This window comes from Pseudoclavibacter sp. AY1F1, from assembly GCF_002931075.1.
Taxonomy (GTDB): Bacteria; Actinomycetota; Actinomycetes; order Actinomycetales; family Microbacteriaceae; genus Pseudoclavibacter.
The window spans coordinates 1-40592 of the sequence record NZ_PSTQ01000019.1; the positions used below are offsets into that span (position 1 = coordinate 1).

A 40592-nucleotide genomic window follows, 5' to 3' on the forward strand; every position below is an offset into this window, starting at 1 on the left:
GGAGCACGGAGGGGAGAGGGGGGCGGGCGGGGAGGGCGGGCGGGCGGGCGGGGAGTGTGCGCGAAGCGCGCGGGAGGGTGGGCGCGGAGGCCGCGCTCGGGATGCGCAAACGCCGCGCCGGGAGATGGTCCCGGCGCGGCGTCTGCAGTTCAGTTCGGCGGGGCGACTGGCGCCCGCCTTCGGCGCGAGAAGCTCTCGGAGCCTCCCGCTCTTCAGCTCCTAGAAGCTGAAGTCGCCGATGTTTGCCTTGTCGAAGACGAAGGGCTCTCCGAGGAGGACAACGCCGTCGGCGCCGACCGTGTACTCGCCGAGCTCGCCAGCCGTGAAGGTGTCGCCTTCAGCGCCGGTGATGTCGCCGGCGATGAGGGCCTGGGCTGCGAACGCAGACAGGTAGCCGAGGTCTTCCGGATTCCAGAGTGCGAACGAGGTGACGGTGCCGTCCTCGACGAACTCGCGCATCTGGTTCGGCGTGCCGAGACCGGTCACTGCGACCTTGCCCTTGAAGTCAGAGGTCTGGATGTAGCGTGCTGCAGCCGCGATGCCGACCGTCGTGGGCGAGACGATGCCCTTGAGGTTGGGGTGCGTCTGGAGGAGCGCTGCGGTCTTGTCGAACGAGGTCTGGTCGTCGTCGTCGCCGTAGACGGTCTCGACGATGGTGATGTCTGGGTACTCGGTGCCGACGTACGCTTCCATCTTCTCGATCCAGGCGTTCTGGTTCGTCGCATTGGCTGCTGCGGAGAGGATGGCGATCTCGCCGGATCCACCGATCTGCTCGGCGATGAGGTCGATCTGCGCCTTGGCGATGCCGTCGGCGTCAGCCTGGTTGATGAACAGGTCGCGGCACTCCGGGTTGGTGTCGGAGTCGAAGGTGACGACCTTCGTGCCGGCGTCGCGTGCCTCGTTGAGGGCGTCGCAGATGGCCTCGGGGTCGTTGGCGGAGATGACGATGCCGCCGACGCCCTGCTGCGTGAGGGTGTTGATGTAGCTGACCTGCGCGTCGGGGGTTGCCTCCGACGGGCCGACCTCGGCGAACGTGCCACCGAACTCGGTGGCGGCAGCCTGGCCGCCGACGCTGGATGCCTCGAAGTACGGGTTTCCGAGGTTCTTGGGGAGGAAGGTGACGGTGAGGTTGCCGGCGTCTCCGCCGCCGCCTGCTGCGGTGTCGTCGCCAGTGGTGCATCCAGTGAGCACGAGTGCTGCACTCACTGCGAGTGCGCCAGCTGCGCTCAGCCGCTTCGTTGCGAGCTTCATGGGGTTTCCCTTCGGGTACTGAGCCGCACGGTGTTCCGGGCGACGATTGGGGTGTTGCGTGTGTGGGTGGATGTGAGCTTCAGTTCGTGGGGCCGCTCAGGCCTTCGGAACTGTCCCGCTGGTCGTTCCGACCAGCGATTTCTCTGCCTTGGGCCGCTTGCGGCGGATCCTGGGCAGGAGGCTTGCTCCGACGACGGAGGCCACGAGGAGCACTCCGGTGATGATGTTGATGACGTCGGAGGTGACGTTCGCGAGGCGCAGGGCGCTGGCGAGGACGCCGATGAGGAGGACTGCCGCGACAACCCCGTAGAGCTTGCCGCGTCCGCCGAAGACGGAGACGCCGCCGAGCACGACCGCCGCGATGACCTGCAGTTCGAGGCCGGTCGCGTTGTCGCCTCGCGCTGAGCCGTAGCGCAGCGTGAAGTAGATGCCGGCGAGGGCCGCGAGGCCGCCTGCGAGCACGAACAGGATGAACTTCGTGCGGCCGACGGGGACGCCCGAGAAGTGGGCGGCTTCCTTGGAGAGGCCGATGGCGTAGACGCCGCGGCCGAAGGGCGTGTAGTGGAGCACGACGATGAAGATCGCGAGCAGGATGAGGAACGGGATCATGATGGCCGGGATGGGCGTGCCCACGATCTTGGCCTTCGCGATGTCGGTCCAGAACTCGGGGAACGACGTGACCGCTGCGGTGCCGAGCACGCCGACCGCGATGCCGCGGAAGAGAGCGAGCGTACCGATGGTGACGGCGAGCGATGGCAGGCCGACCTTGGTGACGAGGAAGCCGTTGAACGCTCCGCCGACGACGCCGACGATGATCGCGGCGAGGGCGGCGAGTTCGAACGGGACGCCCGCCTGGTAGAGCGCGCCGGTGGTGACGCTCGCGAGGCCAACCATGGAGCCGACCGACAGGTCGATCTCTCCGGTGATCATGATGAGCGTCATCGGCAGGGCGATGATGAGCACCGCGGCGACGTCCATGAGCAGGTAGGTGATGGTGATGGGCTGCGAGAAGCCCTTCACTGCGGCCATGGAGACGACGCACACCACGACGAGGAGGGCGACGATCGCCATCTCGCGGGTGAACAGCATCCGCCGCCAAGCTGGCTGCGAGTAGTTCTCGATGGTGCGCTGCGTGGCAGCGGACGACGTTGGGGTCGTGAGAGCGGTCATGATTCCTCCCTCGCTTCGACGAGCTTGCGGGATTGGCGGATGGCGAGCACACGGTCGAGGACGATCGCGGCGAGGATGAGCACACCGACGACGGCGCGCTGCCAGAAGTCCGGGATGCCGACGAGCGGGAGCACTCGGTTGATGGTCATGAGGAGCATCGCGCCGATGGCCGCGCCCCACAGGGTTCCGACACCACCGGTGATGGCGACGCCGCCGATGACGGCGGCTCCGACCGCATCCAGTTCCCAACCGGCTCCGGCCTGGGAGCTGACGGTGCCGTAGCGGGCTGCGTAGAAGACTCCGGCGAGGCCGGCGAGCGCACCCGAGAGCACAAACGCGGTGAGCACGCGGCGCACGTCGGGCAGGCCGTAGAGCTTGGCGGCGTCCGGGTCGGAGCCGATGGCGTAGAACTCTCGGCCCGGGCGGGTGTTCTTCATGACCCAGGCTGCGATGGCGAGCACGATGACGGCGATGATCGTGAGGATCGGGATCGTCAGGATCTGGCCGGTGCCGAGGGCGAGGAAGTCGCGGGGCATGTCGCTTGCATTGATGCGGCTCGATCCAGCCCACATGACGTTGATGCCGCGGTAGGCGTAGAGCGTGCCAAGCGTGATGACCATGGCGGGCACTCGTACGTAGGCGACGAGTGCGCCGTTGACGAATCCGAGGATCGCGCCGAACAGCACTGCTGCGATGACGACGACGGGGATCGGGATGCCGGGGAAGTCGATGAAGAGGCGGCCCGTGAGGAACGCGGTGAGGCCGATCACGGAGCCGACCGACAGGTCGACGTTGCGGGTGATGAGGACGATCGCCTGGCCGACTGCGACGAGCAGCAGGATGGACGGCGTCAGGAACAGGTCGCGCCAGCCGTCTGGGCTGAACAGGAAGTTCGGGTTGGCGACGGTCGCGACGATGAGGACGATCGCGAGGGCGAGGAGGATGCCGAGCTCGCGTGCTTTGCCGAAGTTGCCGAAGCGGATGGCCTTCTTGGGTGGCATGGGTGCGCCGGCGGTGGGGTGCGGCCCCTGCGTGGTGGTCGTGGTCATCAGAGCACCACCGTCACTGCGCCGGTCGCGGCGCGCATGACGCTCTCGCTGGTTGCCTGGCTGCGGTCGATTTCCTGGGCGATGCGGCCTTCGTGCATGACGAGCACGCGGTCGGCCATGCCGAGGACTTCTGGGAGCTCCGAGGAGATCATGAGGATTCCCATCCCGGTGCCCGCGAGCTGGGAGAGCAGGCGGTGCACTTCTGATTTGGTGCCGACGTCGATGCCTCGCGTCGGCTCATCGATGATGAGGAGTTTGGGGTTCGTCGCGAGCCACTTGGCGATGACGACCTTCTGCTGGTTGCCGCCGGAGAGGGTGCCGGCGATCGTGTCGAGCGCCTGCGCCTTAACTTCGAGCTTCGTCGCCCACTCGCGGGCGTCGTCGTGCTGCTTGCGGCCGTTGATGACGCCGAGCTTCGTGAGCTGGTTCAGGATGACGCTCGTGATGTTCTCGCCGACTCCGGAGTCGACGACGAGCCCCTGCTTGCGGCGGTCTTCGGGGATGAGCGCGAGTCCGGCTTGCATGGCGGCGACGGGCGAGCCCGGCTTGACGGCCTTGCCGTCGACCGTGACGCGACCCGACTTGTATTTGTCGACGCCGAAGACGGCGCGGGCGACCTCGCTGCGACCGGCGCCGACGAGGCCGGCGAGGCCGACGATCTCGCCGGAGCGGACCGTGAAGTTGATGTCGTGGAAGATGCCGGGGCTCTCGAGGTCCTCGACGACGAGCACAGGCTCGCCGATGACGGTCTCCTGCTTCGGGAACAGTTCGGTCACCTCGCGGCCGACCATCTGCTGCACAAGCGCATCCACGGTCGTCTCGCTGATGAGGTTCGTCGCGATGTAGCTGCCGTCGCGCATGACGGTGACCTTGTCGCAGAGCGCGAAGACCTCGTCGAAGCGATGCGAGATGAACATGAGGCCTCGGCCCTCGTCGCGCAGGCTGCGCGCGATGGCGAAGAGTCGGTCGACTTCGACGCCGGAGAGGGCGGCGGTCGGCTCATCCATGATGAGTACTCGCGCGTTGAGTGAGACGGCCTTGGCGATCTCGATGACCTGCTGGTCGGCGATGGAGAGTCCCTCGGCCGGGCGGTCGGGGTCGATGTTCACGCCGAGTCGCGTGAACAGCGCCTTTGCCTCGTCGCGCATCGCCGCACGGTTGATGCGGCCGAAGCGGTTCGTGGGCTGGCGGCCCATGAAGATGTTCTCGGTGACCGAGAGGTCGGGGAAGAGCGTCGGCTCCTGGTAGATGACCGCGACGCCCGCGGCCTTCGACTGGGCCGTGGATGTGAAGTTGACGTCTTCGCCGCCGAGCTGGAAGATTCCGGCGTCGCGCTGGTAGAGACCAGCGACGATCTTGACGAGCGTGGACTTGCCGGCGCCGTTCTCACCCACGAGTGCGTGGATGGAACCGGACTCGACGGCGATCGTGCCGGATCGGAGTGCGACGACGGATCCGAATGACTTCTGCACATCGCGCAGCTCGAGTACGACTTGCGAACTCGTCACGGTGGCTCCGTTCTCTTCGTTGAGTATTGCGGGGGTGTTGAGGGGTGCTCGGTGGTGAGCGGCGTTGAGCCTACTTGATTCTTCACGGACTTTGTGAATCGTTTCAAGCGACTGGATGTGACACTACGCGACGCTCGCAGAAAACGTCAAGCCAAGGATGCAGAGTTGTTACCGGAGGGCGCGCCATGCCCCTCGGAACCTGACCCCAACAACCCCTCCAAACCCCGGAAAGCTCGCTCGACGGCAGTGTGGGCGGCCTCATCTGCGCCCGCCTCAGTCGCCCACCAGGACAGCGCCTCAGCCATGGCAGCCTGGACGGCCGCACTCGCGGCACGCGCAACGAGGCCGTCCGGATGCAGTCCGGCCCTGCGCGCCAGGAACACGGCGACCTCTCGCCGCCAACCGAGATAGGCATCCGGGCGCGACGACAGCTCGGGAGGCATCGCGGCGATAACGCGGAGCCGGAGGCGTGCGGTCGGCTCGACCTCGACCTCGAGGTCGAAGACCCTGCCGACAGCGACGGCGAGCGCCTGAAGGGGCGCCAACCCCTGGTCGACCGCGTCGAGCTCGCGCCTGAGCGCTTCGTGCCCACCCTCGGCACCCAGCCAGACGATGTCACCCTTGGCCGGGAAGTACCGATGCAGGGTGCGCAGACTGATGCCCGCCTCGGCGGCGAGCTGCGACATGGTGACGTGCTCATACCCCTCGCGAAGGATGATCTCCAGCATCTGCACGCGGAGCTGGCGCGGATCTGCAGACGCGGGTCGCCCGGGCCGACGTGTCTCACTCATGTGCACATTGTTGCTCCTTGCCGGGTTCGGAGTATTGACATACTCTGCCAATACTCGCCTGAACTCAACGTGGAGGTCTCATGCCGCATCCGCTCCCCGACGTCTCGAACGCCCCGATCTCGGACCTCGTCTCACTCAGAGGCCGGCGCGCCGTCGTGACCGGAGGCGCCCAGGGCCTGGGGCGGGCCATCTGCGAACGGCTCGCCGAAGCCGGTGCAGATCTGCTCATCGTCGATCTCGACGCGGCCCGTGCGACAGCCGCAGCCGACGAGATCGCCGCCAAGCACGGCAACCGCGCCATGGGTGCCGCCGCAGACGTGAGCATCGCGGACTCCATCTCCGCCGCAGCCGCCCTCGCCGCAGCTGAGCTCGGTGGCATCGACATCTGGGTCAACAACGCGGGCATCTTCCCGAACGCCCCCGCCCTCGACATGCCGGTCGAGATGTGGGACCAGGTGTTCGCGGTGAATACCCGCGGCACCTTCCTCGGCGCGCGTGAAGCCGCGAGGCATATGAGCACGGACGGCTCGGGCGGCGTGATCGTGAACATCATCTCCACAGCGGGGTTCAAGGTCGGCTTCCCCGGAATGTCCGCCTACGCGAGTTCCAAGCACGCCGCCAACGGCCTCACGAAGTCACTCGCACTCGACCTCGCGCCGATGGGGATCCGCGTGCTCGGGGTCGCCCCGAGCTACGTGCCGACCGAGGGGAACATCGCCGCCGCTGCCGCCGGAATGGAAGCCGCGAAGGCCGCCGGCGTGGAACTGCCAGAGCTTGACGTCATGAACCACAGCCTGATCGGCCGCACCGGCACTCCGGATGACATCGCGCGCGTCGTGCTGTTCGCCGCAAGCGACCTGTCGATGATCATGACGGGCAGCACCCTCCTCGCCGACGCCGGGGAGACGATCTGATGTCGACGCCGAGTGTCCTGATCTTCCTCGCCAGCGACGACAGCCGGTGGATCACCGGCCAGAACTTCAACGCCGACGGCGGAGCCGTCATCCAAGCCTGAGACCGCCACCCCCGCTTCCTCGAGCAGTCGAGGGAGCGGGGCTCTTCCGGCCCAGTTGTGAATCGTTTCACTTACCAATCGCCCCACTCGAATCCTGCCGAGCGCAGGGAAAGGAACACTTCGTGACCCAACCAAGACGAGGTCGAAGGCGGCGCACCGTCGCCATCGCTACGGCAGCGAGCCTGTCCGTCCTCCTCAGCCCACTGCTCGCCACTCCGGCGACGGCCGACCCGACGTCTCCCACGGCCGCGGTCCCCGTCATCGACACTGCCACCTTCGCTGACCCGCCCGCATCCGTTCGCCCGATGTTCCGCTGGTGGATGCCACTCGCCTACACCGAGGACAGCGTGCTGCGCGAGCAGCTCGACCAGATCGCCGCCTCCGGAGCGGGCGGCGTCGAGGTCGCGCCGTTCATCGTCGCCGGCGAGGGCAATCAGAGCAACGCGTTCCTGGCCGAGTACGGCTGGGGCACCCCTGCCTGGGCCCACAAGATGGAGGTCATCACCGAGAAGGCCGCCGAGCTGGGCCTCATCGTCGACCAGAACCTCGGGCCGCACTACCCGCCGACCGTTCCCACCCTGAACAGCTTCAACCAGCCGGAAGCAGAGCAGCAGCTCATCTTCGGCTGGTCAGCTCACGCGCCCGGTGAGACGATCGTGGGCGCCCTTCCGGCGCCCCTGACGGCTCCGCCCTCGGTCTCGACGAAGCTCGCCGAGGCGGCGACCGCGGGGCAGACGAGCCTGACCGTCGCGAGCCTCGGTGGCTTCGCGATCGGCGACGTCGTGACGCTCGGGACAGATGGATCAGCTGAGAAGGTCACCGTCACCGCCGTCGGCGACCGCCTCGGCGCAACCGGAACCCTGACCGTGACCCCACTCTCGGGCGATCACGCGGTCGATGCGCCGCTCGTGAACGTCGCGGAGACCACGCGCCTCCGCACGGTGATCGCCCAGTGCGAGGCCGACTGCGCACCCGGCAGCGAAGGCCCCGCCGCGCTTGTGCCAGGCAGCATCCTCGACGTGACCGACAAGGTCGTCGACGGACAGCTCGACTACACGTTCCCGACCGACGGCACCCGCTGGGCCGTCATCGACTTCCAGCAGACCGCATCCGGCCTCGTCGGACAGCGCGGAGGCTACACCGCAACGCAGCCCAACTACGTCGTCGATCACCTCGGCAAGGGCGGCGTCGACATCCAGGCCGACTTCTGGGACGAGAACATCCTCACCGACGCAGTCAAGGCGAACCTCGACAAGGTCGGCGGAGGTGCCATCTTCGAGGACTCCCTCGAGCTCGGCGAATCCCAGAAATGGACGTGGAGCTTCCTCGACCAGTTCGAGGAGCGCCGCGGCTACGACGCGACCGACGTCCTCCCCGCCCTAGCCGGCATCGGCATCCAGGGGTCGCACGAGGCGGCGTTCGAGATCGGCGAGATCGGCGACAGGGCCCGCGAGGACTACCGCGAGACGGTCAGTGACCTGTTCATCGACGAGTACGTGGCCCCCATGCAGTCATGGGCGCAGACGCACGGCCTCGACTTCCGCGTGCAGGCGTACGGGCTCCCCACCTCGACGTCGCACGCCTCCTCGGCAGCAGGCATCCCCGAGGGCGAGTCGCTGAACTTCGGCAGCCCAAACCCGCTCGGTGCTGAGCAGAACTACCGCGCCGTCAGCGGTGGTGCCCACCTCTCCGGCAAGGACATCGTGTCGGTCGAGTGCTGCGCCGTGTTCTTCGGCGGCTACCGCTCCGGCATGGCCGGCCCCAACATCGGCGGGCAGTTCTCCGACAGCGGCGAGGGGTCCGTCCTCGGCGGCAAGTACTCGCAGGGCCTGCTCGACAGCGTGTACAAGAGCTACGCGGGAGGCGTGAACCAGCTCGTCTGGCACGGTTTCGCGTACCCGGATGCGCCCACCGGGGTCGGGATAGCGGGTCGCGACGGCGGCACCTGGCCCGGCTACCAGCCGTGGGACATCTTCGGCGCGCTCAACGTGAACGACGTGTTTGGACCGCGGCAGGCCAACTGGGAGGACATGACGGGGGTCAACGACGCCCTCGCCCGCACCCAGTACGTGCTGCGCGAAGGCCAGGCGAAGCTCGACCTGGGCGTCTACTACGAGGATCTGGGCCTCAAGGGCTCCTCGGTGAGCGGCCAGCAGGCAGAGCAGCACATGCTCGGCACCGACTCCGCGACCTCCTCGGCCGGGTACACCTACGACTACTTCGCACCCCAGTTCCTCGCGGAAGAGGGCCTGGCACCGGATGCGGACGGCGGCCTGTTCGGCGACCGCTCCGGGTACAAGGCGGTTGTCCTCAACGACCAGCGCACCATCTCCCTCGACGGGGCGCGCTCGCTGCGCGATCTCGCCAAGAAGGGACTGCGGGTCTACGTGGTCGGCCAGGCGCCGAGCGAGCTGACGGGAGCTGAGCCGGGAGCTGAGGAGCTGAAGACTGTCGTCGCGGAGCTCCTCGCGCAGCCCAGCGTCACGCAGCTCGGCAGCGAGGCTGAGCTGCCCTCGGCACTCGGCGGCGACTCGATCACGCCCGCCGCGGCTCCAAGCGATCAGGGCTCGGCGCTCGGCTTCGTGCGTCGCGCCGCCGACGGGGTCACGTACGACTTCGTCTACAACCGATCCGGCGAGGCGGTCCAGCAGACGCTGACCCTCGCGGGCACCGGCCGCCCCTACCAGTTGGACCCGTGGTCCGGAGAGGTGACGCCGGTCGGCGAGTTCACGCAGGACGGTGACAGCGTCACGGTCTCGATCGACGTGGCCGCCCACGACACGGCGATCTTCGCGCTCGTCGACGAGACAGAGCCGGGCACGCATGCGGTCGCGAGCGACGCGCAGGTGCTCGCACCTGAGGCGGACGGCAGCGTCTCCGTGCGAGTGACCGGTGACGGCACGTTCCGCACGGAGTTCAGCGACGGCACGTCCACGACGACCGAGGTCGGCGGACTGGCCCCGGCTCAGGGGCTGACCGCCTGGTCGCTGGCCGCGCAGACATGGGGCCCAGGGCCGGACTCCACCGGCATGACGGCCTCCAAGACGCTCAAGACCGACCAGGAGGCAATCGAGATCACCGCAGACGCTGACGGCAAACTGCCGTCGTGGCTCGAGATCTCCGGTGATGTCGATCTGAGCAGCGCATCCGGACTCGGCACCTACAGCACCACGGTGACCCTGCCCAACACCTGGCAGGAGGCGGACGGCGCATACCTCGGACTCGGTGACGTGCTCGACACCGCCCAGGTCTGGGTGAATGGGCAGCAAGTCACGGTGAACCAGGCCGACAGGTCGCGAATCGACCTCGGACATCACCTCGAGCCAGGTGACAACTCGGTCGTCGTGCGCGTCGCCACCACCATGTTCAACGCCGTCAAGGCGACCGGCGACTCCAACTACCAGACCGCCGAGAACCAGCGCACGGGACTCATGGGGCCCATCACGCTGACCCCTTACCGCGACACGGTGGCGTTCGCGGCACCACAGCCGACAGCAAGCCCCGAACCGACGGGCGAACCCACGCCGCAGCCGACCTCGACTGACGGCGCGGGCACCACGGCGCCGACGTCGACGTCGACCTCGACCCCCGGCAACGGAAGCGGCAACGGCGACTCGAACGCTGACGGCCAGGACGGCGACCTCGCGACGACGGGCATCGACGGCAGCCTCGCCGGCTTCCTCGCGCTTCTCGGGGTCGTCCTCGCGGGCACAGGGACGGCGTTCCTCATCAAGAAGCGCCGCGGACGCGCGACCATCGAGTAGTCCAGAGCAGAACCGGGCGCAGCCCCTGCATCCACGAACGTGTGGATGCAGGGGCCGCGTTGGTCAGACCCCAGCCTCCTCAGGCGTGTCCGGTCCGCGTCCTGCCGCAGGTCGAAGATGGCCGCGCACACGTCGTTCTGACGCCGAGATGAACGATTGCGGCGGAACCGATCCGCTGCCACAGGTTCCCCTCGGAGAAGCGACCGCTTCGGTCGCTGCCGCTCCAAGAACGCGTCGAGCACTCGCACCGGGCCACCAGCCACCGACCACGCGGATCGAACGAGGACGGTTGCGCACGCGAAGGCTGGCGCAATCAAGACAAGGGAAATGACCTGCACGGCGCACCGGAGACAACCTGGAAACGATCGTTTCTGGAGTTCAGCTGGCGTAGGAACCGGAACGCTGCGCCGCAACCTTGGGCGGTTTCAGTATGCGAACCAATCGGACCGGGGTTTTAGCAGGGGTTTCGGTACGACGGTGCGCCGCGTTCCCTGTCCCACTGGGACCAGTACCGCTCGGTGTCCGGATTCTCGCGAGCTCCGGCGTCGACGCCGGCCGGGGCTGTCGGCCGCGATCGACTCAGCGAGAGACTCCTCGCCGGTACAGCACCAACCCCGGCTCCCCGTTCGGCGCCTTGGGGCCATGTCCGATCGAGTCGAACCCGAATGTCTTGTAGAGGCGAAGGGCCGGCGTCTCGATGTCTGTCGTCTGCAGCCACACGGGACCGCCTCCGATTCCCGTCAACCATGCTTCGAGCACGCGCGATCCGAGGGCACTTCGTGCGGCGCCGGGATGTCGCACGAGGAGCGACAGGACGTGGGTGCCGTCGAGCAGCGCAGACGCAGTTCCCAGGGTGCGATGGAGCTCAGCAGACCAGGCGTCTTCCTGTTGCTCCCATGTCCACGGGTGCCCATAGGCGAACGCGGTCACCTCACCCTCGTGCCTGGCGACAACTGCGGCGACCTCCTCATGCTCCACGGCGGACCCGTAGATATCCGCGAAGAGATCCGCGACGGCTTCCGGCTCGCTCAGCGGCGGCTCCGCGGAGGCCGCCCGGTAGAGCCCACGGACGACCGCGACCGTCGGCATCTGCGCTCGCTCGCTGTGGCTCAGGAATTCGATCACAGGTCGACCTTAGAGCCACCGGTGCCGAGCCAACCCAGCTCGAACGCGTCGGAGAGATGGGCGGGTGTTGGCGTGGTCACAAGACGACATGCAACAAGTCCGTGGACAGCAAGCCACACCGCGCGTGCCGCAAACGATCGTTTTCGGTGAACTCGGTTCTCAACAGTTCGGCGCGGGAAGTGCATTCGCGTCCGCACCTCGCCTATGGAGTGCGTTGGCACTATGTCACGCCAGTTGATGACATTTGTCACTAGAGAGGCCCCGCTGAGCCGAAGAGACTAGTAACGCCCAATTCGCAAGTTGACTGCGTGCTGGGAACACAGTCTTACGTGGGCACAACGTCTGCATCTTCCATGGTTCCCTGTGGGGTCGATGGCGGATTACGTCGGCCGCACCCCGAACATCCGATATGGAAGGAAAATCATGACAACTGCAGCACGCGGCTCCCGCCACCTCGAGGCGCTCCCGGAGGGCGTGGAGTATCACCGAGTGCTCGCCGGAGAGAAACGGCGGATCGGGCGGGGCATACTCGCCATCGCCCTGGTGATCGGGGGGATGTTCGGGTCGATCCTGGTGTTCCACTTCCTCAGCATCTGGATCGATGGTCTCGTCCGACCCGAGGCGACCGCCCCTCCCGGCCCGTTCTCCCCGATCGCTTTCGCCACCGGGGCACTCGCTACTGCGCTAGTCGGTCCGTGGAGCATGCTGATCCAGCGTTGGCTCTACCGAGTCCCCGGCCGGTCCTTGCACTCCGTCGTGTCGCGGTTCCGCTTCGCCGTCTTCGGACGGGCGCTGCTGGTCGTTCTCCCGATCGTGCTGATCGCTCTGACAACGACGGAGTTCCTGCAGCCCGGCGCTACGGCGCCATGGAACAACACGGATCTCATCCTGTTCTTCATGGCGATCATGCTGCTGGTACCACTCCAGTCAGCTGGCGAGGAGTACGGCATTCGCGGTCTCATCTTTCGCGTCGCGGGAAGCTGGGTCCACGGGCGGTGGGCGTCTCTCGTGCTCGGGATCGCCGTCTCCACCGTCGTGTTCACCCTCATCCACGGTGCAGGTGACCCCTGGTGGAATGTCTTCTACATCGTCATGTCCATCTCGGCCGGACTCGTCACGTGGCGCAGTGGTGGCATCGAGATCGCTGTCGTCATCCACGCCGTGTACAACGTCGTGACCATGCTGTTCTGGATCGTCCTCCACGCCGACCTCACCGAACGATTCGACCGTTCGCCGGGTGCCGTCACACCCGCTCTCCTCGTTCCGAGCGCCATCGCCTTCATCGTGATCGCCGCGATCGTCTGGCTGACCACCCGACGCAGCGGACCGCTGAAGACACCTCCGCCGTCAGGACAGTGAGGGCCTCGGCGTCGCAGCCGACGCGGTCCCCACCGCGCGTCGGGAACCAGACACCGGCAGCATCCGGGCCCTTGTCCTGGATCGCCCGGAACGTCGCGGTTACAGACCGAGCGTCTATATAGCGCTGTCTCACGCGCGGCGATGGCGAGAACCCTGTTGGCGATATCGGCGGCAAGCTGCCTCATCCCAATTCAGTAGTCAAGGAGAAACATTGAACGCGCTCACCGGCGACGACCACGACCCATCACCCCCACCGATCCGCGCAGGTCCGGGACGGGACGGTGCGACCCGGCCGTGCGATGCCGCCTTTTGACGGCAACCGCCCATTCGGCATCCTTATCCGGATGGCGTGGTGGAAGTCCCTCATCGTCATCGTGGCCCTGCCCCTCACGCTGGTAGTCACACAGCTGTTGTTCTACCTGCTGGCCGGGCGGATTGAAGATCGCGACCAGTTCGCCGCGGCGGCTGCCGAGGTCTATCGGTGCCGAGCCAACCCAGCTCGAATGCGTCGGAGAGATGGGCGGGTGTTGGCGTCACAGGACGACATGCAATAAGTCCGTGGGCAGCAAGCCACGCTGCGCGTGCCACAACCGATCGCTTCCGGGTCAATTACAGCCTGGGGAAACCGCCCACTAGCCTCGTCCCATGACGACACGGGACGATCAAGGGCGCTCCATCGACCAAGCCCAGGATGCTCTTCACCAAGCCATGCGCGGCGGCGACGTGAGCCACCTTCGCGAGCTGCTATACGAGGGTCTGGCCTTCGAGCTGCCGGGCGAGTCAGTGGTAGGCCGTGCAGCCGATCTCGATGCTCATGCCTCGGGTGCGACACGATTCGACAAGCTGTCGGAGCTTCATCGGTCAACTCTGGAACACGATGGTCATGGCCGGACGTCTTCGCTCGTGGACATCGTCGTATTCGATAGAGGCCACCGCATCGAGGCTCGCATGACGTACCGCCGCTTTTGGTCGATCATTGAGGGGCGTTGGCAAGTAGTGGCGGGCAGCGCCGAACCGTCCGCGTAGAGCCCCTAACTCGTGTTAAACGCCAGCACCCAACCGGTCATCGTCGCCGTGTTCGCGCAGCTTGGTGTGGACACGATTCGGGAGAACACACAGCGCGTGCTCAGCGTGGGCTCGTCATCGGTATCGCGGGCGCTCGGGCGCGTCGACAGATAGACGGCGTCGCGCCCATAGCAAACGTAGATCGTTTGGTGTCACAGCCCACGTATCGCAGCTCGTCGACGGAGCATCCGACCGACCGTGCGGCCACACAGCGCTTCGCCGCCTCATATTCGGCGGCTGCGTCCGGCGCGCAGCCTCCCTCGACTACACCGCTGAGCATCTCGATGCACTTTTTGTGCAGTATTCTGCACTCATGGATGAGAGCACGGCGAACCTCGCAAGCGCCATCGGCGTGCGGGTGCGTCAGGAACGCCAGACCGCGGGATGGACGCTCGAACAACTCGCAGAGTCGGCGGGCGTCAGCCGGAGGACTCTGGTCAGCATCGAACAGGGTTCGGCGAATCCGAGCATCGGCACTTTGCTGCGCCTCAGCGACACGCTCGGAGTCGAGCTGGCCGCACTCGTCGAGCAACCGGAGGCGGCCGCTCCCCTGAAAGTCACTCCAGCCGGAGAGGGAGCGGCCCTCTGGACCGGCCAGCACGGCGGGAGCGGGGTCCTCCTGGCCACGACGAAGCCACCGAACGTCGTCGAGCTGTGGGAATGGGCCATGGAAGTGGGCGAGCGGCACGAGAGCGAGGCACACACCCTCGGCACCCGCGAGCTGGCCCAGGTCCATGACGGGGAGATCACCATCAGCACGGGTGCCGACAGCGCGACTCTCGGGCCGGGAGACGCTATCTCGTTCTTCGGCGACGCTCCCCACAGCTATGCCAACTCGGGGCAGGCTCCGGCCAGATTCACTCTGACGGTCTTCGAGCCCGGTGTCGGTACGGCATCAGGCAGCACCCCTCACACCACCCACGACAGGACGTGACCATGTTCACCGGACTCAGCGCCTTCCCACTGACGCCACTGCGCGACGACGTCATCGACCTCACCGCATTCGAGGGACTCGTCGCCCGACTCGTCGAGGCGAACGTCGACTCGATCACCGCTCTGGGGTCGACGGGCTCCTACGCCTACCTGGACCGGAACGAGCGCCGACAGGTCGCCGAGACGGCGATCGCTGCCGCGCGACAGGTGCCGGTCATCGTCGGCATCGGGGCACTGCGAACGTCGCACGTGCAGGCCCTCGCGGAGGACGCGCAGAACGCTGGCGCCGCCGGGCTGCTCCTCGCCCCGATGACCTACCAGAAGCACACTGTCGACGACGTCTTCGGGCTGTTCGACGCTGTGACGGCCGGGCTCTCCGTGCCGCTGATCGTGTACGACAACCCCGGCACCACGCATTACACCTTCTCGGACGAGCTGTACGCGCGGATCGCGGAACTCCCGAACGTGGCATCGATCAAGATCCCCGCGATCCCAGCCGACCCTGCGAGCGCGGTCGCGCGAGTCCAGGAGATCCGAGCGCGAGTTCCAGCGCACGTCACGATCGGCATCTCCGGTGACAGCGCTGCGCAGACGGGCCTCAGCGCTGGCTGCGACGTCTGGTACTCGGTGATCGGCGGCACCCTCCCGCAGCTCGCGACAGCCATCGCGCGGCCCGCCTTGGCCGGCGATGTCGACGCCGCGCGCGCAGTATCCGACCGCCACCAGCCACTCTGGGATGCCTTCGCGAAGCACGGCAGCCTGCGCGTCACGGCCGCGATCGCCGAGCATCTCGGGCTCGCCACCAGGAGCAGCCTGCCTCGCCCGATCCTCGGCCTCAGCACCGAAGAGCGCCTGGACGTAGCGAAACTCGTCACAGACCTCGGCCTCCAGAACTGACGCGATGACCGACGACACCTCCGCCGCGCGGCCGAGATGGGGGCTGACCCGCTACGTCACCGCCGCCACGCTCGCCCGCAGCGCCGACGGCGGGGGCGTCGTCGCCATCGTGCTCATCGTCACCGCGAGCGGCGCCCCGGGCTGGCTTGCAGGCGTCCTCGGCGCGAGCCTGACGGCCCCGCACCTGCTCGGCCCACTCATCGCCCGCCGCCTGGATACGGCGCGCGATGGCCGAAACGTCATCGCAATCGCCTGCGTCGTCCACGGCGCAACGCTCGCAGCCGCCGTGCTCCTGTATCCGCTGACCTGGGCCATCGTCCCCGCGGGGCTCCTGGCGCTCTCCGGCCTCTTCGGCCCCTTCCTCACCGGTGGCATCAGCAGCCGCCTCCCCGCGATCGCGGGGGCTGATCGGGTGAGCCAGCGACGCGCCCAAGGATGGGATGTGGCCACCTACGGTCTCGGTGGCGCGCTCGGGCCCAGCATCGTGGCGGCCATCGCAGCCTGGTCGACTCCGACCGCGGCCGCGCTCGTGCTCGCCGCGGGCACGTTCGTCGCGGCAGTGCTCGTGCGATTCCTCCCACCTGCGCCCGCCGCCGGTGCAGGAGCAGATGTCCCCCGGCCATTCCGGACCCTCCGCCTCATGCTTCGGTCCGGTCGACTCCGCCGCACGCTCTCGCTGACCGTGGTCGTCGCGTTCTCCGTCGCGACCCTGCCGATCGTCGCGGTCACCAGCACGGCCTCCCTCGACACCGCGGCCTCCGCAGCCGCGGTCCTCACCGCTGCGTACGGAGTCGGCAACCTCCTGGGTTCCGCCGGGGTGACGATCCGCCCACTGCGAGGGGAGGCGGATGCCCTCATGCCGCGGCTCGCCATCATCACCGCACTCTGCCTCGTCGCGGTGCTGCTGTCACCGGGATTCTGGTTCTCGGTGGCCGCCTACGCAGCGGTCGGCATCGCGAACGCCTCTTTCTTCGCGGCGACGCTCGCCGCCCGGAGCGAGTACTCGCCGCCCGAGGCGCGCGGCCAGGTGTTCGTCTGGGTCGGGGCGCTCAAGATCACCGCCGGGTCAGCCGGGACAGCCGCCACGGGCGCCGTCATCGGCGTCGCCGCAGCCTTGCCACTGCTGGGAGCCATCATCGCCATCACCGTCGCCAGCGCCGTCGCCGCGTTGGAACGAGCCCGCTAGCCTCGTCGTACCGGCGAATCCGACCTCGCCCTGCTGCGCAGATCTCGCACCAGGTGCACGAGCCCCGCACCTGCTGAGCGGATCAGATCTCAGAGCCGCTCGGTCGCGTATGACTGCAGCTGCACGCGGAACGCTTCGACCGCATCCACGTCAGGTGCGAGGAGCCACTGCTGCGTCAGCCCTGCCCTGAGGCCTGCGATCTGGACAGCCGCGAGCTCCAGCGGAACGTCGTCGCGGCCGTAGAGCCCTTTCTCCTGCAGATCAGTGAGCGCGTCGAACGCGGTCGATCGGAGGAACTCGTACCAGCGAGCTATCGAGGCGTGCGCTGGATGCGTGGGAGCCAACGCCTCCGCAGACACGATGTTGAACATCAGGACCCCATCCGGCTTCGCGACGTCGCGAGCGGCGAGCGCGAGCAGGCCTCGGAGATAGGTGAGCCCGGTGGAGAAGTCGAGGCCGACCTCCGCCGCAGCGCGCTGGCCGCGGCGCTCGAGAAGCGTCTCCAGGAGCACGGCCTTGTCGGGGAAGTGGTGAAGCACCCCGGTGTGGGACATACCGGCCTCGACGGCGATCTCCCGGATCGAGGCCGCGTTGAAGCCCTTGATCGTGAACACGCGTGTTGCGGCGTCCAGGATCTCGTCGCGCCGCGGATGCGGGGTGACGTCGCGTTTCGAGTACCGCGGTATCGAGGTGTCACCGGTGCCAGCCATGCCCTCAGTCTCCCTTGTCGAGCTACCTAACACGTGTTAGGTTCACTCATGAATCGATTCAATCGAATCGGTTCGCGCCGCACACCGCAGCTATCCCCCACGGTGCGCGCCCGCGCGACAGTTCACACCCCGTCATTGGCAAAGATGCCAGAGAGGTCCAAAGATGAACGATCAACGAAGAAGAGGGCGACGCGCATTAGCAGTCGGCGCAGCCCTTTCCGTCGCCTGCACGCTTGCAGTCGCCGGCCCGGCCGTCGGAGACGAGCACTCCACGACAACCAGCGCGATCGACCCGGCCCAGTTCGCCGAACCGGGCGTCGACTTCCGACCGGGCGTGCGCTGGTGGTGGCCGGGCAACGCGGCCAGCCAGGAGGACCTCCTCGCCCAGGTTGACTACCTGCACGAGAACGGCTTCGGCGCGGTCGAGATCGTCGCCTTCTCGAAGGGTTTCCTCACCGAAGAGGGCATCGCCGGCGACGGTGGCAACGGCGGCTCGATCTACAATGCCGCCCCGGGTCACGACACCGAGGCGATCCTCGGCTACGAGTCGCCCGAGTACTTCGCGAAGCTCGACGCGGTCGTCGCCCGCGCCAACGAGCTCGGCATCACCGTCGACCTCAACATTGGCAGCGGCTATCTGGCGAGCGACGACTCCATCGGCCTCGAGGACAGCCAGAACACGATGGCGCTCGGCCGCGCGACGGTTCGAGTGGATGCGGCTGGAACGCTCACGCTCGTCTCCGGCGACGTCTCCGTCCCCACGGGCACGGGGCTGGTGTCACTCGGCATCCCGAAGGCGGAGGTCAGCCCGCTCTTCGCGTCCGAGAAGTTCGGCTTCGACTTCGGCGAATGGGACCCGGCCAACGTGCACCTCAACTCGGTCATGCTCGCCCCGATCACCGGCCAGGGCGCCGACCTGACCACGGCCAACCAGACACTCACCTCAGATCTCAGCGCCGTCAAGACCTACGAGCAGCAGCCCGTCCTCGATCTCGACGCCGCCCAGCTCTCCTACCCGAGCGACGGGCAGACGACCTTCGGCGTCGACACCTCGAAGCTCGAAGCTGGCGACTACGAGGTCGTCGCGCTCTACAGCGCCGCGACGGGCGCCTACGGCTTCAACTCGATCATCGAGAACACGACGACCGACAAGCGCAACTACGTCGTCGACCACCTCAACCCGGTCGCCATCACGAAGCTCGTCGACGGCTGGCTCGGCGAGGCGGCGCTGAACGACATCGTCGAGTCGCGCGACATCCGCGCGGCTTTCAACGACAGCTACGAGTTCTACACTGACCGCCACTACAACGACCTCATTCAGGCCGCGGCGGAGTCGCAGGAGCTGCTCGGCTACGACATCACCCCGTACCTTCCCTCCCTGTACTCCCTCTACCAGGACTCGTTCCTCATCGACGGCACCCCGACGGTCAAGCCCGAGTATGCGGCCCTTGGGATGCAGACCCCCGAGGTCAGCCGCTTTGGCGGCGGCAGCGGAGTCCCGCTCCTCGCCACGAACCTCAGCGAGGAGGAGTCGCAGCGCATCGTGCACGACTACGGCGTGCTGCTCAACGACTCGTTCCTGCAGGGCCTCGAGGCCTTCTCTACGACGCTCGGCGAGTACGGCATCGACTACCGCCAGCAGGCGTACAACCCGCCCATCGACACCCTCAAGTCGTCGCAGTACGTCGACATCCCCGAGACCGAGGGGCTCGACGAGTACTCACTGAAGCGCGTCGCATCCGGAGCGCACCTCTACGGCAAGAACCTCGTCACCTCCGAGGTCTTCACGCTGGGCTCGGTGCCGTTCCAGATCACGCCCGAGTTCATGAAGCAGGGCTACGACCTCATGGCCACGAGCGGCGTGAACAACTTCTTCTACCACGGCCTCAGCGCCACCTACAGCGGCAACGACGACCCAGCCTTCACCTCCGACGACAATCTCTACGCCGAGGAGGGCTGGCGCGCCTGGCCCACGATCGGCGTCGAGATGGCCGATACCGCGGGCATCGCCGACTACTACGCGTCGATGAACTCCTACGCCTCGCGTGCGAACTACCTGATGCAATCCGGCACCAACAGCAGCGACGTCGCCATCTACATGCCGCTCTTCGGCGCTCTCGCCAGTGGTGGCGGGTTCGGCGGCGGCTCCACGCCGCTCGCATCCGTCACGACAGCTCAGGCCAACGGCTGGGCTTGGGATGCGATCAACGACGACACGATCCAGACCGGCCTCAGCTGGGACGGCTCGCACCTCGTCGCCAACGGCGGCAACGCATCCTTCGACGCCATGCTCGTCGAGAGCGGCACCGTGCCGCTCGGGACGATGCAGGCGTTGCAGAAGCTCAAGGATGCGGGTGCTCCGATCGTCTTCGTGGGCACCGCTCCCGCCGCGCAACCCGGTTACGCGGGCGGCGACTACGCAGCCCTGGACGCACAGGTCGGCGAGATCGCCGCGGCCATGGGCGGCGCCGTCGAAGCGGCTGCTGTTCCCGCGGCACTTGCGACCGCGGTCGACGCACCCATCTCCTACGAGGAGAACACGGACGTCCGCTTCGGGCGCCGCACGCTCCCGACGGGAGGCGAACTCGCCTACGTGCGCAACACCTCCACGGAAGCGGCCACGGGTGTGAACCTCACCGTCGGCGACGGCCTCGACGCGTGCTGGTGGCTCGACCCGGAGACGAGCGAGATCTTCGACGCACAGGTCGACGGCGACGTCGTCTCCGCGACGCTCGACGCGAGCGGAGCGGTCGCACTGCTCTGCGAGCCGGCCGGCACCGGTATCGCCGACTCCGAGGTCTCCGCCGGGACCCCGTCATCGATCGACACCACCGAACGCGGCGTCGCCCACGAGCTCGGGGCGTTCTCGCTCGAGGTGACGGCCGACAACATCGGGTCGAACGCGCCAGGCGAGGCGAGCACGTCCGAGTACACGGGTGAGGTGCTCGGCGACTGGAGCGCCGACGACTTCCTCGGCAACGAGCTGCGGTACGTCACCGATTCGGGCACGTACCGGACTTCGGTGGAGATTCCGGATGCGGCCGACCTGCTCGAAGGCGGAGCGGTGCTGAACCTCGGCACCGTGCACAACGCCGCGACGGTGCGCGTGAACCCCGGCACCGAGCACGAGTTCGTGACGCAGCTGTACGCCGCGCCCTACAAAGTCGACATCGCGCCGGCACTCGTGAACGGCTCGAACGTCATCGAGATCGACGTGCAGCCCGTGCAGAGCAACCGCCGCGAAGGCCTCAAGGAGCTGTACAACAGCGACCCCGTCGCCAACGTGAAGTACCAGGCGTACAACAGCGTGCACGGCGGATCCGGCCTCATCCCGGCTGGCCTCACAGGTCCCGTCACGCTGAACAGCGCGGTCGAGAGCATCGCAGAGCCGGAGCCCACGGGCACGGCCGAGCCGACGCCGCAGCCGACCTCGACTGACGGCACGGGCACGACCGCGCCCACGTCGAGCCCCGGAAACGGGGACGGTTCCGGTGGTTCTGATGCTGGCGGCCAGGACGGCGACCTCGCCACGACGGGCGTCGACGGCAGCCTCGCCGGCTTCCTCGCACTCCTCGGGGCTGTCCTCGCAGGCACCGGAGCGGCATTCCTCATCAAGAAGCGCCGCGGACGCGTGACGAGCGAGTAGCTCACACCTGCCCACGGCGGCGGCCCCGTGCATCCACTTCACCGTGGATGCACGGGGCCGCGGTCGCGGTCTCGGTCTCGGTCTCGGGAGACGCATAGCATGGCGGGGTGGCAACAGAACATCCGGCCGGCAGGAAGCCGAATCGGGCCGGCATCCGACGGCGGGAGGAGATCCTCGCAAGCGCGGAGCGGCTCGTGCGCGAGCACGGGCATCCGCGCGTTTCGCTGCAGATGATCGCGGACGACGTCGGCATCAGCCAGCCTGCGATCCATCACCACTTTCCCAGTCGCGATGAGCTGTTCGTCGAGCTGCTCAGATATCGCGACGCGCACGCGGTTGAACTCGTGGAGCCCGATGCGATCGCAGCCCTCCTCAGCGCCGCCACCAATAGCGCCAAGAGCCGCCACCTGGCCGCGCTCTTCACCCACTACGCGAGCTCCGCATCCGACGAGCAGCATCCTGCTCACAACTACTTCTTCGAGCGCCAGCGTCTGCTGTTGCACTACTTCACGCTCAGCGCACAGGCGCGTGCCGCAGATGCCCAGCTCCCTCAAGACTTCGACGCGCGACGAGCGGCGACGCTCCTCTTGACGCTCAGCGACGGCCTCCTCACCCGCTGGCTCATCGACGCGGAGGTCGACATGCGTGCCGAACTCGAGCACGCGGTACGTGCTCTCGGGCTTGACACAACAGTTGCGACGGATGCCCCGCAGGCCTCGGATAAGCAAACTTCTTGATTACTTATAAACAATCAGTTATTACTTGATTCGGTTGCTTCACCGAGGCGACATCGGGTTCAAGGGAGAACTGCGTGTCATTGAAACGTTCCACATCATCTGCTCTGCCTCAATGGGTCAGAGCCTGCGCCGCCGGAGCCGTCCTGGCCGTCGGCGCAACCGGCCTCGCGACGGGGCCGCTCGCCTCGCCCGCGAGCGCCGTCACGACTTCTGGAGCTCTCTCTACCGAAGAGCTCGCCGATCCGGGTTCCGAGTCCCGACCTGGCATGCGCTGGTGGTGGCAGACCCCGATCTCCGAGGCGGAAGCCCTGCGCGAGGTCCGCGCCATCGCAGAAGCAGGATTCAGCTCCGTAGAGATCGCCTTCTCAGCGACGTTCTGGGCGAGCGACGTGCAGCGCCAGGTGCTCGGCGTTGTCCTCGACGAAGCCGAGACCCTCGGCGTCGAAGTGAGCATGACCATGGGCGCAGCCTGGCCCGTGCAAACGCCGAACACGGGAATCGGAACGCCATACGTGCAGAAGGAACTTCAGTACGGGCGAGTCGACGTGGCTGCGGGCACCGCATTTTCGGGCGCTCTCCCCTTGCCGCTGGACGACGCAGCGGGCGAGCGGCCCGCTGAGCTCGTCGCGGTGACGGCGGCGCGGGTGCTCGAAGCCGGCCCGGTGGTCGCCGGCGAAGCCGTGCCGCCGGAGAAGTCCACGGTGCTCGACCCCGAATCAGTGGTCGACCTCACTGCGACGGTTGTTGACGGCACCGTGTCGTGGACGGCCCCCGCCGAGGGAGACTGGATCCTCTTCGCCTATTGGCAGCGTGATGCCGAGCAGAACGTGACGAGCGCCTTCGACCCGGCGGCCGCGAAGGCCGCGACCGAGTACCTCGACGAGCACCAGATCGGCGACAACGGCGAGCAGCTCGGGAAGGTCGGCGGCGACCTCTTCGAGGATTCGCTCGAATTGCACGCCGATTCCCTGTTCTGGACTCCAGACTTCCTCGACTCCTTCGAGGATGCCCGCGGATACGACCCGACGGCCTACCTTCCGTTCTTCTTCGCGCACGGCATGTCGCACTACTGGGTTCCCAACGAGGAGCCGACTCCCGACTTCGCCGCAGTCGATGAGACTGGTGAGCGAGTCCGAAGCGACTACTACACGACCCTCACAGACCTCTACGTCGACGGCCACCTGAAGCCGTACCAGGAATGGGCAGAGGGCTACGGCGTCGACTTCAAGACGCAGCCCGCCTACGGCCAAAACCTCGACGTCATCCGTAGCGCACGCGAGATGGCGCTCATGGGCGCCGGCATCGAGGGTGAGTCCCTCAACTCCGGAGACAGGTTCCCCGTTCGTTCCGACGAAGCGACGTGGCGATTTGCGCTCGACTGGCAGCGCACCCTCGTCGCCGGAGCACACCAGGGCGGGGCGAACCGAGTGTCATCGGAGCTTGGCGCGCAGTTCCAGGGCGCCTTCGAGATCACGCTCAACGACTACCAGCAGCTCATGGACAAGGAATGGGCCGCCGGCCTGACGCAGCCATATGTCCACGGCTACGCCAGCCAGGCCGACGACGCGCCGTGGCCAACCCAGGACCGATTCTGGGGCTTGACCGGCGAGAGCTGGAACGACGAAACGTACCCGCAGTGGGCAGCTTGGAGCGAGCTCACTGACTACTGGGCGCGCGGCACACTTGTCCTTGAAACGGGGACCCCGAAGACGGACGTCGCGATCTACTCCACGGACTTCCTGACGACCTCCGCCCGGGGCGTTTTCGACCCGAGCGAAGATGCGACGGCACCGGACCAGCTGTTCGAGACGCGAGGCCTCGAGAACCACGGGTACTCCGTGCAGTACCTCGACCCCAAGGGCCTCGTCGACGCGGGCGCAGTTCGCGATGAGACGCTCTTCCCTGACGGCCCCGCCTATCAGGCGCTTGTCATCGACGAGCGGAGCATCGACGGCGCGGCCGCCGAAGCGCTCGCCGACGCATCCTCAAACGGTCTCGCGATCGTCGTCGTCGGTGATGCGCCGAAGGTCGACTCGAGCTTCACGAGCGGCGAGGCAGGCAACGCGAAGGTCGAAGCGGCAATGTCAACGATCCTCGCCTCGGCGAACACCCGCACGGTGCCGACGCAGGCCGACGTGCAGCCAGCCCTCGAAGACCTGGGCGTATCCGCTCGCGTCTCTTGGAACGACGCACCCGTGCTGACCCAGTACCGCCAGAGCGGTGACACCACGTACGTCTACCTCTACAACACCTCGTCTGAGACGGTGGACTTCGCACCAGAGATCAACACACGCGGAGCCGTCAGCGAGATCGACCTGTGGGAGGGCGAGCGCAACCCGGTGGCTCAGTTCACGACCACTGGCACCAGCACGGTCGTTCCGCTGTCGCTGGAGCCGCTCGGCACGACGGTCATCGAGATCGACTCGACTCAGGAGCCATGGTCCGGAGCGATCACGAACGCCGAGCCGCTCCCCGTCACGTTCGACGACGGAGGATCCCCCGTCTGGACGGCCACCGCGACCGACGCCGCAGAGCTGACCCGCGCGGACGGCTCGACGGCGTCCGTCTCGGCGGAGCTCGGCGCCGATCGAGCTCCCCTCGCACTGGATACCTGGGACCTCCAGGTCACGAGCGCCGCGGCCGACGGAGGCGCGACGATTCAGGTTGAGGGACTGACCGAACTGAAGGACTGGCGAGAGATTCCAGGGCTCGAAGACAAGTCGGGGACGGGAGCCTACACGTCGACCATCGACCTGCCGGAGAGCTGGTTCGCTACGGGAGCCGGGGTTGAGCTGGACATCGAGGGCGCGCTCGGAACCAGCGTCGTCAGCGTCAACGGCACCGAGGTCTCGCGGCACGTGGGTCGCGACACGACGCACGACATCACGGATGCGCTTCGGCCGGGCGAGAACGTCATCGAAATCGAACTGGCGACGACGCTCCGCAACGCTGTCTCGGCGGCCGGCGGCGTTCCAGCGCCGTTCCCGAACCCAGGCCAGGTGAAGACGCACGCGGTGGGCCTCACCGGCCCGGTGCACCTGATTTCGACGCAGCAGGTGCCCATTGACGCCACGCCGGAGCCGTCGAGCACATCGGAGCCGACGCCGCAGCCAACCTCAACCGACGGCACCGGCACAACCGCGCCGACGACGACCCCCGGCAACGGTTCCGGAAACGGCGGCAACGGCGGCTCTGACGCAGGCGGCAAGGACGGCGACCTCGCCACGACGGGCGTCGACGGCAGCCTCGCCGGCTTCCTCGCGCTCCTCGGGGCCGTGCTCGCGGGAACCGGAGCGGCGTTCCTCATCAAGAAGCGCCGCGGACGCGTGACGAGCGAGTAGCTCACACCTGCCCACGGCGGCGGCCCCGTGCATCCACTTCACGAGTGAATGCGCGGGGCCGCGGTTGGCTACCGCCAGGCCACGGCCCGACCCACGCACCCTCAGAGCAGACCAGACTACCCATGCGGACGACTGCATTTGTGCCTCGTAGGGGTACAAACGCAGCACCACTCTTCTTGACCCGCTTGTGTCGACTGCGTTTGTCACCTATGAGAGTACAATCGCAGTATGAGCGAGTCCGGGTCCGTAGCTGCAGAAGCCCTTCAGGTGGTGGAACTTGGAGGTGGACTCGCAACGACCGCGCTGGCGGAACGTCACGGCGTCAGTCGCGCACAGCTGGCGCGCCTCGTGAAAACTGGCGTCCTTGACCGCGTAGCTCAGGGCGTGTACTCACTTTCTGGTGCCGTCGACCCCCATCAGCACCGCAGGGCAGCCTGGCTGACACTCGACCCGTCCACACTGCCCGAAAAGCGTCTCCGCGATCCGATCCCCACCGGCGTCATCTCACACACGTCCGCTGCCGCAATGCACGGTCTCGGCGATCTTCTGGATGACGCGCCAGAGATCACCGTTGCGACCCGAAAACAGTCACGCCGCGGCACCAAACTTCACCGACGCAACCTATCCACGAGCGATGTCATGATCGTGGATTCCCTTCCGGTGACAACCCCGGAGCGGACAATTGCCGATCTCCTGCGAGCTGGCCATGATGAAGGGCACGTGGTGGATATCGTCCGCTCCGGGGCAGCGCAAGGACTCCTCGACCCCAAGGGACTCGCCAAGCAACTCGATCCGATCGCGAGTCGACTCGGCGAGCCCGATGGCCAACACCTCGCGGAGCGGCTCCTCGATCTTTCGGGGCTCAGCACCCGAGCGCTCGCCGCCGCCGTCTCAGGCACGCCGATCGGCGACGCCATCCGGTACAGCGCCATTGCAGACCTCATGGGTGCAGTTTCCGTTCCCGCCGCCATCGAGATGAGGCAGGCGCTCACAAATCTCGTCGGCGCAACCGGCACCCTCAGCGAGGCTGCGCGCGCCGCGATGATGGCCGCAGCCCCAGACCTCGCCCAATTCAACGCAGGAACATTTGCGGCCGTTCGAGCTGCGCTCCCCAAGCATCGAACGGTTCCGGAGGTCTCGAAGATCGCGGACGCGACTGAACGCGATCAGACGGGTGCGGACACCAACTCGTGAACGAGCTGCCCCACGGATTCCCTTACGAGACTGGCACGGCGCTGTGGTCCGCCGTCACAGACAAGACGAAGCGCATTGCTTCGCAGGACACACCCGGCCAGCGTCGATCGGCACTCATTCAAGGCCTCCAACGCGAGTTCATATTCGGCCGTTTCCTGGCTCGAATCTTCAGCGACGACGCAACGCCTTGGGTACTCAAGGGCGGCTCCGCCATGCTGCTTCGAGTTCATGATGCGCGATCAACCAAGGACATCGACCTGCTCCACGAGATCGGCGACCTCCAAGCTGCCATGTTCGCTCTCGAGAGAGCGGCCAGCATCGACCTTCGCGACCACTTCTTCTTCCAGCGGTCGCGCACAACACGCACCATGGTCACGACAGGCCACGACCACATCCAGGGAACACGCGTGACCTTCGATGCCCGGTGCGGAGTCAAAAACGTCGGACGCATCGGCGTCGACCTCGTCACCGGCTCTGTCATGACAGGCGACCCTGAAAGCGTCCCGGCCCACCCAGATCTCGGAATCGACGACCTCGTGGCCCCGCACATCCGGATCTACCCGGCTCCCGACCACATCGCAGACAAAGTCTGCGCTACCGCCAGCACCTACCGGAGCGCAGTATCCAGCCGCCCTCGCGACCTCGTCGATCTCGTCGTGTTCGCAACCACAGCCACGCTCGACAGCACCTCACTCAGAACTGCCATACAGAGCGAGTGGGCGCATCGTAGCCTCCCAAACGAGCCGAGTTTCAATCCGCCCGAGGCTTGGGCGCGCCCCTACGCCGAGCTTGCCGCTTCCATCCCAGCCTGCGACGAACATGCGACCTTCGACAAGGCCGTTGACCTCGTCGATCGATTTCTCGCCCCCGCGCTCGCGACGCCGACTGCGCCGCCCGGACGCTGGAACCCGCAGACTTGCGACTGGGCGCCGCATCCCTGAGCGAGGAATACCGAGAACTGCCGATACCGTGGCAGACATGTCGGATGCGCAGCTGGACCAGCCCACACGCGACCCGGCCCACCCCCGTGCCGCCTCGATGCGGGCGGTCGTGAACTCGACGGACGGCGGGCCGCGCAGCCTCGAGCTCCGCGACGTGCCCATCCCCCACCGACCGCCCGGACACGTGCTGGTCGAGGTTCGCGCGGCGGGCGTCGCGTTCCCGGATGTGCTGCAGTCGCGCAGCGAGTACCAGCACCGCATCCCGACCCCGTTTGTGCTGGGCAGCGAGTTCGCCGGAGTCGTCGTCGAGGCCGGCGACGATTCGGGCTTCGCGGTCGGCGACCGCGTCTTCGGCGTTGCGAGCCACGGCTCCTTCGCCGAGTACGTCGTCGCGCCGGCAGACCGGGTGCTCCCGCTGCCCGACTCGATCGACCTCATCGACGCCGCTGCGCTGCCCATCAACCTGTTGAGCGCTGACTTCGCGCTCCTCGACCGCGGGCAGGTGCAGCCCGGCGAGACCGTGCTCATCCAGGGCGCAGCCGGCGGCCTTGGCGTCGCGCTCATCCAGCAGGCGAAACTCATCGGCGCCACGGTCATCGCCGTCGTTTCGACCGAGGAGAAGGCAGCGCTCGCCAGGTCGGTCGGCGCCGACCACACCGTGTTCGCGGCGGATTTTCTCTCCGAGGTCCGTCAGCTGACGCAGGGACGCGGCGTCGACGTCGTGCTAGATCCGGTCGGTGGCGACCGCTTCACCGACTCACTGCGCTGCCTCGCGAAGCGCGGCCGCCTGGTCGTGCTCGGTTTCACGGGCGGGAGCATCCCGACCGTCAAGACCAATCGACTTCTCCTGAACAACATCTCCGTCGTCGGCGCCGCCTGGGAGGGGCTCATGCCCGCGTGCCTCGTGTCGCTCCCCGAGCAATGGTCCCGGCTCTCACCCGCCGTCGAGCGGGGGCAACTGCGGGCCTCCATCAGCGAGGTCGTTCCGCTCGAGCGTGCAGCCGAGGCCGTCGCGAGCCTCGACGAGCGACGGGCGCGCGGCAAGATCGTGATCGACCTGGGGCTGTAGCAAACCGACACCCCGAGCCCGACTAGTCCGAGCACCCATCCTCTCGACTGACTACCCGCTCCCCTGCCAGACTCGAACGATGACCTCCCCCACATCCCCCGCGTTTGTCGCCGACCTCCCCGCCCCGATCGCCCGCCTCGCGGAGGGCGTCGAGCTGCTGGACCCGGCGGATGCTCCTCCGCTGCGCTGGGGGATCCTCGGTGCCGGCCACATCGCGCGCAGGTTCGCACAGGAGGTGCCCCAGCACACCCGGTCGACGATCGCGGCGGTCGGGGCTCGTGAGCTGTCACGCGCTCAGGCATTCGCCGACGAGCTGGGCGTCGATCGCGCCCACGGCTCCTACGCCGAACTCATCGCGGACCCGGACGTCGACGCCATCTACCTCGCGACCATCAACTCGACGCACCACGACCTCGCGCTCGCGTGCATCCGCGCTGGCAAGCCGGTGCTCGTCGAGAAGCCGTTCACCCTCAGCGCCTCCGAGGCCCGCGAGGTCCTCGCCGCAGCAGCAGAGCGCGGAGTGCTGGTCGTCGACGGCATGTGGACCCGCTTCCTCCCCCAGTTCGCGGTCGCGAGACAGATCGCCGCAAACGGATTGCTCGGCCGTCTCGTCACCGCACACGCGAACTTCGCCGGGATCATGCACGCACCCGTCCCGCGCATCGTCGACGTCGAGCAGGGCGGCGGCGCGCTGCTCGACATCGGTGTCTACGCGGTTGCCGCGGTGCACGACTTCCTCGGCCCGCCCGTCGAGGTCGCGGCGGCCGGCAACCTGCTCCCGGGATACGCCGTCGACGGCTCCGCATCCGTCATCATGCGCACCGCGAGCGCAGTCGGCACGGCTCGATGCAGCTTCGAGGGGCGGGCCCCGTCGACGGCGGAGTTCGTGTTCGAGCGCGGCATCGTCGAGCTGCCGGAAGAGTTCTTCGTTCCCGGGATGCTGCGCGTGAGCGAGTTCGGCGGCGACGGTTCCGTGCAGTCCTCGGATGAGTCGACCGACGGTGTCAGCGGTGCGCTCACCACCGAGTGGGATGCGACGGTGCCCGGTGGCTTCCAGTTCGAGGCTGCGGAGTTCGCGCGCCTCCTCGCGAGCGGCGCCACGCAGTCAGCGGTGATGCCCTGGCAAGCAACCGTCGAGATCATGGAGATCCTCGACCAGGCGCGGGCCGCGATCGGCGTCGTCTACCCGGGCGAGGCGATCTGATCCGCGCAGCGCATCCGTTTGCCATGTCGCGAGTATGTGGTTACAGTGACAGCGGCTTGTCACTGCTTCCGCAGGCAACACCGCAGCTGTTTCGACGACGATTTCAGCAAGCGTGTTTCCTAGGAGAGCAAGATGATCATTCGGCGGGTACTCAACAACAACGTTGTTGACGCGTTGGACGACTCCCTGCAGGAGGTCATCGTCTTCGGCAAGGGCCTCGGCTTCCGCTCGAAGCCGGGCGAGCGTGTCGACCAGTCGCTGGTCGAGAAGGTCTTCCGACTGGAGGATGACGCTGCCAGTCGGCACTTCGCCTCCATCGTCGACTCCATCCCGGCAGAGATCCTCACGGCGACCGCCGACCTCGTCGCCCGCGCCCGCACCGAACTGAGCGCGAAGATCAGCGACAGCCTCTACGCGAGCCTCGCCGACCACTTCGTGTTCGCCGTACAGCGCGCCCGCGACGGAGGCGACTTCACCGTCCCGCTCGCCGTCGAGGTGCGCCGCTACTACCCCAGCGAGTACGCCTTCGCGAAGAGCGCCGTCGCAGAGCTCAACTCGCGCCTCGACGTCGAGCTGCCCGAAGAAGAAGCGACCAGCATCGCCCTCCACGTCATCAACGCGCAGGTCGGCGGCGCCGCCGACAGCGCGGCCCGCCTCATGGAGCTCACCCACTCGATCCTCGACATCGTGCGCCTCCATTTCGGCCTGCACTACGACGACGCCGACTCCTCCTACCTGCGCTTCGTCACGCACGTGCGCTTCTTCGCCCAGCGCGTGCTCCTCGGCGAGACCGTGCAGCGCGACGACGCCGAGCTGCTGCGCATCCTCACCGAGCAGAAGCCCACCGCCTTCGCGAGCGTCGACAAGGTGGACGCCTTCGTGAAACGCAGCCACGGCCACGCGATGAGCGCCTCCGAGAAGGTCTACCTCGGCCTGCACATCGCGAACTTCCTCTGACACGGCAACGCCGCATCCACCCCACAGTTTTCAACACCCCAATTTTCAGTACCCCAAGAATCCACCGCAGCGTGAGGGCAACCGCGTGAAGCCGGGATTTCCCAACCAGGAGACACCCATGCCAGTTCAAGACAAACCAGCGCGATTCGAGAAGGACGCCGCAGCGATCATCGCCGCGGTCGGCGGCGAGGAGAACATCTCCTCCCTCTACCACTGCGTGACCCGTCTGCGCTTCGGACTGAAGGACAACGCGAAGGCCGACCAGGCCGCGCTCACCGCGATCGGCCCCGTCGTCGGTGTCAACGACGCCGGCTCGCAGTACCAAGTCATCATCGGCAACGACGTGCCGCTCGTGCACAAGGCCATCGTCGCCGAGCTGCCGCGGCTCGCGAGCTCCGAAGAGAGCGCAGCGGATGCATCCGCGGATGGCAAGGGCGGCAAGCAGAAGCTGCACACCCGCTTCTTCGACTTCATCTCGGGCGTCTTCGCACCCATCCTCCCCGCCATCGCCGGCGCGGGACTCCTCAAGGGTGTGCTTGCTCTCATCAACGCGTTCGGCTGGGTCGACCCGACCTCGCAGACGTTCCTCATCTTCTCGGCCATCGCCGACGCCGTCTTCTTCTTCCTGCCGATCGTCGTCGCCGTCTCCGCCGCCCGAAAGCTCAACGCGAACCCGTACGTCGCAGCTTCGCTCGGCGCGGTGCTCGTCTACCCGGCACTCACGACAATGCTCGGCGCAGGCGAGCCCGTCGCGCTCCTCGGCGTGACCGTCACCTCCGTCTCCTACGCGTACTCCGTCATCCCCGTGCTGCTCGGCGTGTACCTCATGTCGTGGGCCGAGCGCCTCTTCACGAAGATCATCCCGTCGTTCCTGAAGCTGACCTTCGTGCCCATGCTCACGCTCGTCACCGTCGTTCCGATCACGCTCGTCGTGCTCGGGCCGCTCGGCACCTTCGTCGGCAACGGCGTCGCGGGCGGCATCAACTGGGCGCTCGACAACGGCGGCGCACCCGCCGGGTTCGTCATCGGCGCGCTCCTCCCCCTCATCATCATGACCGGGATGCACTACGCGCTTGTCCCCTTCATTCTGCAGAACCTCGCCACCCTCGGCTACGACAAGTTCCTGCCACTCACCTACGTGCAGACGTTCGCGACGGCCGGCGCCGTCTTCGGCGTCTTTCTCCGCGCGAAGAACGCGCAGATCAAGGCGCTCTCCCTCTCCACGACCTTCACCGCCCTCATGGGCGTGACCGAGCCGGCGCTCTACGGCCTCGCATTGCCGCTGCGCCGCCCCCTCATCGCCTCAATGGCGGGAGCCGGCGTCGGCGGCGCCATCTCGCTCGGCTTCGGCGTGCAGGCCTACGTCCTCGCCGGCAACGGCGGACTCCCCGGCCTGCCCGGCCTCGTCGGCGCCACCTTCGGCTGGGCGATCCTCGGCATCGTGCTCGCCTTCGTGGTCTCCACCGTGGTCTCCGCGATCCTCGGCATCGACGAGTCGATCCTCGCCAAGGCCTCCCAGACTGTGGCGCCGGGCAACAAGCCCGCAGTAGCGAGCACCGCATCCACGTCGTCGTCGTCGAGCGACGCACCCCTCGCGCCCTCCAGCGGAGAACTCATCGCGTCCCCCATGGCGGGCGAGCTCATCTCGCTCGACGACGTGCCGGACAAGACGTTCTCGCAGCGCCTCGTCGGCGACGGCGCCGCCATCCGCCCCACGAGCGGCCACGTCACGTCGCCCGTCACTGGCGAAGTCGTCACCGTCTTCCCGACGAAGCACGCCGTCGCCGTGCGCAGCGACGAGGGCACCGAGGTGCTCATCCACATCGGCATCGACACTGTCTCCCTGCAGGGTCGCGGCTTCGAGGCGCACGTCGCAGAGGGAGACCGCGTCACCGTCGGTGACCCGCTCATCGACGTCGACCTCGACGCCGTCAGCGCCACCAACAACACCGTGACGGTCATCGTGGTCACCAACCTCGGCCTGCGCTCGATCGTTCGTGGCACCCCCGGGCTCCGCGGCAACGGCGACGCGCTCATGCACGTCCTGTCCACGATCGACGCCACCGAGACCAAGAAGGAAGCAACCGCATGACGCACACCGCTGACAAGCGCACCGCAACCGACCCGAGCCCGCACGGCGCATCCGGAACCTTCCCCGATGGCTTCCTCTGGGGCACGGCATTCGCTGCGAACCAGGTCGAGGGCGGCTTCGACCAGGACGGCAAGGGCCTCTCCCAGGCCGACGTCATCCCGTTCCGCAAGACCGGCGACTACGTCGACATCACCTCGCTCATGAAGGCGACGGATGCGCAGATCGCCGAAGCCATCGCCTCGCCGGGCGCCGCCGGCTACCCCAAGCGCTCCGCAAGCGACTTCTACAACCGCTGGGAGGGCGACGTCAAGCTCTTCGCGGAGCTCGGCATGAAATCCCTGCGCATGTCGATCGCCTGGTCGCGCATCTTCCCGAACGGCGACGACGCAGCCCCGAACGAAGAGGGACTCCTCTTCTACGAGCGCCTCTTCACGCGCCTCCGCGAGCGTGGCATCGAGCCGGTCGTGACAATGTCGCACTACGAGATGCCGCTGCACCTCGTCACCGAGTACGGCGGCTGGTCGAACCGCGCCGTCGTCGGATTCTTCGAGACCTACGCGAAGACGATCCTCACTCGCTACCGCGGGCTCGTGCGGTACTGGCTGACGTTCAACGAGATCAACACGACCCTCATCGAGCCGTACACGGGCGGCGGCATCATCGAACGCGAGCCAGCGGACGGCGTCGATCCGCGCCAGGCCGGCTACCAGGCGCTGCACCACCAGTTCGTCGCGAGCGCCCTCGCGACGAAAGCGGCCCGCGAGATCGCACCGGACGCGCAGGTCGGCTGCATGCTCGCGCGCATGGCCCACTACCCGGCCACGTCGGCCCCCGCCGACATTGTGCGAGCTCAGTGGGACAACAACATGAACCTGTTCCACACGGACGTGCAGGTGCGCGGCCGGTACTCGGGAACCGTGCGCCGCTTCTGGCGCGACACGGGCATCCAGGTCGCCATGGAACCGGGCGATGAGGCGCTGCTCGCCGCCAACACGGTCGACTTCATCTCGTTCAGCTACTACATGAGCCTCGTCTCCTCCGTCAGCCCCGAACTGTACGGCGCAACCGGCGGCAACCTGTTCTCCACGATCAAGAACCCGCACCTGCAGACCACCGAGTGGGGCTGGCACCTCGACCCGGAGGGCCTGCGGTACGTGCTCAACGACCTCTGGGACCGCTACCAGGTACCGCTGTTCATCGTGGAAAACGGGCTCGGGGCGACGGATGTGCTCGAGGGCACCGGCGCCGACCGCGCCGTGCACGACGAGTACCGCATCGACTACTTCCGTCAGCACCTGCAGCAGGTGCGGGAGGCGATCGAGGACGGCGTCGACCTGCTCGGCTACACGTCCTGGGGCGGACTCGACATCGTGAGCGCCTCCACCTCGCAGATGACGAAGCGCTACGGGGTCATCTACGTCGACTTCGACGACGAGGGGGCCGGCAGCGGCGACCGCATCCGCAAGGACAGCTTCCACTGGTACCGGGAGCTCATCGCCTCGAACGGGGCGACCCTCGAGGCGCTGCCCGCGACTGGGGCGTAGCCACCCGGTCGACAGCAACCATCCGATGGGCCGCCATGCAACATGCATGGCGGCTCACTCGTTTCGGGAGACGGGCACGCCAGTAAGCTCGGGGGATTGCCCGCTCTCGAGATGGACCCCAATGCCCGCCTCCCCCAAGCGCCGTCGACTCGCCCTCTTTGTCCTCTTCTTCCTGCCCGGAATCACGATCGCCTCCTGGGTGACCCGCACCCCCGACGTTCGGGATGCACTCGGCGCGTCGACCGCGGAGATGGGACTGATCCTCTTCGGCCTCTCGGTCGGCTCGATGGTCGGTATCCTCAGCTCGGGTCGGCTAGTGAGCAGGTTCGGTGCCCGCCCGGTCATCGCCGTCGGCATGACGCTCGTCGCGGTGAGTGCCCTCACGATCGGGGCGGGGGCCGCGACAACGTCGGGTGTCGTCGTGGCGCTCGGCCTCGCGCTGTTCGGCCTCGGCATGGGCGGCGCCGAGGTTGCCCTGAACATCGAGGGCGCGGATGTGGAGCGGCAGCTCGGCAAGTCGACACTGCCCGCCATGCACGGCTTCTTCAGCCTCGGCACGACCATCGGCGCCGTCGGCGGCATCGTGGCCACCGCCACGTCCTTCCCGATCCTGCTGCACCTCAGCTTCGCCGCAATCATCGTCGTCGTCGGCCTGGCCGCATCCATTCGCCTCCTGCCAGCAGCCACCGGACGAGCTGACCGGGTTGCCGCTGACTCTTCGGGTTCTTCGGGTTCTTCGGGTTCTGCGGGTTCTGCGGGTTCTGCCGCGGACGCAGCGACCGCCGACGCGCCCGCCGTCAGGCCGCTCTGGCGAGACAAGACGCTGCTGCTGATCGGCCTCATCGTGCTGGCCCTCGCGATGGCCGAGGGCAGCGCCAACGACTGGCTTCCACTTGTCATGGTCGACGGCCACGGCTTCGACGCCGCGTGGGGCTCCAGCATCTTCGCGGTCTTCGCCCTCTCGATGACCATCGGCCGGTTCGTGGGCGGCTCGTTCGTCGACCGCTACGGCCGTCCGGCAGTGCTGTGTGCAAGCGCGCTCATCGGCGCGGCGGGGTTGACGCTCATCATCTTCGTCGACAACCAGGCGGTCGCCGCCTGCGCCGCGATCCTGTGGGGCCTCGGCACCGCGCTCGGCTTCCCCGTCGCGCTGTCAGCGGCCGGAGCATCGGGCGACCGGCCGGATGCACGCGTCGCGTTCGCCGCCACGCTCGGGTACATCGCGTTCCTCGTCGGGCCGCCCGCGCTGGGCTTCCTCGGCGAGGACTTCGGGCTCAGGCCAGCCCTCATCGCCGTGCTGGCGCTCGTCATCTGCGCCGCCATCGCGAGCTGGGTCGTAGGCCGAGACGCTTCCAGTCGGCGGGCGGGAGCGGTCGCCGCGCAGGCCCGCGCCGGAGATCTCGCGGACTGACGCGGAACGCGCCCGACACGCTCGACGCGGAACGCGCCCGACACGCTCACATTCCCGCCGGCCAGCGAGATGTGCAAGCCTGGGAGGAACGAGCGAGGAGGCTTCATGCGCACCACTCAGCAATCGCGAATCGACACGGCGGCCGATGTTTCGCCGCTTCCCGGGGCAAGAACCATCCGTGACATCCGCCACCTGGTGCTCGCGGCGGCGGCCTCGGCCGGCCTCTACTCGCTGCTCATGGTCGCCAGCCGCGGGGGATGCTTCGGCGGCATCGATACCGCATCCGGCGACTTCATCGACTACAACGGCCAACTCACCGAGACCGAGCCGCTCTGCTATTCCCTGCAGCTCGGGCCCAGCCCGTTTGTGCTGCTCGCGCTCGGCATCATCGTCGTTTCGGCGCTCACCCGCGTGCTGCGCACCGCAAAGAGCGAAGCGGAAGCGCGCCGCACGCTCGCGCGTGCCACGCTCGCGATCGTGCTGGTCACGCTCGGGTCGATGGTGATCGCCGTCGCGTGGTTCATGCTGCTCCCGCTCGAAGAGTGGCAGGGCACGGGGACGCTGATCTTCCCGTTCCCGTTTGCCGACGTCGACATCGAGACCTGGCCGCTCTCGGAGAACTGAGAGCTGCACTGCGGTTGGGCACTTGGGGGTTCGAGTCCCTCGAGAGGCGCCGCACGCGGGCCTGCGCCTCCCCATACAACTTCGGTGACAACACGGACCAAGAGTCAGCCCTTGCGACCGAAACCGCGCTGCTGTCACCGAAATTGTCAGCCTGGAGTGAGCTGACCGTCTTGCTGGAAGCCGTCGCGTAGCGTTGCCCGGGTGAGAACCGTTGGCGTGGACCTGGCAGCCGAACCGACTCGCACCGCGCTGGCGATCATCGAATGGGACGACGACGCGGCGCGGCTGACTCACCTGCAGCTCGGCACCCGCGACGACGAGATCGTCGAGCTCTCGACGGATGCAACGAGCGTCGGCATCGACTGCGCCTTCGGATGGCCCATCGAATTCGTCGAGTTCGTGGCCGCGCACGCACGCCAGGCCCAGAGCGAGCGTGCCCACTCGGGTATCGAGCTGCGCCGGCGCCTCGCCTACCGGCACACCGACCGGGTTGTGCGCGAGCTCACCGGACGCTGGCCGCTGAGCGTCTCGACGGATCGCCTCGGCATGACGGCCATCCACTGCGCCGAGCTAATCGAGGCCTTCACGGAGGCCGGCGAACCGGTCGATCGCTCCGGCGGTGGGCGCCTCGCCGAGGTCTACCCTGCGGCGGCGTTGCGCGCCTGGGGACTCCTCACTCCCGGGTACAAGACCAAACCGGAGGCGCGCATCCTGGCGGCGGAGGTGCTGCTGGATGCGCTCCCCTGGCTCGAGACCGACACCGCGCAGAGCACGCTTCTCGGCCACTCCGACGACGCACTCGATGCCCTCGTCGCCTCCCTCATCGCGCGGGCCCACGCGCTCGGGAAGACGCTGCCGGTCCCACCCGAGCTGCTCGAGGCGGCGCGGGTCGAGGGCTGGGTGGCGCTGCCACTGTGCTCCGTCGCCGACTTGGCACCGACGGCATGATCCGGCGAACCCTCAAGTACCTCCGGTGATGGACGCTCGACTCCCCCTACGTCGTCACCCAGCAGGCGAGGGCGGCACTCGACCAGACCGACCCGTCATCCGCACGATCCGCGAACTCGGCCACCCCGTCCACGTCCTTGGCCCACTCGACACCTCGCCGGAGCGACCAGCGCGGAACTCGACGTGGGCGGAAGCGATCGAAGGTTTTGCGAAGAATTTAAGTTACTGTCGTTTCACCGCACGGCAGCACACTTGATCGAACACGGATACGAATAGTTCCGATTCTGAGTTCAAGCCAGATCTGGGGATAAGTCACTGGGGGCCCTATCGACAAGGTGTTTCGGAGTGGAAAGTTATCCACGACCCTCTCGATTGTCGGTGGTGGTCCGTAGTGTTGTGGGCATGCAACAGCACTCCGACGCCGCTCTCCGGGCCCTTGGGTTTGACCCCTCGGACCCGGCGTCGGTCGCGGCGAGGCGGTCGGAGATCCTCGCGATGGAGGAACACGCGGCCGCGATGATCGCGGGCGGTACCGCGCTGCAGTTGCGCGCGCACGCGGCGGCCTACGACTTCGCCCACGCGCTCGATGTCGCTGACGGATGCGCGGAGTCCGCGATGCACGTCCGCTCCATCGCGGACGAGGTCGCGCTGGTCGTGAAGGTGACCTCCGGCGTCGCGCAGGGGCAGCTCGCGCTCGCGTTGAAAACGCACGACGACTTCCCCGCGCTCGTCGTCGCGCTCGACGAGAACGTCGCGACCCCCGCCCAAGTCCACAAACTCGTCGAGGTGGGCTTCAAAGTCAACCACGACGACCCCGCCGAGCAAGCCGAACGGCGAGCGTTGTTCGTGGACGTGATGCTCGAACGCATCCGGCAAGAACCCCTCCCACCCCGGGCGCTGCAAAAAGCGGCCGAGCGAGTCGCGGAAGAACTCACCGGGGAATCCATCGACCAACGACACGCACGAGCCCGCCGGCAACGCCGCACCAGCGTGGAAGACCTCGGCGACGGCATGAGCATCCTCCGCGTCACCACCGACTCGTTCGTCGCGCACGCCATCCACGACCGAGTCCGGAAACAAGCACTCGCGATCATCAAGGCACGACCGAAGCCCGGAGCTGTGCTCCACGGCGGCTCCGAAGCTGCAGACGAAACGGTGTCGCCCGGAACTCGAAGCGCGTTCGGGGCCGCGGTCGACGCTGCGGTCGACGACACTCGCGCGACCGACGAAGCTGACGACGGACGCGCGACCGGCCTGGCTGCCGAAGCTGTCGAAGCTGTCGAAGAACTGGACGAGCGGAGCCTGAACGAGGTCATGTCCGACGTCGTCGCCGACATGCTCCTCACCAGCGACCCCATGGGCAACTCCGCCGCCGCCGGCATCCAAGCCAACGTGCAACTCTCCATCCCCATCACAACCGCACTCACCAAGACACCCAAGGCCGGACAAGCACCAGCACTGCTCGACGGCATGACCCCCATGCCCATCGAAGACGCGAAACGTCTCGCCGCGACCGCGCCCGCGTTCATCCGAGTCCTCACGCACCCCATCACGGGCGCCGTGCAAGCCGTCGACTCCTACAAACCCACCGCGGCGATGCGCGCGTTCCTCCACGCCCGCGACGTGCACTGCCGCTTCATCGGCTGCCGACAACCCGCAGTCAACTGCGAACTCGACCACACCGAGGACTACCAATACGGCGGCAAAACCGCGATCTGGAACCTCAGCGACTTCTGCAAAAACCACCACATCGTGAAACACCACACCGCCTGGAAAGTCCGACAACTCGGCGGCGGCATCCTCGAATGGACCACACCAAGCGGGAAAATCTACATCAGCCGACCCGAACCCCACGGCGTGATCTTCCGACCGACCGAAGAACTCCTTCGACCAGGCGTGAATGTCACGAGCAATCCCCCGGCCCAAGACTTCGAGCACGGTGCGACACCTGCGCGCGGCACAGCCCTGCCCCGCGGGGCCCAAGCCACTCCAGCCACTCCAGCCTCTCCAGCGACTCCAAAAATTCCCAAAAATCCAGAGCCGAGACCTCCAGCCCGCCCACCGTTCTGATGTCGCGCTGCGACTTCCCGTGGCGACACGATGCACGGCCGATGTCGATGCCAATGCCAATGCCAATGCCAATGCCAATGCCAACTGCAACCGCACCCGCACCCGCACCCGCACCCGCAACTCTGCAACTCTGCAACTCTGCAACTCTGCGACTGCCTAGCGAAGCGGGTGCCGGTGCGCGCCACGGGCGCTTCCCCGACAAGCACCTCTAGCATCAGCGCCATGACCCACACAGATGCGCGCAACTGGTTCGATGAAGGTGGTCGGGCCTACGCCCAGTTCCGCCCCACCTACCCAGCCGACCTCGCCGGCGACCTCGCCAAGCTGGCGCCGAGCGTCGACCTCGCCGTCGACGTGGGGTGCGGGAACGGACAGTTCACAACCAAACTCGGTGCGGCCTTCGACCGAGTCATCGGCCTCGACCCGAGCGCGGAGCAGATCGCGAACGCCTCGCCGCATCCGCACGTCGAGTACGCGCAGTCGCCCGCCGAGAAGCTGCCTGCGCGCGTGGGCGACCAGAGCGTCAGCCTCGTCAGCGCCGCGCAGGCCGCGCACTGGTTCGACCTCCCAGCGTTCTACCGCGAGGTCAACCGCGTGAGCGTCGACGGCGGCATCGTCGCGCTGCTCTGCTACGGCATTCTCCACGTCGACGACCCGGCCATCGATGAACGCGCGCAGCGCTTCTACGCTGAGGACCTCGACGCCTACTGGCCGCCGACACGTCGCCTGGTCGAGCGCGAGTACCGCGACCTCCAGTTCCCGTTCGAAGAACTCGAGTTCAAGGCCCCGAGCATCCAGAAGAGACTGAGCCTGGATGCGCTGCTCGGCTACTTCTCCACCTGGTCGGCAGTGCGCGCAGCACGCGAGGCGGGCCAAGAGCGCCTCCTCGAAGGGGTCGGCCGTGACCTCGCCGAACTGTGGGGCAACCCCGCGACGGAACGCCTCACGACCTGGCCCATCGGCGGTCGAGTCGGGCGAGTCGGGCGGGTCG

General features: G+C 67.3%; 29 protein-coding genes. 22 read left to right on the forward strand and 7 right to left on the reverse strand.

Features of this window, described 5'->3' with window-relative positions; translation table 11 throughout:
• Nucleotides 1-219 precede the first annotated feature (219 nt).
• The 5 genes from rhaS to C5B85_RS18050 all read right to left on the reverse strand — a co-directional run bounded on the left by rhaS (nt 220) and on the right by C5B85_RS18050 (nt 5769).
• The gene (rhaS, locus tag C5B85_RS18030; RefSeq protein ID WP_104287396.1) at nt 220-1251 is read right to left on the reverse strand and encodes a rhamnose ABC transporter substrate-binding protein; all 1032 of its coding nucleotides are present in this window, start codon (nt 1249-1251) and stop codon (nt 220-222) included.
• Nucleotides 1252-1347: 96 nt separating this feature from the next.
• A complete protein-coding gene (locus C5B85_RS18035; RefSeq protein WP_104287397.1) occupies nt 1348-2421 on the reverse strand; it encodes an ABC transporter permease in 1074 nt (357 codons plus the stop codon).
• Nucleotides 2418-3470 (reverse strand): ABC transporter permease, encoded by a 1053-nt coding sequence (locus tag C5B85_RS18040; RefSeq protein ID WP_104287398.1) that lies wholly within the window; start codon nt 3468-3470, stop codon nt 2418-2420. Before C5B85_RS18040 ends, C5B85_RS18035 begins: the two co-directional genes overlap by 4 nt.
• Nucleotides 3470-4978, reverse strand: coding sequence for a sugar ABC transporter ATP-binding protein (locus tag C5B85_RS18045; protein WP_104287399.1), 1509 nt, complete (start codon nt 4976-4978; stop codon nt 3470-3472). Before C5B85_RS18045 ends, C5B85_RS18040 begins: the two co-directional genes overlap by 1 nt.
• Nucleotides 4979-5124: 146 nt before the next feature.
• Nucleotides 5125-5769: a TetR/AcrR family transcriptional regulator gene (locus C5B85_RS18050; protein ID WP_146078015.1), complete on the reverse strand. Its 645-nt coding sequence runs from the start codon at nt 5767-5769 to the stop codon at nt 5125-5127.
• 80 nt (nt 5770-5849) lie between these two features.
• Here C5B85_RS18050 and C5B85_RS18055 point away from each other — a divergent pair, with 80 nt between their 5' ends.
• Entirely contained in the window at nt 5850-6683 is an 834-nt protein-coding gene (locus C5B85_RS18055) for an SDR family NAD(P)-dependent oxidoreductase (protein WP_104287401.1), read from the forward strand.
• 223 nt (nt 6684-6906) lie between these two features.
• A complete protein-coding gene (locus C5B85_RS18060; RefSeq protein ID WP_104287402.1) occupies nt 6907-10548 on the forward strand; it encodes a glycosyl hydrolase in 3642 nt (1213 codons plus the stop codon).
• 579 nt (nt 10549-11127) lie between these two features.
• Here the strand turns inward: C5B85_RS18060 and C5B85_RS18065 are convergent.
• Nucleotides 11128-11673: a GNAT family N-acetyltransferase gene (locus C5B85_RS18065; protein ID WP_104287403.1), complete on the reverse strand. Its 546-nt coding sequence runs from the start codon at nt 11671-11673 to the stop codon at nt 11128-11130.
• Between the two features lie 423 nt (nt 11674-12096).
• Here C5B85_RS18065 and C5B85_RS18070 point away from each other — a divergent pair, with 423 nt between their 5' ends.
• The 5 genes from C5B85_RS18070 (at nt 12097) to C5B85_RS19670 (ending at nt 17113) form a co-directional block, all read left to right on the forward strand.
• On the forward strand, nt 12097-13032 hold the full coding sequence (locus C5B85_RS18070; RefSeq protein ID WP_104287404.1) for a CPBP family intramembrane glutamic endopeptidase: 936 nt from the start codon (nt 12097-12099) through the stop codon (nt 13030-13032).
• Between the two features lie 645 nt (nt 13033-13677).
• A complete protein-coding gene (locus C5B85_RS18080; protein WP_104287406.1) occupies nt 13678-14058 on the forward strand; it encodes a nuclear transport factor 2 family protein in 381 nt (126 codons plus the stop codon).
• 352 nt (nt 14059-14410) lie between these two features.
• On the forward strand, nt 14411-15031 hold the full coding sequence (locus C5B85_RS18085; protein WP_104287407.1) for a helix-turn-helix domain-containing protein: 621 nt from the start codon (nt 14411-14413) through the stop codon (nt 15029-15031).
• A 2-nt stretch (nt 15032-15033) separates the two neighbouring features.
• On the forward strand, nt 15034-15927 hold the full coding sequence (locus tag C5B85_RS18090; protein ID WP_104287408.1) for a dihydrodipicolinate synthase family protein: 894 nt from the start codon (nt 15034-15036) through the stop codon (nt 15925-15927).
• Nucleotides 15928-15931: 4 nt separating this feature from the next.
• Nucleotides 15932-17113: an MFS transporter gene (locus tag C5B85_RS19670; RefSeq protein ID WP_258070904.1), complete on the forward strand. Its 1182-nt coding sequence runs from the start codon at nt 15932-15934 to the stop codon at nt 17111-17113.
• Between the two features lie 89 nt (nt 17114-17202).
• On the opposite strand, the gene C5B85_RS18100 is transcribed toward C5B85_RS19670, so the two are convergent.
• Nucleotides 17203-17823 (reverse strand): TetR/AcrR family transcriptional regulator, encoded by a 621-nt coding sequence (locus C5B85_RS18100; protein WP_104287409.1) that lies wholly within the window; start codon nt 17821-17823, stop codon nt 17203-17205.
• A gap of 163 nt (nt 17824-17986) precedes the next feature.
• Here C5B85_RS18100 and C5B85_RS18105 point away from each other — a divergent pair, with 163 nt between their 5' ends.
• The 15 genes from C5B85_RS18105 to C5B85_RS18175 form a co-directional block, all read left to right on the forward strand.
• Nucleotides 17987-21469 carry a glycosyl hydrolase gene (locus C5B85_RS18105; RefSeq protein WP_104287410.1) on the forward strand — a complete coding sequence of 1161 codons (3483 nt, stop codon included), beginning with the start codon at nt 17987-17989 and terminating at the stop codon, nt 21467-21469.
• A gap of 107 nt (nt 21470-21576) precedes the next feature.
• Nucleotides 21577-22206 carry a TetR/AcrR family transcriptional regulator gene (locus C5B85_RS18110; protein WP_104287411.1) on the forward strand — a complete coding sequence of 210 codons (630 nt, stop codon included), beginning with the start codon at nt 21577-21579 and terminating at the stop codon, nt 22204-22206.
• 74 nt (nt 22207-22280) lie between these two features.
• A complete protein-coding gene (locus C5B85_RS18115; RefSeq protein ID WP_146078016.1) occupies nt 22281-25547 on the forward strand; it encodes a glycosyl hydrolase in 3267 nt (1088 codons plus the stop codon).
• A 228-nt stretch (nt 25548-25775) separates the two neighbouring features.
• Nucleotides 25776-26741 (forward strand): type IV toxin-antitoxin system AbiEi family antitoxin domain-containing protein, encoded by a 966-nt coding sequence (locus C5B85_RS18120; RefSeq protein ID WP_104287413.1) that lies wholly within the window; start codon nt 25776-25778, stop codon nt 26739-26741.
• A complete protein-coding gene (locus C5B85_RS18125; protein WP_104287414.1) occupies nt 26738-27682 on the forward strand; it encodes a nucleotidyl transferase AbiEii/AbiGii toxin family protein in 945 nt (314 codons plus the stop codon). The genes C5B85_RS18120 and C5B85_RS18125 overlap by 4 nt, the downstream gene beginning before the upstream one ends.
• A 37-nt stretch (nt 27683-27719) precedes the next feature.
• Entirely contained in the window at nt 27720-28751 is a 1032-nt protein-coding gene (locus tag C5B85_RS18130; protein ID WP_258070905.1) for an NADPH:quinone oxidoreductase family protein, read from the forward strand.
• 79 nt (nt 28752-28830) lie between these two features.
• Nucleotides 28831-29955, forward strand: coding sequence for a Gfo/Idh/MocA family protein (locus C5B85_RS18135; protein ID WP_104287415.1), 1125 nt, complete (start codon nt 28831-28833; stop codon nt 29953-29955).
• A gap of 132 nt (nt 29956-30087) precedes the next feature.
• Nucleotides 30088-30912 carry a PRD domain-containing protein gene (locus C5B85_RS18140; protein WP_104287416.1) on the forward strand — a complete coding sequence of 275 codons (825 nt, stop codon included), beginning with the start codon at nt 30088-30090 and terminating at the stop codon, nt 30910-30912.
• Between the two features lie 118 nt (nt 30913-31030).
• Entirely contained in the window at nt 31031-33004 is a 1974-nt protein-coding gene (locus C5B85_RS18145) for a beta-glucoside-specific PTS transporter subunit IIABC (protein ID WP_104287417.1), read from the forward strand.
• Nucleotides 33001-34548 (forward strand): glycoside hydrolase family 1 protein, encoded by a 1548-nt coding sequence (locus C5B85_RS18150; protein ID WP_104287418.1) that lies wholly within the window; start codon nt 33001-33003, stop codon nt 34546-34548. The genes C5B85_RS18145 and C5B85_RS18150 overlap by 4 nt, the downstream gene beginning before the upstream one ends.
• Before the next feature lie 121 nt (nt 34549-34669).
• Nucleotides 34670-35959: an MFS transporter gene (locus C5B85_RS18155; RefSeq protein ID WP_104287419.1), complete on the forward strand. Its 1290-nt coding sequence runs from the start codon at nt 34670-34672 to the stop codon at nt 35957-35959.
• 105 nt (nt 35960-36064) lie between these two features.
• A complete protein-coding gene (locus C5B85_RS18160) occupies nt 36065-36583 on the forward strand; it encodes a hypothetical protein (protein ID WP_104287420.1) in 519 nt (172 codons plus the stop codon).
• A 201-nt stretch (nt 36584-36784) separates the two neighbouring features.
• Nucleotides 36785-37531 carry a DUF429 domain-containing protein gene (locus C5B85_RS18165; protein ID WP_104287421.1) on the forward strand — a complete coding sequence of 249 codons (747 nt, stop codon included), beginning with the start codon at nt 36785-36787 and terminating at the stop codon, nt 37529-37531.
• A gap of 402 nt (nt 37532-37933) precedes the next feature.
• Entirely contained in the window at nt 37934-39601 is a 1668-nt protein-coding gene (locus tag C5B85_RS18170) for an HNH endonuclease signature motif containing protein (RefSeq protein WP_146078017.1), read from the forward strand.
• Between the two features lie 222 nt (nt 39602-39823).
• Nucleotides 39824-40592 (forward strand): class I SAM-dependent methyltransferase (locus C5B85_RS18175; RefSeq protein WP_104287423.1); only part of this gene is annotated, 769 nt, incomplete at its 3' end.

Coding starts and splice junctions, on each gene's coding strand:
- C5B85_RS18100 (WP_104287409.1), bottom strand. CDS start 17,823: ATGGCTGGCACCGGTGACACCTCGATACCGCGGTACTCGAAACGCGAC.
- C5B85_RS18035 (WP_104287397.1), bottom strand. CDS start 2,421: ATGACCGCTCTCACGACCCCAACGTCGTCCGCTGCCACGCAGCGCACC.
- C5B85_RS18080 (WP_104287406.1), top strand. CDS start 13,678: ATGACGACACGGGACGATCAAGGGCGCTCCATCGACCAAGCCCAGGAT.
- C5B85_RS18105 (WP_104287410.1), top strand. CDS start 17,987: ATGAACGATCAACGAAGAAGAGGGCGACGCGCATTAGCAGTCGGCGCA.
- C5B85_RS18090 (WP_104287408.1), top strand. CDS start 15,034: ATGTTCACCGGACTCAGCGCCTTCCCACTGACGCCACTGCGCGACGAC.
- C5B85_RS18135 (WP_104287415.1), top strand. CDS start 28,831: ATGACCTCCCCCACATCCCCCGCGTTTGTCGCCGACCTCCCCGCCCCG.
- C5B85_RS18155 (WP_104287419.1), top strand. CDS start 34,670: ATGCCCGCCTCCCCCAAGCGCCGTCGACTCGCCCTCTTTGTCCTCTTC.
- C5B85_RS18040 (WP_104287398.1), bottom strand. CDS start 3,470: ATGACCACGACCACCACGCAGGGGCCGCACCCCACCGCCGGCGCACCC.
- C5B85_RS18130 (WP_258070905.1), top strand. CDS start 27,720: ATGTCGGATGCGCAGCTGGACCAGCCCACACGCGACCCGGCCCACCCC.
- C5B85_RS18055 (WP_104287401.1), top strand. CDS start 5,850: ATGCCGCATCCGCTCCCCGACGTCTCGAACGCCCCGATCTCGGACCTC.
- rhaS (WP_104287396.1), bottom strand. CDS start 1,251: ATGAAGCTCGCAACGAAGCGGCTGAGCGCAGCTGGCGCACTCGCAGTG.
- C5B85_RS18050 (WP_146078015.1), bottom strand. CDS start 5,769: ATGAGTGAGACACGTCGGCCCGGGCGACCCGCGTCTGCAGATCCGCGC.
- C5B85_RS18160 (WP_104287420.1), top strand. CDS start 36,065: ATGCGCACCACTCAGCAATCGCGAATCGACACGGCGGCCGATGTTTCG.
- C5B85_RS18150 (WP_104287418.1), top strand. CDS start 33,001: ATGACGCACACCGCTGACAAGCGCACCGCAACCGACCCGAGCCCGCAC.
- C5B85_RS18120 (WP_104287413.1), top strand. CDS start 25,776: ATGAGCGAGTCCGGGTCCGTAGCTGCAGAAGCCCTTCAGGTGGTGGAA.
- C5B85_RS18070 (WP_104287404.1), top strand. CDS start 12,097: ATGACAACTGCAGCACGCGGCTCCCGCCACCTCGAGGCGCTCCCGGAG.
- C5B85_RS18085 (WP_104287407.1), top strand. CDS start 14,411: ATGGATGAGAGCACGGCGAACCTCGCAAGCGCCATCGGCGTGCGGGTG.
- C5B85_RS18140 (WP_104287416.1), top strand. CDS start 30,088: ATGATCATTCGGCGGGTACTCAACAACAACGTTGTTGACGCGTTGGAC.
- C5B85_RS18145 (WP_104287417.1), top strand. CDS start 31,031: ATGCCAGTTCAAGACAAACCAGCGCGATTCGAGAAGGACGCCGCAGCG.
- C5B85_RS18170 (WP_146078017.1), top strand. CDS start 37,934: ATGCAACAGCACTCCGACGCCGCTCTCCGGGCCCTTGGGTTTGACCCC.
- C5B85_RS19670 (WP_258070904.1), top strand. CDS start 15,932: ATGACCGACGACACCTCCGCCGCGCGGCCGAGATGGGGGCTGACCCGC.